Raw genomic sequence first — 57,671 nt, forward strand, 5'->3', positions numbered from 1 at the left:
GAAGGGCCGGGGACGATATGTCGGCCATCGAGCGCGGCCAGCAGCGCAGCTTTTTCCGATTTGGCGCTTTCAAGCCTCAGAAGGTCGGCATCCCCCTCGGCACTGCGGCCAAAAACATGCTGGCCGTCCTTGATGGCGAAATCCTTGAGGTCGCAGAGAAAGGCGTCGATGCGTGAGAGGGCCGCATCGGCATCATCCTTCGCAGCCACGCCCGCTTCCGCCGCGAGCCCGGTCTCCAGCGCCTTTTCGACGATCAGTTTCGCCAGCCGGTCACGCCGGCGACGATCCAGACCATCCGCCTGCGCATATTCATCGACCAGCTGCTCCAGCGCCGACTGTTCAGGCGAAAGACCGGCATTGACCAGCACCGGCGGGACATGGCCGATGGTCACGGCCGCGATCCGCCGCTTGGCGACCGCCGCCTCGCCCGGATTGGAAACGATAAACGGATAGACCACCGGCAGCGAGCCGGTGACGATTTCGGGAAAACAATTGCGGGAAAGCGCCACCGTCTTGCCCGGCAGCCATTCCAGCGTGCCGTGCGCGCCAACATGCACGATGGCATGCGCACCCGCAATGCGCTGCATCCATGCACCGAAGGCAACAAGCGCGTGGCGCGGCGGCAGGGCAGGGTCGTGGTAGTCCACCCGGCGATCCTCATTGCGGCCCCTGTCCGGCGCAAGCGTCACGAACACTTCGCCGAAACGGGCGGCGCGGAACCGGAATGCGCCGTCAATGAGTGCATCGTCATCGGTTGCCACGCCCCATGTCGCGTTTACGGATGCGGTGGATGCCGGCGGCAGGGCGGAGAAAAAAGCCTCGTAGGTGGAAAGATCAATTGCCGCTTCCTGCTGTTCGACACAGTCGAGCAGCGCCCGCGCGGTCTTAGGAATATCCTTGACCGTATAACCGGCCCCGGCAAGATCGTGCAGCATTTCGAGAACGCTTTGCGGCACATCGAGACCGACGGCATAACCGGTTCGCCCGGGTGCCGCACCGGGATAATCGGGCATCAGAATGACGATGCGGCGATCCCGTGGAAGGGCATTCCTCAGCCGCAGGAAAGCGGCGATGCGATTTGCCACCTGCTCGACGCGATCAGCCTCGGGTACATTGAGCAAACTCGCGCCGCCATCCACGCGCGCCTGTTTGAAAGAAATCGCACCGGCGAGAATCCGGCCATCCAGTTCCGGCAGGACGACATGCATGGCAAGATCGGAAGGATTGAGACCCCGCGCGTTTTCCGCCCATCCGTCCCGCCGCGTCGTCGCCATCACCACCTGAAACACCGGCACGCCGAGACGGTCGAACAGCGTTGTGTCATTGTCATCCGTCTGGCTGGCGAAGGCGGTGGCGGCAATGATGGCGGCGGGCTTCAGATCGGGAAGAACCGTTTCGAGAAAACGGATCGCCTCGCCATCCTTCAGACCACTGACAAAAATCGGCAAGGGTGCAAAACCGCGCTGCGAGAGCGCCTCGAAAAGCGCATCCACCGGTGCTGCATCTGCCGCCAGAAGCATGGAACGATAAAACAGAATGGGCAGAACGGGCGCACCGTCGGGAAAACCCGGGCACGCTAGCGCCCTATCCACAACGCCCCTGCCGGGCCGGTAAAAACCGGCTTTCGGCAGCGGTTCGGCTTCAATATCCGGCCATGCCTCGCCCCTTGCAAGAGCGGCGAGACCAAGGGCAAGCCGATCCATATTCTCCTGCCCGCCCTCACGGAAGAAGGAGAGGACCGAGGCCAAAATCCGCCGATCGACGGTCGAGGCCGCTTCCAGTTTCTCGTCCCTTTCGCTGCACTCACCCGGCAAAAGCAGAAGCTTGATGCCGCGCCTGCGCGCAAGAATGGAAAGCTGATCGACACCGTAACGCCAGCGTTCCGCACCACCGAGAATCCGGATAAGAATAACCCTGGCATGTTCTGCCGTCTTTTCGATCCAGAGATCGACCGACATGGGATGTCGAAGCTCGGAGAGGTTGGCGGCTGACACGGAGGGGAGCGCAACCTGTGTTCGCCGCCAGGCCTGTTCCAAGCCGGCCAGATCGCTTGCCGAAAAAGACAGCACCACCACATCCGACCGGGGCTGGTTGAGATCAACCGGCTCGATCAGGTCGTCCAGAGACGAGGATGTGGTGGCGAGGATGTGCATCGTCAGGCGGCCAGCATCTGTTCGATCTTTTCGCGGTTGATGCCCTTTTCCCCGATGACGACGAGGCGGCTGCGGCGTTCCTCACCCGCGGCCCAGGGCCGGTCGTAATAATGGTTGACGCGGCTGCCGACAGCTTGCACCTGCAGGCGCATCGGCTTTGCGGAAACCTCGATGAAGCCCTTGATGCGCAGGACATTTTCCGCAGCCGCCGTCTCGGCGATACGGGCTGCCAGCGCGTCCGGATCGGTCACGGCCGGCAGATCGATGACGAAGCTGTCGAAATCGTCATGCTCGTGGTCGAGTTCACCGTCATGGTGGGTACGGCGGTTTTCGATGTCCTCTTCTACCGCAAGGCCAAGGCCGATCAGCACGGCGGGTTCGATGGCGCCATTGGAGGCCACGACGATCTTTGCCGCCTTCGGCAGATGTTCGAGAACATGCGCCTTGGCCTTGTTGAGGCCGGCATCGTCAAGAAGGTCGGCCTTTGTCAGCACGATAAGATCGGCGCAGGCGACCTGATCTTCGAAAACCTCTTCGACCGGGTCATCGTGATCGAGCGCCTCGTCATTGGCCCGTTGGGCGGCAAGAGCTTCCATGTCGTGCGCCACCTGCCCTTCAGCAAGGGCGGCGCCATCCACCACGGCCACGACGGCATCCACCGTCACGCGGCTCTTGATCGCCGGCCATTGGAAGGCCTGCACCAGCGGCTTCGGCAGGGCGAGACCCGAGGTTTCGATGAGGATATGCTCCACCTTCGGCTGGCGGCTCAGAATCTGTTCGATGGCGGGCTGGAAATCATCCGCCACCGTGCAGCAGATGCAGCCATTGGCCAGTTCGACGATGTTTTCTTCCGGGCAGCTTTCAATACCGCAACCTTTGAGAATCTCGCCATCGATGCCGATATCGCCGAACTCGTTGACGATGATCGCCAGCCGCTTGCCGTCCAGCTTTTCGAGAAGGCCGCGCAGCAGCGTGGTCTTGCCAGCCCCCAGAAAGCCGGTGACGATGGTGCAGGGAACGCGGTCCAGAAGGGTGCTCATGATCTCTCCTCGGTAAAATCGAATGGGGGAATGCGCGCCACCATGCCGCGCTTTAAGGGTTCGGGGCGGCCGCGCCAGGGCATCAGGCCGTCGGGGGCGGCAGCCAGCAGCCGTGCGCCGGTCAGCAAATCTTCCGCGTCACCGGTCGTCAGCCCGCCGAAGACATAGGACCAGCCATTGGCGCTGCGCAGCACGGCACTAAGCCCGCGCTTGCAATTGGCGAGGCAGTTGACGGAACGAACGGTGACGCCCGTTTCCTCCGCCTTTGCGAGGACGGCATCGGCGAAACGCGAACCGGGGCGCGGTTCGGCATTGGGATCGGCTTCATCGCGACAGCTTCTGCAAACGAAGACGGTCACCCCGGACGCCGTTTCGTCCTGCGTGTTTCCGCCTGCACATGAACATGTTGCTGAAATATCCAAACCGTATCGCTTCCCACGCCTTGCAAAAAATCTCGGGGGTGCGGATGTCGAATACGGTATGCGGACAGGCGCAAACCGGATGTTCGATCTAACCGACTGACCGGAGCACCCCGCCCGGCAGACGTTTTTCCTGAAACGGCAGGTCTCCTGGCTCGCGGCTTTACACCCTGACACCGCCTTCCCGAACCCGTTGAGGTGTCCAGTGGCTTTACGGTGCGGGCTTACCGCTTACAGTTGCGGGGGCAGCCACGGAATGACCCGGTAGTCGGGCTGGAACCGTGTTCCCTCTTAGCTTTTCCCGTTGCCGGGAAAAGACCGTCAGTTCGTTACCCTTAGGCTGAACGGGCGTGGGGGTCAATGCCGCGGCCCTGTGGCCCGCACATTGCCGGGTGCGGCAAATTGGGTATAGTCGCCGCTCCAAATGGCGGGGGCACCGGGTCCCGCGCCGCTGGATGAAAAGGAAAACGCGATGACACGCGACATCAGCGACAGCGAAGCCGAACGTCACCGGCAGAAAATGGTCAATCGCAAGACGGTGCAGGACGCGGAGGTTGCGGAAAAGACCATCGAAAAAGGTCTGCTGATGATCAATACCGGTCCCGGCAAGGGCAAATCCACCGCCGCTTTCGGCCTTGCCCTGCGCATGCTCGGCACCGGGCGGCGGGTTGGCGTCGTTCAATTCATCAAGGGCGCATGGTCGACGGGAGAACAGCAGGCGCTGACTTTGTTCGGCGACAGGGTCGTGTGGCGCACCATGGGCGAGGGGTTCACCTGGGACACGCAGGATTTGAAACGCGATGTCGCAGCGGCGGCAAAGGCTTGGGAAGAAGCCAAGGTCCTGATGGCCGACGAGACCATCGGCCTGCTGATCCTCGATGAGCTGAACATCGCACTCCGTTACGATTACCTGCCGCTGGAGGAGGTGGTCGAAACGCTTTCCAGCCGCAGGCCCGATCTGCATGTCATCGTCACCGGCCGCAATGCCAAGCAACCGCTCATCGACGCGGCCGACATGGTGACGGAAATGACCCTCGTGAAACATCACTTCAAGGCGGGCGTAAAGGCGCAGGCAGGGATAGAATTCTGATATGGCTGCACGCGTGCTGATGTTTCAGGGAACCGGCTCGGATGTCGGCAAATCGCTGATGGTGGCCGGCCTTGCCCGCGCCTTCGTCAGGCGCGGCCTGTCCGTCATGCCGTTCAAACCGCAGAACATGTCGAACAATGCGGCGGTCACCGCCGATGGCGGCGAGATTGGCCGCGCGCAGGCGCTGCAGGCTCGCGCAGCGGGCGTGCCGCTTTCCGTGCATATGAACCCGGTGCTCCTGAAGCCACAGAGCGAGACCGGCGCCCAGGTGGTGGTGCAGGGCAAGATTGCCGGCAATGCCAAAGCGGCCGATTATCAGCACATGAAGGCCGGGCTGATGCCGCGTGTGCTGGAAAGCTTCGAGCGCCTGAAACAACAGGCCGATCTGGTGTTGGTGGAAGGCGCGGGCAGCGCATCCGAAATCAACCTGCGTGCCAATGACATCGCCAATATGGGTTTTGCGAGAGCTGCGGACGCGCCTGTGATACTGATCGGCGATATCGACCGGGGCGGCGTCATCGCCAGCCTCGTCGGCACCAAAGCCGTACTCGAAGCTGAAGACGCGGCGATGATCGAAGGTTTTATCGTCAATCGCTTTCGCGGCGATCCGGCCCTGTTTTCAGACGGCATGCGAATAATTGCGGAAAAAACCGGCTGGGCCTCTATCGGGCTCCTGCCGCATTTTTCCGATGCCGCGAAGCTGCCGGCTGAAGATGCTCTCGGGCTTTCCGGCCCGGCTGAACGAAAACCTGGCGCGAAGATCCGCATCGCCGTACCGATCCTGCCGCATATTTCCAATTTCGATGATCTCGATCCGCTGGACATGGAACCGGATGTCGAACTGATCCGCGTGCGGCCGGGCGAAACCATTCCCGCCGATTGCCGGCTGGTGCTGCTTTGCGGCTCGAAAGCCACCATCGCCGATCTTGCCGTGCTGAAAAATACGGGGCTCGACATTGATATCAAGGCGCATGTGAGACGCGGCGGCCATGTTCTGGGCCTCTGCGGCGGCTACCAGATGCTTGGGAAAACCGTTGCCGATCCCGAAGGCATCGAAGGACCGCCGGCAACAGTCGACGGGCTCGGCCTGCTGGATGTCGACACTGTTCTGACGGGGGACAAAAGGCTTGTTTCCGTTACAGGGAAAAGTTTCGACGGAATTGATTTATCCGGCTATGAAATGCATGTCGGTGAAACCACGAGCGGAACCGACAGCCTGCCGTTTTCGAAAATTGATGGGCATGAAGACGGCGCTGTGTCGCCTGACGGCCGCATCTTCGGCACTTATATTCACGGCCTGTTTTCAGATGACCGCCAACGCGGCGCGTGGCTTGAGCGGCTTGGCGGACAGAACACGGAACTGAACTACGATGCGCAGGTGGACGCCGTTCTTGATCGCCTCGCAGCGCATATGGAACAGCACCTCGATCTCGACCGTCTGCTTGCTATAGCGCGATAAGGATCGCCAGAAGTCCCAGCAGGCCGATCAACAACAGGTCGGCAACCCGCGCAAGCCGCAGCGCCGCGCGAATATCGCCGGCGACAAGTGCGGCCCTGCCGCCTTCGCCCATGAAACGCGCCTCGATCATCTGCCCGCCATAGGAGCGCGGCCCTGCGAGCGCAAAGCCGAGAGCGCCGGCCAGCGCCGCCTCCGGCCAGCCGGCATTGGGGGAACGGTGATGATGGGCATCGCGACGTATCGCGGCAATGGCCCCGCCGGGTGATGCACCCTTAACAAAAAACGCGGCAACTACGAAAAGACCGCCGCTCAGCCGTGAGGCCGGCAGATTGACCAGATCGTCCAGCCGGGCGGAGGCCCAGCCGAAGGCCTCATGGCGGGGCGAGCGATGGCCGATCATGCTGTCGGCCGTATTGATCGCCTTGTAGGCCGCGCCGCCCGGCAGGCCCAGGAGACCGAGCCAGAAGGCGGGCGCGACGATGCCGTCGGAAAAATTCTCAGCCAGACTTTCGATCGCCGCCCGGCAAATTGCCGCCTCGTCCAGCTTTTGCGGATCGCGCCCGACGATCATCGATACCGCCTTGCGGCCGCCTTCCACACCCTCGCGTTCCAGCGCAGTGGCGACAGCCTCCACATGCTGCTCGAGACTTTTCTGCGCCGGAAGCGAAGCGCCAAGCACAGCGACCGGCAAAAGGCCGAAAGGCAGGAAGAGGAGAACGGATTGCACTAACCATGCACCAAGCAGCGTCAGCCCGACGAAAACAACGAGCGCCGCCACGCCTGCCCCCTTGCGCTGTGAAAATGACGCGCTCTCCCGGTTCCATTTTTTGTCCAGCAGCGCGATAAGCGAACCGATCCAGGTGACGGGATGGCCGATGCGTTTGAACAGCCAGTCCGGATAGCCGGTCAGGCGTTCGATGACGAGCGACAGGAAAGCGAGAGCAAAGAACATGGGCGAGACAGTACCAGAAAAGGCGAAAGCTGCGATCCGTCACGGCGGCAATCTCGGTAGGGCGCGTCTTATGTTTCCTGAAGCGCCGGAACCATGGATCGACCTTTCGACCGGGATCAATCCGCACTCCTATCCGCATTCGCCGATCCTTGCCAGCGCATTCGCGCGCCTGCCGGAACCGGACGCCGCCGAAGAATTGAAACATCTGGCCGCAACCCATTTCGGTGCGCCCTCCGCCCGGCTTGTGGCGCTTTCTCCCGGCACCCAGATGCTGATGCCATTGCTGGCCCAGATCGCTATCACCCGCGGAGCCAAGAGCGGCGCAGTACTTTCACCCGCCTACGCGGAACATGCCCGGACCGCACGCATGGCCGGGCTGGCTGTGACTGAGGTGGAAAACATTGACGCGATGTCGGCTCACGACTATGCCGTGGTGGTCAATCCCAATAATCCCGATGGTCGCATCACGGATCGCGCCACATTGTTGTCGCTGGCCGACGCCATGCGCCGCAAGGGCGGACTGCTCGTCGTGGACGAAGCCTTCATAGAGACGGGACTTGCCGAAAGCCTCGCAGATGCCGCCGGTCAGGAGGCGCTGGTGGTCCTGCGCTCCTTCGGCAAATTTTACGGCATGGCGGGTGTTCGGCTGGGTTTCGCGATTGCGCAGCCCGATATCGCTGCCGACCTGGAGGCAAGGCTCGGCCCCTGGGCGGTTTCGGGCCCGGCGCTGCATATCGCGATGCAGGCTCTGGCGGATGGGAAATGGCAATCATCCATGCGTCTGCACCTTGCCGAAGACGCCCGGCGCATGAACGCCATGCTGGAGAAAGCGGGGCTGGCAATTGCCGGTGGCACCTCGCTGTTTACTCTGGTGCGGGATCCCCGCACCGCAGACCTGTTCAGCCATCTTGGCCGACACGGCATTCTGGTCCGCATTTTTGATGAAAGGCCGAACGACATGCGTTTCGGCCTTCCCGGTAGCGAAACGGAGTGGCAGCGGCTCGAGGAGGCGCTGTCATCCTTTGACTATTCCTCGAAGGTGTAGGTCTCAATCGACTCCGGCTTCATTTCGATGGAGAAGCCCGGCAATTTCGGCGGCATGTAAGCGGCGTTTCTGATATCGCAGGGTTCGATGAAGTGCTCGTGCAGGTGGTCGACATATTCGATCACGCGGCCTTCCTTCGTGCCTGATACGACCAGATAGTCGATCATCGACAGATGCTGCACATATTCGCAAAGGCCGACGCCGCCGGCATGCGGCCACACCGGCAGGCCGTATTTCGCGGCGATCAGCAGCACCGCCAGCACCTCGTTCAGCCCACCCATGCGGCAGCTGTCGATCTGCACCACATCGATGGCGCCCTCGGCGATGAACTGCTTGAACATGATGCGGTTCTGGCACATTTCACCGGTCGCCACCTTAACGGACCCGATGGCCGCACGGATCTTGCGATGACCGGCAATGTCGTCCGGGCTGGTCGGCTCCTCGATGAAGAATGGCTTGGCGAAGGCGAGCTTCTTCACCCAGTCGATTGCCTGATCCACTTCCCATACCTGGTTGGCGTCGATCATCAGGTAACGGTCAGGACCGATCACCTCGCGGGCAATCGTGAGACGGCGAATGTCGTCTTCCAGATCGCGGCCGACCTTCATCTTTACATGGTTGAATCCGGCGTCGATGGCTTCCTGGCAAAGGCGGCGCAGCTTGGCGTCGTCATAACCGAGCCAGCCGGCAGAGGTCGTGTAGCAGGCATAACCTTCGCTCTTCAGCGTCTCGATACGTTCCTTCTTGCCACTTTCGGCTTTTTTGAGGATCGCAAGCGCATCGTCCCGGGTCAGCACGTCAGTCAGATAACGATAGTCGACGATATCGGCGATTTCTTCCGGGCTCATATCGGCAACGAGCTGCCAGACCGGCTTGCCCGCCTTCTTGGCCAACAGATCCCATATGGCATTGACGACGGCGCCGGTGGCGAGATGCATCGCGCCCTTGTCCGGCCCGATCCAGCGCAGCTGGCTGTCGCTTGTCAGATGCCGCCAATATTTGCCGGGGTTCTCGGTAACGGTGGCAAGATCGGTGCCGACGACCAGATGACGCATCGCTTCGATGGCCATGCAGCAAATGTCGTTACCGCGGCCGATGGTGAAGGTCAGCCCGTGGCCTTTGAGACCAGGCTCATCGGTATCGAGAATGACATAAGCCGCCGAATAATCCGGGTCGGGGTTCATCGCATCCGAACCGTCGAGGCTCTGGGAGGTCGGAAAACGCAGGTCGAAAACACGCAGATCAGTAATTTGGGTCATGGCCGTTCACTCGCGGTCAGTGTCAAAGGAAATCGTTCAATCGTGGTGGAAGGTTTCTTCCATCATTGCCCACCACTCGCCTTCCTTCCGGCTTTCGAGCGGTTGCTGGCAGGGAATGGTGAAAGACCACCATTCCTGGTTCTTGGGGCTCGCGGCCATCTTCGCCATGTCGGCGCTGATATCGCTGCCGTGATATTCCCAGTAGCCGAAGAGCAGATTTTCCGGCTCGCGCAGGAAGATCGTGTAGTTGCGGATATTGCAGTCGCTGATAAGCGCCAGAATTTCAGGCCACACAGCCGCATGCAGCCTTTTATACTCCGCGATCATCTCCGGTTTGACGCCTATGACCATGCCCATGCGCTGCATGAAAAACTCCGTTATTGCTTGATGGTGGCGAGCGCAGCGCGCAGCTTCGACTGTGGCAGGCTCAATCCCAGCCGTTCCGCTGCGGCAATGATCGGGGCGAAGCGGCGGCGTTTCTTTTCATCGTGGTTGCCGGCGATATCGGAGAGCCGATGGGCGAGAAAGGGATTGCGCAAACGCTCCCGCAGCACGCCAATATAGGCCTGCGCATCATCCCCCATGCCTTCAGCAGCAAAAACCGGCAGAACCTCGTCCCGCCAAAGCGTCTCAAGATCCGTAACGAGAGCATCGTCGGCCATTGCCTGACGCACCGTCTCGTCCTTCGCACGCGCATCCTGCAACCAGCGTTCCGCCAGATAGGAATGGCCGAGATTGAGCAGGAAAAGCTTCAGTTTTTCATAGTGATCGAGATCGTCCGTCAGCACCACGGCAGGGTGCGTGCAGGGAAGGACAAGCCCGTCCTGCTTCTCTATAGCCCATAGCGCATAGGGTTCCGCCACCGCACCCACCGGGTCGATAGGCTCGGAGACGATGCGATCCACCAGACTATTGGCGAAACGGCACTTCTCATTCAGATAAAAGGCAAAACCCGCCGGCAATTGCCACTCATCGGCAAGCCGGCGAATGACCTGTTTCAGCTTTTCGCCATTGCGCGGCACGAGTTCGCAGGGGAAGATGGATACAGGTGCTTCCGGATTGCGCTGAAAACGCTCCAGCAGCAGCATGCAGAGTTTCGCCGGAAAGCTTTTCGGTACAACCGTGAAATCACCAGCAAGCCCAGCATTATCCGCCGAATCCAGCTCATAACCGCGATCGCCCGTATTGGACAGAATGACCGCGGCCTCGCAAGCAAGGCGGCTCACTTCGGCCCAGTCGGTCGCAGCCGTCAGCGCCCGCGCGACAGCCCCGCCCTGAATTTCCTCATCCACTTCCTGCCCATCACGGATGCCGCGAATGCGCACGGGGTAGGATGCCCCGCCGTTCAGCGCCGCAACACGCTTCAGGCTCTCCGCATTGCCGGTCGTCTGGACAATCGCGATACGCCCGAGAGCCTCGCCCTTGTCCAGCGCCTGCGAAACAAAGAGATCCGCATGCGCCAGAAGAAAGCGGCTGGTACCGAATTGCAGGATGGGCGTATCGGGCGTCATGCGACCTCCACCATGCCCTTGATAACTCCGGCCTTCGGATCGGTCAGGCCGGCGAATCTGGAGGGCACATCGGCAAGCGTCATGCGATGGGTGATCAGCGCTTCCGGTACCTTGCCTTCGCGCAACGCCTGCAGGACGCGTTCGAAATCCTGAGGCGTGGCATTGCGGCTGCCGAGTAGCGTCGTCTCCCGCTTGTGGAACTCCGGATCGTTGAAGCTGATATCGCTGGCGACGATGGAGACCAGCACATAGGAACCGCCATGGCCGACAAAGGAAAAGCCGCGCTCCATGGCTTTCGGATTGCCGGTCGCATCGAAGACCGCATCGAAAAAATCGCCGCCGGTGATGTCGGAGAGGCGATCCCGGTCGCCCTCGCCGAGCGCCACCGTGTGTGCGACGCCGAGATGTTCCCTGCAGAACTCCAGCCGGTCGGTGCGGCCGTCGATCATCGTTACTTCGCCGCCATCGAGAACCGCGAAAACCGCAACAGCCATGCCAATCGGGCCGGCGCCGACGATCAGAACCTTCTGCCCCTTCTCGACTGCGCCACGGTGCACCGCATGCGCACCGATAGCCAGAAATTCGGTCATCGCCGCCTGGTCGAGGCTCAGCCCCTCCGCCTTCAACACGAATTGCTGCGGCACGCTCAGATATTCGACCATGCCGCCATCGCGATGAACGCCCAGCACACCGATATTGCGGCAGCAATTGCTCTTGCTCTTCAGGCAGGCGCTACATTCGCCGCACGAGATATAGGGAATGACGGTGACCACATCGCCGGCGGACAGATGGCTGCCTTGCGGCGCTTCTTCCACCGTGCCGGAAAGCTCATGGCCCATGATACGGGGATAGGAAAGATAAGGCTGGTTGCCGGTGAAGATGTGCAGGTCCGTGCCGCAAACCCCGATGCGGCGAATACGCACCAGCACTTCACCTTCGCCACGGACTGGTTTCGGCAGTTCCTTGGAGACGAGTTGACCTGGGGTTTCGCAGAAAATCGCCAGCATGCATCACCTGTGGGAAAGGGAATAAAAACGAATGGCGTTACCGCCGAAAACTGCCGCATGGTCCTCTGCCGGCACGATATCGCGGCAGAAATCCAGCCATGCCTGATAATCGCCCGCCAGCCGCAACACCGGCCAGTCGCTGCCAAAAATCACGCGGTTGCCGCCAAAGAGTTCCAGGATGGTCTCGGCATAAGGCCGTACCGCTTCCGGCCGCTGCTCACCGCGCTCGGTCAGCAGACCGGAGAGTTTACAATGGACGTTCGGGAGAGCCGCCAGAGCAGCCATATCCTTGCGCCAGTCGCTGTAGTGACCGGTAGCAATCAGGGGCTTCGCGCCATGGTCGATGACGACAGGCAATTGCGGATGGCGGCGGGCAAAGGCGAGAAGATGCGGCAGATTGGGCGGCAGGACCAGCGCATCGAACGCCAGACCATGTTTTACCAGCGCCGCCACGGCGGGATCGAGTGCCGGATCATCGATCCAGGCGACATCCTCCATGCCCTGCAACATCGGGCGGACACCCTTGAACGCCGGATGTTTTGCCCGACGGGCGATTTCACTCGCTGCATCGGCGGATTTCATGTCCACCCAGCCGACCACACCCTTGATGAAATCGGTCTTTTCCGCCAGGTCCAGCATGAAATCCGTGTCGGCCGCCGTCTCCATCGTCTGAACTAGCACGGTGCCGGAAACGCCGGCAGCGGCCAGCAAAGGCGACAGATCAACGGGGAGAAAATCCCGGTAGATGGCGGCAAGCGACGGCGGCGGCCACTGCCCGGCGCGATCTTTCATCAGCCAGAAATGCTGGTGGGCATCGATGAGCATTGCCTCAGGCCTTCCCACCGGGCACCGGCGCGCCTTCAGCAATCAGGCCGCGCCTGTGCAGTTCGGACCAGAATTCATCCGGGATAGACTGCTCGAACCACTCGATATTGGAGGCGAGCTGCTGCGCATTGCGCGCACCCGAAACGACCGTGACCGACGCCGGATGGGCAAGCGGAAATTGCAGCGCGGCCGCCTGCAGCGATACGCCGAGTTCCTCGCAAACACCCTGCAGCGCATCGACACGCGTGAGAATATCGGCAGGCGCGTCGGCATAATTGAATTTGCGGTTGCCGGCCAGAATGCCGGAATTGAATGCACCGGCGACAACGATGGCGGCACCGCTTTCGGCGCAACGGTTCATGAAAGCAAGGCTCTGCTGCTCCAGCAGCGTATAACGGCCGGCGAGCATGGCGACGTCGATATCGAAGACATCCATGGCGTCGCTGACGATTTCCCACTCATTGACGCCGAGGCCGACGGCACCCGTCGATCCTTCCTCGCGCAGCTTGCCAAGCGCCCGGAAGCCACCGCCGGTGGTCAGCTGCTCCCAGTAATGCTGGTGCTTTTCGCCATGGGTGAAGGAGCCGATATCATGCACATAAAGAATATCCGGCTTCAGAACACCGAGCCGCTGCTGGCTTGCCTCGAAGGAGCGCAGGATACCGTCATAGGAATAATCATAGACCGGGCGGAACGGCAGGGGCGCTATATAGGCATCCTCCTCCGGACCGACGGTCTCGTCAGGTACCATCACACGGCCGACCTTGGTGCTGAGCGTATATTCGTTCCGGTCATGCTCCGTCACCATAGTGCCGAGGCGACGCTCCGACCGCGTATAGCCATAAAACGGCGCGGTATCGAAATAACGCATGCCGCTTTCCCATGCCTTGTCGAACGCACCCTTGGACTCTTCATAGGGCGTGACGCGGTAGAGATTGCCCATCTGGGCGCAACCGAGGCCCATGACGGTGACGTCGACGGCGCGGCGCGGCAATTTACGTGTATCGGAGACTTTCATCGCAGGGACTTTCCAGCTTGTCTTTGGAAAGACGCGCCGCCGCAAAGCGGCGCGTCATCACGCAATCAATAAAGAACGTTCTTGGCTTCGGGCTTTTCGATATTGTCCTTGGTGACAACAACGACGCCGGTGTCGACGAACTTTTCGACCTTTTCTTTGCCGATGAGCTTGGAAATGGTCTCTACGCCCTTTTCACCCATCTGATACGAACCCTGAACCACAATACCGGCCAGCGTGCCATCCTTGACGAAGCCCTGAAGGTCCTGGTTGCCGTCGAAGCCGATGGCGACGACCTTGCCGGCCTTACCGCTCTGCGCGAGCGCGCGGCCGACGCCGATTGCGGTCGGCTCATTGGCGCCAAAAATGCCCTTAAGGTCGGAATTGGCGGCCAGAACGTCGGTCGTTTGGTTCAGCGCGGTCGCCATCTGCGACTGCGAATAGAACGGGCCGACGATCTTCAGGTTGGAGTTCATCTGGATGTAATCGGTGAAACCGCCGACACGGCCGATTTCCGAACCGGCACCGGCGACATAGGACATGACGGCGATCTTGCCTTCCTTGCCCACCTTGTCGATCAGCGCCTGCGCTGCCAGTTCGCCGGCTTTCTTGTTATCGGTCGCCAGAAACGACTGGTAATATTGCTCCGAGCCCTTTGCGAGCTGCGAGTCGATCAGAACCACCGGAATACGGGCTTCCCAGGCCTTCTTGACGGCAGGCACCAGCGCGTCCGGGTCGGAAGGCGCCAGAACAATGCCCGCGACCTTACGGTTGATGGCGTTTTCGACCATGTTGACCTGGTCGGCAATGGCAGACTCGGCAGCCGGACCCTGGAAGGTCATGGTATTGCCGGAAGAGTTCTTCATCGCCGCATCAGCGCCCTTCTGGACGTTCTGCCAGAAGGTGGAGTTGACGGTTTTGACGATGACGGCGATTTCACCGGCCTGCACGGTGGAAACGCTCCACAGCGCAATTGCGGATGTCAGAAGGGCAGTCGCAATTTTCTTCATTTCTTCCTCCGTGATGTCGGCATACCGGGCCTCCCCTTGCCGATCTTTTTTGCGGAAAGGGTCCGCAGGCCCTTGATCAGCGGCGGTTGCGCAACTGGTCGATCCAGACGGTGACCAGAATGACGAGGCCGATGATGATCTGTTGTGTGAAGGCGGAGACGCCATTCATGTTGAGACCGTTGCGCAGGATGCCGATGACGAAAGCGCCGATGGCCGTACCGGAAATCGTTCCCACGCCGCCGATCAGCGATGTGCCGCCGATAACGGCGCTGGCAATGGCGTCCAGCTCATACATAACACCCTCGTTCGGCTGGGCGGTGACGAGGCGAGACATCAGCACGCAGCCCGTCAGCCCGGCGAGCGTGCCGGACAGGATGTAGGTGAAATTTGTGACGCGGGCGACATTGACGCCGGAAAGACGCGCGGCTTCGGCGTTGGAACCGACAGCGTAAATGTGACGGCCGAGGATCGAGCGGTTGAGCATGAAGGAAACGGCAAGCGCAATCACCACCATCAGGATGACGGGGTAGGGGATGCCGGGAAACACCACATTCGGAAAGCCGTCGTCACCGATAGTGACGATGCGGAAGAGGGCGCCATTGCCGAGTTCGCCGAAAGATTCGCCGAGGCCGGAGACGGCGCGCGCACCGGTGATCTGCAGCGCTACGCCACGAGCGATCAACATCATGCCGAGGGTGGCGATGAAGGGCGGCAGCTTGAAACGGGTGACCAGAAGACCGTTGATGAGACCGCAGAGTGACCCCGTCAGAATGCCGAGCAACATGCCGACCGGCACCGGCATGCCGAGTTCCTTCACCGCAAGGGCGGCGACGACACCGGCAAGCGCAAGCACCGAACCGACGGAAAGATCGATGCCGCCGGTGATGATGACACAGGTAGCCCCGATGCCGAGCAACGCGATGGACGTGACCTGCAACGCAATCGTCATGCCGTTATTGACGGTGAAGAAGGCGCTGCTGGTGGCGGAAAAGACCGCGACAAGCGCAAAGAGGCTGCCAAGTGCGGCAAACTTCTGGATAATATCCTTCTGGCGGTCGCTGACTGCGAAGCTCTTCTTGGGTTCTGCAATATTGGCCATGTCGTTCCTCACTGCGCGGTCCGGCCGTAACCGGACGCATACCGCATGATTTCTTCCTGATTGGTCTTGGCGGTTTCGAGCACGCCCGTAATCCGGCCCTGGTGGAAAACGGCGATACGATCCGTCAGCCCAAGAATTTCCGGCAGTTCCGAACTGATGAGAATGACGCCGATGCCCTGCGCGGCGAGCTCGTCCATGATCTTGTAGATCGCGAATTTCGCGCCGACATCGATGCCGCGTGTCGGCTCGTCGAAAAACAGCACGCGAGATTGCCGGAACAACCATTTGCCGATGATGATTTTCTGCTGATTGCCGCCGGAAAGCAGCCGCACCGTCTGCCCGATCGAGGGAGTACGGATATTCAGGAGATCGACGTAGCGCTTTGCCACATCGTCATGTTTCTTGAAATCGATCAGCCCGAAACGGTTGGAAACCTCGCCGAGATTGGCAAGCGTCGTATTGGCCGCCACCGACATCTTGATGGCGAGGCCATCGCTTTTGCGGTCTTCCGAGAGATAGGCGATGCCCTCCTCGATGGCGTCCTGCGGCGAGCTGATCGAAAGCTCCCGCCCGTTGAAAACGATCCTGCCAGCATCAAGCGGATCTGCGCCGAAGATGGCCCGGGCGACTTCGGTGCGGCCAGCACCCATCAGCCCGGCAAAGCCAAGGATTTCGCCACGTCGCAGCGAAAAACCGACGTCGTGGAACACGCCGCTGCGTGTTAGGCCCTCGACGGAAAAAATAACATCTTCCGTGGGGCGCGATGTACGCTCGGGGAATTTGTCTTCCAGCGAACGCCCGACCATGCGCGTGACGATGTCGTCAACGGTGATCGAAGCGAAATCGTCGGTCGAAATATAACGTCCATCGCGCAGAACCGTCACACGGTCGACGATTTCTGCCATTTCATCGAGACGGTGGGAAATATAAACGATTCCGACACCGGATGCCTTGAGATCGCGAATGACCTTGAACAGGAGCCGGGTTTCCTGCTCGGTCAGCGAAGACGTCGGCTCATCCATGATGAGCACTTCAGCGTCAAGAGAAAGCGCCTTGGCGATTTCCACCATCTGACATTGGGCAACTGAAAGACCGCGGACGATCTGGTCGGGGTCGATGTCGACACCCAACCGGTCGAGACAGCGCTTGGCATCGAGGCGCAGCTTCTTGCGGTCGACGAGGAAACCGCGACGCGGTTCGCGCGCAAGATAGATGTTTTCGGCGACGGAAAGATGCGGAACGAGGTTGAGTTCCTGATGAATGATGGCGATGCCGGCAGCTTCGGACTCCAGCGGCGATGCATATTGCACCTTCACGCCTTTATGAAGGATGGTGCCGTCGCTCGGCTGATAGACGCCGCTGACGATCTTCATCAGAGTCGATTTTCCCGCACCATTCTCACCGCAGACGGCATGCACCTCGCCGGCGCGCAGATCGAAATGCACGTTCGACAGTGCTTTGACGCCGGGAAATTCCTTGCTGATATTATCCAGGCGCAGAAGCACCGCGCGCTGTCCATGCGCCATCTGTTCAGGCGAAAAATCGCCCCGAATTGTCGATGCGCCCTGCGACATCTGGAAACCTCCCACCCGTATCCCCGCTCCACCGGGGCCATGAACAGGCCAAATGGTTAGGCCGGTTTTTCAGAATGGTCAAGCCAATTAGGCCAAAATTTGCGAAGCCATATCCAAAGCGGAAGCGACACATGAAACAATAACCAATAATAAATGAGTTATTTCATATGCTTAAGTAATTCCTTGCGTATTGAGACGCTTGGCGTTACGGTAAGGCCAAATACGGATTGCAGACAGGACTCGTCGAAAAACACATGAGTGGTCAGGCCAAAATAGCGGAACCGCGCAGGCTTTATCAGCAGATTGCGGACCAGATACGCGAACTCATCGATATGGGTGAATTCCTGCCCGGCACGCGGCTTCCCGCCGAACGCGAACTTGCACAGAAGCTCGGCGTATCGAGGCCTTCCTTGCGCGAGGCGCTGATTGCGCTTGAAATCGACAACACCGTCGAAATTCGCATGGGTTCCGGCGTTTATGTGTCGGCGGAAGCGTTGCAGACGACCCACCATACCAAATCGCTCGGTGACAGCCCCTCCGAACTGATGCAGGCGCGCGCCGCGCTGGAGGGTGCCACCATCGTGCTGGCGACAAGCCGGATGACCGATGAGACAATCGCGGCCCTCCGCCAGATACTCATTACCATGCAGCGGGAAATCGAGGCCGGCCGCAAGCCTCTGGATCAGGATCGGCTGTTTCACGTCACCATCGCGGAGCAATCCGGTAACAGCGTTTTGGCCCGAATGGTGGCCAACCTCTTCGATGAGCGCCACAGCCCCATTTCGGCCCAGCTTCGCGTGAAATTCGAAGACCGCGATACCTGGACCCATGCGCTTCAGGAACACGAGGCCATTCTGGCGGCGCTTGAACTGAAAGATCCGCTGCTGGCGCAGGCCGCCATGCATACCCATCTGGAAGGTTCGAAGAGACGCTGGGTCGAAAACTGATCTGGAAACATAGCAGCCAATATACCGGGAGGAGGAAAACCCGTGAGTGAGAATTCCGAGGCAACCATTTTGCTGAACGCCAACGACAATGTTGCGGTGGCACGTCGGTCCATTCCGGCCGGCGGCGCGACGGGCAGGGGCGATCTGGCGGCGCTCGAGCTGATCGGGCGCGGGCACAAGGTGGCCCTCAAATTCATCAAATCGGGCGATGAGGTGCTGAAATACGGACAGGTCATCGGTATCGCAACCCAGGATATCGAGCCCGGCCGCCACGTGCACCTGCACAATCTCGCCATGGTGCCTTCCGAACACGCGCATCAGTTCAGCGTTGATATCGAAGAAAAGGGCATGGTCCCGGAAGCCGAATGCCGGACGTTCAAGGGTTATGACCGTGGCCTCGGTGGCGTCGGAACACGAAACTATATCGGCGTCATCGCTTCGGTGAACTGTTCCGCCACGGTCTCGCGTTACATCGCGGATTATTTCAACAAGCAGGGCGGCCTTGATGGTTTCGACAATGTCGATGGCGTCGTGGCGCTGACCCATGGCGGCGGCTGTGCGCTGAATACGAAATCGGAAGGTTACCGCCTGCTGATCCGCACTATTCAGGGCTATGCCCGCCACCCGAATTTCGGCGGCATTCTGCTGATCGGCCTCGGTTGTGAAACCAACCAGATCGCGCCCATTCTCGAACATTACAAGATGGAAGAGGGTGAGCGGCTGCGCACCATGACGATCCAGCAGCATGGCGGCACCCGCAAGACGATCGATGCGGCGATTGCCGAGATCAAGGCCATGCTACCGATGGTCAATGCCGCCCGCCGAACGGAGCAACCGCTTTCCAAGCTGAAGGTGGCACTGGAATGCGGCGGCTCGGATGGTTATTCCGGCATTTCCGCCAACCCGGCTCTGGGTTATGCCTCCGACCTCATCGTCCGCAACGGTGGAACCACGGTCCTCTCCGAGACGCCGGAGATTTACGGCGCTGAACACCTCCTGACGAAGCGCGCCGTCACACCTGCCGTCGCCGAAAAGCTGCTACAGCGTATCGACTGGTGGCGTGATTATACCGCCCGCAATGGCGACGAACTGAATAACAACCCCTCCCACGGCAATAAGCTTGGCGGCCTCACCACCATTCTGGAAAAATCGCTGGGCGCGGTCGCCAAGGGCGGCTCCATGCCGCTGAAGGCGGTTTATGAATTCGCCGAAACCGTAACGGAGCAGGGTTTCGTCTTCATGGATACGCCCGGCTATGACCCCGTTGCGGTCACCGGCCAGGTCGCCGGCGGCTGCAACGTCATCTGTTTCACCACCGGCCGCGGCTCGGTTTCGGGCTTCAAGCCGTCACCCTGCATTAAGATCGCCACCAATTCCGAAATGTATGAACACATGAAGGAAGACATGGATATCAATTGCGGTGAGATCGTCACCGGCGCTGAAACCATCGAAGAATCCGGCAAACGAATTTTCGAGCATATTCTGGCGGTGGCCTCCGGCGAAAAGACCGTCAGCGAGATCTACGACTACGGCGACAATGAATTTGTACCGTGGCAGGTCGGCGCAGTGACCTGAACCCGTCGCACCAAGACTGTCCCACGTGAAACAAAAGGCCCGGAAAGTGATTTCCGGGCCTTCGTTATTCCTGGTTGTTTCCGCGTTTAGTGGCGGAAGTGGCGCATGCCGGTAAAAACCATCGCCACATTGTGCTCATTCGCGGCGTCAATCACTTCCTGATCGCGCATGGAGCCGCCCGGCTGGATGACGGCGGTGGCACCCGCGGCAATCGCGGCGAGCAAACCGTCGGCAAAGGGATAAAATGCTTCCGAAGCGACGGCGGAGCCGCGCGTCAACGGTTCGGCAAGGCCAAGAGCCTTGGCGGCATCTTCCGCCTTCTGGGCAGCGATACGGGCCGAATCCACACGGCTCATCTGGCCCGCGCCGATGCCAGCCGTCTGCCCGTCCTTGGCGTAAATGACGGCATTGGACTTCACATGCTTGGCGATCTTGAAAGCAAACTTCATGTCTTCAAGTTCCTGCGGCGTCGGCGCACGCTTGGTGACGACCTTGAGGTCGAGATCCTCGACCATGCCATTGTCGCGGCTCTGCACCAACAGGCCGCCCGAGACGGTCTTCGCGGTAATACCCGCCGCGCGGGGATCAGGCAGGCCACCAGCGGCCAGAAGGCGCAGGTTCGGCTTGCGGGCAATGATGGACTTGGCTTCTTCGGTAACATCAGGCGCGATGATGACTTCAGTGAAGAGCTTGACGATTTCTTCCGCCGTTTCCGCATCGAGCGTGCGGTTCAGGGCGATGACGCCGCCAAAGGCCGACACGGAATCGCATGCCAGCGCCCGCCGGTAGGCTTCGGCAAGTGTCGGACCCGTCGCCACACCGCAGGGATTGGCGTGCTTTATGATGGCGACTGCCGGCGCATTTTCCGGCAGGAATTCCGCCACGAGCTCGTAAGCTGCATCGGTGTCATTGATGTTGTTATAGGAAAGCTGCTTGCCCTGAAGCAGCGTCGCGGTTGCGACGCCCGGACGCTTTTCGCCGGTGAGGTAAAAACCAGCGCTCTGATGCGGGTTTTCGCCATACCGCATCTTTTCCTTCAGCGCGCCGCCGATGGCGCGGTAATCCGGCGTTTCGATCACAAGCGCCTCGGCAAACCAGTTGGAAATCACCGCATCATAGGCGGCGGTGCGGGCATAGGCCTTGGCGGCAAAACGCTGGCGCAGCGCATAGGATGTCTGGCCGTCATCGGCCTGCAGGGCTTCAACCAGATCGGGATAGTCAGACGGATCGGTAACCACCGTGACATAGGCATGGTTCTTGGCGGAAGCGCGGATCATCGCCGGGCCGCCAATATCGATGTTCTCCACCGTCGTCGGATAATCGCCGCCCTTGGCGCGAACTTCCTCGAAGGGATAGAGATTGATGACCGAGAGATCGATTGCCTCGATGCCGTGCGCCTTCATCGCCTCGACATGTTCCGCATCGTCCCGGATCGCCAGAAGCCCGCCATGGACATTGGGATGCAGCGTCTTGACGCGGCCGTCCATTATCTCGGGAAAATTCGTTACGTCGGAGACATCCGTCACCGGCAAGCCTGCTTCGGCAATGGCCTTCGCCGTTCCACCGGTCGACAGAAGCTTGACGCCAAGCTTCGACAGAACCGTCGCCAGCTCGATAATGTCAGTCTTGTCGGACACGGAAAGAAGCGCCGTGCGGATTTTGACCTTATCGGGGGCGGGGATTTTCTTGGACACGACGGCCATCAGGCATACTCCGTTTAACGGGGAGGACAGGCTGGAATGGGATTGATCCAGCAATTGCCGCCGCGTTAACACAGCTTACCGGATTAATAAACAGCGGGGATGCCGAACGGTGAAAACTATGGTGGTTTTTGACCGGCACCGCCGGAAATTGTCTAGGCCTGGCGTTCGATGAGCCAGCGGATTTCTCGCGTATTTGCGAGATTGAAGGGGAGTTCGATCTGCTGCGACGGGCGCATACCGGATGCATCGGCCATGAAGACATCCTCGGTGACGAAAAGCTCCAGCCCCGGTGCGGAAAACAGCCAGACGGTTCCATCCGCTGCCTCCAGATAGGCGGACTCCTCATCCCGCTGGTGTATCTGAATGTGGGGATGAATATGGAAACGTGAAACCGCCGTGACCGACTGCAATGGCGTTTTTACCGCACTCGCATCGGCCCGAAGCAGATCGCGACCCTTTATCTTGGTGCCGGCCGCATTCAATTCTATTTCCCGCTCATGGTGGCAGCCGAAATTCTGCAAATAGCCGTCATGAGACGCCCACAGGATGTCATTGCCGTTCGCATCCGTTCCACGCCGGCTGTCGACGTGGCTGACGCCTGATACCATGATCGGACCAAGCAGCCGCGAGCGCGACAGTCTGCACGATGATGTATCCGCAAGCGTGACGGTGGAATGCGCCGCCGTGGAGCGGCTGGCCCGCTGATATTCCGGCGCGGCGTTTCGTGGAAAGCCGGAATTGACGATGAAGCGGTTCTTGCCACAGGACATTTCGAAAGACAGGCAACCCGAATGGGCATTGCGTGAAAGCTCCGCCGAGCCGGGATAGCCCGTATCCACGATGATGACCGTATCGTCCGTCGCAAGCCGGTGGTAATTCACGTCCGGCAGGACCTTGGAGGGCCGGCCGGCCGTTTCATCATAGCGCAGCACCGAAACAAGCTCATTGGCGAGCGTCGCCGTAGCGCCGTTGAACAGCGCGAGATCGCCGCCCTGATGCCGGAAGAACCGGATCGCCGGGAACATGCGGTCTATCGCCGGCACCAGGCCGGAGGGCAGATCGTGGCCGAGATTGATATAACTTTGCCGAAGCGGCAGGAGATCGAGCAGCAGGTCCAGCATGACGCGTGGATTGCGGGAAACATGCCCGCCATCGGGCTGAATCTGGCGTTCCATTTCCTGAGCCAGCTTCATTCCATTCCGCGTGATCCGCGAAAGGCGCGTTGGCATGGCGATGGAAGCCATGGCCAAGGCAATCCTGATCCTCAGCCGCGCTTCGCCATCCGGCGCATGTCGGACGATTCTTTCGAGATAACGCACATGAAAGGCGAGGCTTTTCAGGAACCGGCGATAAAAGCCGGCATCGGCCTCGTATAAAACCACGGGAGAGTGCGAAAGCCAGGCAATCAGCCTTTGTGCGGCGATTTCCGGCGACCAGGCAGTGCCTGCAAGCCGTTTGCCATGAAGCACCATCCATTCCGCAACGATGCGGCGCGCCCGTTTGCAGGCCTCGCTCGATTTATCGGAGCGAATATGCCGTAGCCAACTGAATGCATGCAGCCGTTCTTCAAAGACCGCCGAGGGATATTCCACCTGAAATGGCGAAGCTCCGCCGGTTTCGACAACACGCCCGGCCAGCGCGATGCGGCCCCGCAACAGTTCCTCGGCGAAATAGGGATCGATGGCTCTGAGATCGGTCGGCGCCGCCACCAGACCGTCTGGCGCACGGGTGGCAAATCGCGACACATGCAGGCGCAAAGGGGTGAGGCCGACACACAGATGACGATACGCCATCCGCGACAGAAGACCGGCGGCATTCATGCTGCCTGCAAAGGACCCTAACAAGCTGTGTTTCCCGTTTCACATGTTTTGTTTTTATCAGTGAACCGCGACGACCGGAACGTTTTCGATAAATATCTAATGATTCGCGAAAGCTTGGCTTTTTTCTACTTCTTACGCAAGACACTGCTAAAAAACCCATCGACACCGCCGAACATGTCCGGTGTCGTGCGAAGATCGCCATTGGGACTGATGGCCGCTTCCATTCCAGGCCAATCCTCGCGGCGGACGGCAACACGCTCCACACCCGGATTTTCCGCCAGAACCTCGGCAATCATCGCTTCTCCTTCGGAAGGATCGAGCGAGCAATTGGAGAAGACCACGAGGCCGCCGGGGCCAACAAGGGTCAGCGCATGCCGCAGCATCTGGCCCTGAAGGGCAGCGAGTTTGGCAATGTCGTTCTCATCCTTGGTCCAGCAGACATCGGGATGTTTGCGAAGTGTCCCGGTGGAAGAACAGGGCGCATCGAGGAGGACTGCGTCAAAAAGCTGTTCCGGCTGGTACTTCAGCATATTGGCTTCCACCGTTTCGGCGCGGAGGCCAAGCCGGTCGAGATTTTCCCTAAGGCGACGAAGACGGTTACCGGACTGATCCAGCGCCGTTACATTGGCGCCCGCCAGTGCAAGCTGCGCGGTCTTGCCACCCGGAGCAGCACAGAGATCTGCGACACGTTTGCCCGCTATGTCGCCCATAAGCCGAACCGGCATGCTGGCGGCGAGATCCTGCACCCACCACGCACCTTCAGCGAAGCCTTCAAGCGACGGGATCTGCCCCTCGAATTCACCCAGGCGCACGCTGCCATTCGGCATGAGCGTACCGCCCAGTTTTTCCGCCCAGAGAGCAGGATCAGCCTTGATCGTCAGATCAATTGAGGAGGGTGTCAGCTGCGCCTCCGAAATCCTTTGCGCAACCTCATTGCCGTAAGCGGAAACAAGCCGCGCATGGAACCAGTCCGGCAGTACCGGAACGCCGGCGACAGCCTTCTCGATATCCGCTTTTTCACGACCGAGCCGTCGAAGAACGGCGTTCACCAGTTTGACGAAACGCCGGTTGCGCGGATCGCGGTGAGCTTGCTCCACGGCGAGATCGACAGCGGAATGATCCGGCACATCGAGGTAAAGCATCTGCGCCGCACCGACGACGAGAACGTGATGCAGCGAACGCGCGCCCTGCGGCAGCGGCCCATCCAGCAGCATCGACAATGCCGTTTCAATCCGCGGGAGGTGGCGAAGCGCGCTGTTGACGATGGCTCTCACCAGCGCCCGGTCCGCAAGCGACAGGGCTCGATAGACGGGATTGCCGTTTTCGCTATCGAGCATCCCATCCAGCGAGGTCTTCTTTTCCAGAACGGCCGCCAGAATGCGGGTCGCGGCGATGCGCGCGGCGAGACCCGGCTTGTCCTGGAAAGACGAAGGGCCGTCTTCACGGCCCCTCCCATTTGCCGGTCTCGGTTTTCTGGACCGCGCCGGCTTATTCTGAATATCGGATGTCAAGACCACGGCCCCTTGCGCTCGTTTTCATTGCCGCGTCCCCAGCCTGTTTTGGGAACGGAGCCTGATTTGCGCAGAGGTCTATCACCCGATGGCGGCGGCGTCGATCCTCGCGGGGAAAACTCCTGTGCCATGGCATGCAGCGCGGCCACGCGGTTTTCCGTATTCGGATGCGTGGAGAAGAGATTGTCCATGCGCTCGCCGGAAAGCGGATTGATGATGAACATATGCGCCGTTGCCGGGTTACGCTCGGCATCGTCATTGTGGATCCGCTGCGCCATGCCCGAAATCTTCTGCAAGGCGGAAGCAAGCCAGAGCGGATTGCCGCAGATTTCCGCGCCGCGCCGGTCGGCGGAATATTCCCGCGTGCGGCTGATCGCCATCTGCACCAGCATCGCTGCCAGCGGCGCCACGATCATCGCGACCAGCACGCCGATAAATCCGAGCGGGTTATTGTTGTTCTCCCGGTTGCCGCCGAAGAAGAAGGCAAAATTGCCGAGCATGGAGATGGCGCCCGCCAGCGTGGCAGTGATCGTCATGGTCAGCGTATCCCGGTTCTGCACATGCGCAAGCTCATGCGCCATGACACCGGCCACTTCCTCGGGCGTGAGACGCTCCAGCAGTCCTGTCGAAGCGGCAACAGCGGCATTCTGCGGATTCCGCCCGGTCGCGAAGGCATTGGGTTGCGGGCTATCGTAAATATACACCTTCGGCATCGGCAGACCGGCATTCTGCGACAGGTCGCGGATCATGTGAAAAAATTCGGGCGCATTCGCCTCGTCGATCTCCCGCGCATGATAGGCGGAGAGAACCATCTTGTCAGAGTTCCAGTAGGAAAAAATATTCATACCGGCTGCGATGACCAGGGCAATCATCATACCGCCCTTGCCGCCAATCAGAAAACCGACACCCATGAACAATGCGGTCATGAAGGCCAGAAGCATTGCCGTGCGCATCATGTTCATCCGTTAAACTCTCCTCGTCACTCACCGGGAATATTCCGGGGTTTATAAAGCCCCTCGGACTATATAATCTGGTAAGCGGCAAACGTATTTCAATATCCCGTCATAGGGAGGATTTCATGCAGAATGCGGATAATGACAACGCCACAGACAGTGGCACGGAAAGTGTGAAGCGACTTTCACCGGCGGCGCAAAGAGCGTTGAAAGAAGCGGAAGAACGGCGCAGGCAACAGGCCGATCTCCAGTTGCCGCCGGAAACCGGCGGCCGCGGCGGCGCGGAACCCGTGCGTTTCGGCGATTACGAAATAAAAGGCCGGGCCATCGATTTTTGAGCGCCACAAATAAAAATACCCGCCAAAGGCGGGTATTTTATATTTTAAAACAAATAGTTACTTATTTTTGCTCCAGAAGCCGGCATACCGCTTCAAGCTGTTCCAATGTGCGGTAACCGATACGGATTTGCCCCGATCCGCCCTTGTGGCTGATCTTCACATCCAGCCCGAGAGCGTCGGACAGGCTGCGTTCGAGCGCGATCGTATCGGAATCCTTTTCCGCCGCAGTTCGCTTGTCCGCAACATCGCCCTGCGATTTGATATCGTTCTGCGCCAGGCGCTCGGCGTCACGCACCGAAAGTCCCTTGGATACGATTGTTTTCGCGAGCGTCGCCGGATCGGAGGTGGAAACAAGCGCGCGGGCATGACCTGCGGAAAGCGAACCATCCGCCAGCATATCCCGTACCGGATCGGGAAGCTTCAAAAGCCGCAGGCTGTTGGCAACGTGGCTTCGGCTCTTGCCGATGATTTCGCCGAGATCATTCTGCGTATAGCCATGTTCGGCGATCAGCTGCTCATACCCCATCGCTTCTTCGAGCGGATTGAGGTCGGAACGCTGTACGTTTTCGACAATCGCCAGTTCCAGCGCCGTACGATCATCCACATCGCGAACGATGACGGGAACATCGGTAAAGCCCGCCAGCTGCGCCGCACGCCAGCGCCTCTCGCCAGCAATAATCTCGTATCGGTTGACTTCAACCGTTCTTACGACCACAGGCTGAACAATTCCATGCTGTCGAATGGAGGCAGCAAGATCCTGCAGCTCGTTCTCATCGAAATGACGCCGCGGGTTCCTCTGGCTGCGAGCGATGAATTCGATGGGAATGGTACGATCGGCGTTAACAGCGCGCTGAGGCTCACCCACAGGCACAGGCTGGTCCATTTCTCCGATCAATGCGGCAAGACCGCGCCCCAGCCGACGCTTGGAAAGATCATCACTCATAAGATATTACTCCATACATTCCGGCAAACGTCAGGCGGCTTTACGCAGACGCTCTCTCTGAATCACTTCGGACGCCAGTTGCAGATAGGCCTGGCTGCCGGCACATTTCAGATCATAGAGAATTGCCGGTTTACCATAGGACGGCGCTTCGGAAACACGCACATTGCGTGGAATGAGGGTGTGGTAAACCTTTTCGCCCAGATGCGTGCGCACATCCGAAACCACCTGCTGTGCAAGATTATTGCGCGCATCGAACATCGTAAGAACAATGCCCTGTATGTCGAGTTGCGGGTTCACCGATCCACGAATCTGACTGACCGTATCCAGCAACTGGCTTAGGCCCTCCAGTGCAAAGAACTCACATTGCAACGGCACGAGCACGGAATGTGCGGCCGTCATGGCATTCATCGTCAAAAGATTGAAAGAAGGGGGGCAGTCGACGAGAATATAGGAATAGCCTCTGGCTTCCTGCGTCTCCATGGCCGCACGCAGCAAGAAAACGCGGTTGGAAACATTCGCAACCTGCATCTCGAAACCGAGCAAATCCATTGTGGAGGGTACGATGTCGAGATTGGGAACGGCGGTAGGAACAGCAACTTCCGCTACCCCATGATCTCCAACCAGAAGATCGTAGGACGAAAGCTTGCGCTCCTTGCGGTCGATTCCAAGCCCGGTACTCGCATTACCCTGCGGGTCCAGATCCACGATCAGCACGCGCTCGCCAATAGCCGCCAGCGCGGTAGCCAGATTAATGGCGGTTGTTGTTTTACCCACGCCGCCTTTCTGGTTTGCAACTGCGATAATTCGGTTTTTTTCCAAAGTCATGCCGCACCTGGCCAGCTTATCAGCGCCTCAAAGCGAGGTTGCTGATTTCAAGAACAACAGAATCTGCCTCAATGGCACTCTGATGTTTTACCAGATCAAACTCCCAGCGACCATGTGCTTTCTGCACTTCAGAATCATAATCCCGGCCTTTATTAAAATAGGCCTTTAGATTTGGATTATTCTGCGCCCAGGGATGGATATAATCGAAAAGCAGATCCAGTTCGGCGAGCGCGCGCGCTGAAACGGCCTCGCAATTTTTGATGATTTCCGGTGCTTTCTCAATCCTGACGGGGTGGACTGCACCTCTTGCACCGGTTTCCTTCAGTGCAATTCGCAAGAATGCCGCCTTTTTATTGTTGCTTTCGACCAGATCAACCCAACCGTCGCCAAGCTCCGCCAGAAAAATCGCGGTGACGACACCTGGAAATCCGCCGCCGCTTCCAAGATCAATCCACTTTTTTGGCTGAGGAGAGAGCTGGAATATCTGCGCGCTGTCGGCCACATGGCGGTTCCAAAGCTCGGCAAGAGTGGAAGGCGCTACCAGATTTGTGGTTCTGTTCCACTTCTTAAAAAGCTCGACAAAATGTTCGAGCCTTGCCTGTGTTTCACGTGAAACACTCTGGCCGTTTATCTTCATAATCCGACTCGCTATTGGTGCATGCGTAATTTTTCACTTCGCGTTGCGGAATCCTTCCGCAGAAGTGCGAGCAGCAGCGATATCGCAGCCGGCGTCATGCCGTCAACACGAGCGGCCTGGGCAATATTCTCAGGACGGGCTTTTTCCAACTTTTGTTTAAGCTCATTGGAAAGGCCGGACAGACTCTTAAAATCAAAATCATCCGGGATTTTTCTGTCTTCGTCCCGCTTGATATCGATGATATCGGCGCTCTGTCTCTGCATATAGACCGCGTAACTCGCCTCGATCTGCAAGACCTCGGCAACTTTTCCGTCAATAGCACCCAATTCCGGCCAATGTCCGGTAAGGACTTCGAGAGTCATATCCGGATAGGCCAGCAATTCATAAACGGACCGGCGTTGGCCGTCCTGATTAAGTTTCAACCCCTGCTTCGCCGCCTGGGATGGGCTGATGGAAATCGCCTTCATCAGCTCTCGACCGCTATCCAGATCAGAAATGAAATTGGCGAAGCGTTCCTGCCGTTCACGGCCGACAATGCCAGCCATCTGACCAACTGGTGTAAGCCGCAGATCCGCATTGTCTACGCGCAGCGAAAGACGATACTCCGCTCTGGACGTAAACATGCGATAGGGTTCGCTGACACCTTTCGACGTCAGGTCATCAATCATGACGCCGATATAAGACTCGGTTCGGCTAAAATAGATAGGATCGGCATTGCCCGCATAAAGCGATGCATTCAAGCCGGCGACGAGACCCTGAGCGCCCGCCTCTTCATAACCCGTCGTACCATTAATCTGACCGGCCAGAAACAATCCGGGAATCTTGCGGCATTCCAGCGACGGCTTCAGCTCTCGCGGATCGACATAATCATATTCGATCGCATAACCCGGCTGCAGAATCGTCACCTGTTCAAGGCCCGGTATCGTTCGGATAAATTGTTCCTGAACAGAAGCGGGAAGCGACGTCGATATGCCGTTTGGATAAATGGTGTGATCGTCCAGACCTTCCGGCTCGAGGAATATCTGGTGACCGTCCCGTTCACCGAACCGGGTGATCTTATCCTCAATCGACGGGCAATAACGCGGACCGACCCCTTCGATCTGTCCAGAATACATCGCCGACAGATGAATGTTGTCCTGAATGATCTCGTGGCTAGCCGGGGTGGTGCGAGTTACACCACATTCTATTTGCGGATTGAGAATACGATCCGTCATAAAGGAAAATGGGACAGGATCCTCATCGGCGGCCTGCCGATCCACCGCATTCCAGTCAATCGTCCGTCCGTCCAGTCGGGCAGGGGTGCCGGTTTTCAGGCGACCCATAACGAGGCCCAGCCGCGAGAGCGTGTCCGAGAGGCCGACAGACGGCATTTCTCCCACACGTCCCGCCGGAATCTTTTCGGAACCGATATGAATGAGACCACGCAGGAAGGTTCCGCTCGTCAGCACAACCGCGCCACAAGGAATCCGGCTACCGTTCTTCATGATAACGGCTGCGACGCGATCATCGGCCATCTCAATATCGAAAGCATCGCCTTCAATAATGGTGAGGTTTTCAATCGCATCGATCTCGCGTTGCATGGCTTCGCGGTAAAGCCGCCGGTCGGCTTGCGTGCGCGGACCACGGACGGCCGGTCCCTTTTTGCGATTGAGCATGCGGAATTGTATGCCCGCTGCATCGGCAACCCGACCCATTAATCCGTCCAGCGCATCGATCTCACGAACGAGGTGTCCCTTTCCCAGACCGCCAATGGCGGGGTTGCAGGACATGACGCCGACCGTCTCACGCCTGTGGGTAACAAGGGCGGTTTTTGCACCATGCCTCGCAGCAGCGGCCGCGGCTTCGCTGCCCGCGTGGCCACCGCCAATAACAACGACATCGAATGACTGGTGCATATCCCTGCGCCCTGTTCTTTCAGCATCGACATCGCCGCCTTGGCCGCCGATGTTTCACGTGAATCATTTTCCTATGCAGAATTCCGAGAAGATCACGCCGAGCAAATCTTCCACATCAACGCGGCCGGTGATCCGTCCGAGCGATGTCGCCGCGAGTCTTAAATATTCCGACCTTATCGCAAGGTCCAGGGTCTCGGAATCGAGCGCATCACTAACATAGTTCAGCGTCTCTTCAAGTCGTTTTTTATGTCTCGCGCGCGCCGGAACCAAAGTCTGGCCGGCACCGACGCGTTTTTCTATCTCCTGCCTCAGCATCGAACGCAGTTCATTCAAGCCTATTCCTTCCTTTGCTGAGATAGACAAATCAAATCCATCATCCAAGACAGGGGAATGAAGCGCTGTTTTCGTTCTAACTCGCAAGTAACTCTGGTTCTTGAATGATTCGAAATTTTGTTTCGGAAACGAATCCTTATCCTGCAGCAGCAGAATGAGGTCTGCTGTTTCCGCTGTCAGAACCGCGCGCCGGACACCTTCGAGCTCCACGACATCCTGTGTTTCCCGTATCCCTGCCGTATCGAATATCCGGACGAGATATCCTTCTAGATTGATGTCAACGCTCAAGACATCTCTCGTCGTGCCGGCAATATCGGTAACGATCGCAACATCGCGGCCGCTAAGAGCGTTCAAAAGAGTGGATTTGCCCGCATTCGGTTCACCGACGAGCGCGACCTTGAACCCGTCGCGAATGATTTCTCCGCTTTCGCCACCCTGGAGATGATCACGGATTTCCTTTTGGAGAAGCGCCATGGCTTCCCAAACCTGAGCCGCCACGGAATCCGGAACATCCTCCTCGTCGGCAAAATCCAGTTCCGCTTCGATGAGCGCGCGAGCGCGCGTCAGGCGGCTGGCCCAGCCATCATAGAGCGCCGACAATTTGCCACTGCTCTGTTCCACCGCCAACCGCCGCTGCATTTCCGTTTCAGCCTGCAACAGATCGGCGAGGCCTTCGACCTCGAGGAGATCCATCTTCCCATTCTCGAAGGCTCTACGGGAGAACTCACCGGCATCGGCAGGCCGAAGTCCTTCGAGATTTTCAAGCTCGGCAAAAATCGAAGCCATGACCGCGCGACTGCCATGGCTATGAATTTCAACACAATGCTCACCCGTGAAGGAATTTGGAGCTGGAAAAACGATTACCAGCGCCTGGTCGATGATCTCATCGTTTCGATTCCGAATCGAGCAGAGCGTCGCCTTTCGTGGTAAAGGAAGTTCCCGGCCCGTCAACATCTCAAGGGCATCGAAAGCCTGGGAGCCGCTGATCCTGATAACAGCCACACCGGCTGGCAGAGCACCGCTGGAAAGCGCATAGATCGTATCGGCGGAAGCTGGCATCATTCACCTCGGTCTAAAACAGTCAAGCCGCATCCGAATAAACGGATACGGCTTTAAAGCTCTTACGATGAATCCGGCTAAAGTTCGGATCAGGTATTCATCGATTCGAAGAAATCCGAATTGTTCTTGGTCTGCTTTAGCTTGTCGATCAGGAATTCGATGGCGTCCATCGTACCCATCGGCGCGAGAATACGGCGAAGAACGAAAATCTTCTGCAGATCCTGACGCGGCACCAGCAGGTCTTCCTTACGCGTACCGGATTTCAGAATATCAAGTGCCGGGAAGATGCGCTTATCGGCAACCTTGCGGTCGAGCACGATTTCCGAGTTACCGGTACCCTTGAATTCTTCGAAGATGACTTCATCCATACGGCTGCCGGTATCGATCAGCGCAGTCGCTATAATGGTCAGCGAACCGCCTTCTTCGATGTTGCGAGCGGCGCCGAAGAAACGCTTCGGGCGCTGCAGCGCGTTGGCATCCACACCACCCGTCAGAACCTTACCGGAGGAGGGAACAACCGTGTTATAGGCACGGCCGAGGCGCGTAATGGAATCGAGCAGGATGACGACGTCACGACCATGCTCGACCAGGCGCTTCGCCTTTTCGATGACCATCTCGGCGACCTGCACGTGACGAACGGCCGGTTCGTCGAAGGTGGAGGACACAACCTCACCCTTCACCGAACGCTGCATGTCGGTCACTTCTTCCGGACGCTCATCGATCAGGAGAACGATCAGGTAGCATTCCGGATGGTTTGCCGTGATGGAATGGGCGATGTTTTGAAGCAGAACGGTCTTACCGGTGCGTGGCGGCGCGACGATCAATCCGCGCTGACCCTTGCCGAGTGGTGCGACGAGATCGATCACACGCGACGACAGGTCCTTCGAGGTCGGAACATCCAGTTCCATCTTGAAGCGCTCATTCGGATAAAGCGGCGTCAGATTGTCGAAGTGAACCTTGTGGCGGATCTTTTCCGGATCGTCGAAATTGATCGTATTGACCTTGAGGAGCGCGAAATAACGTTCGCCTTCCTTGGGGCCGCGGATCGGGCCTTCGACTGTATCGCCGGTCTTCAGCGAGAAGCGGCGGATCTGCGACGGCGAGATATAGATATCGTCCGGACCGGGCAGATAGTTTGCATTTGCGGATCGCAGGAACCCGAAACCGTCCTGCAGGACTTCAACGACGCCCTCGCCGATGATTTCGATGTCCTGGCTCGCGAGAACCTTAAGGATTGCGAACATGAGCTCCTGCTTGCGCATGGTGCTCGCATTTTCAACTTCCAGGGATTCGGCAAAAGTCAGCAAGTCGGTAGGCGATTTGCTCTTAAGTTCCTGAAGCTTCATTTCAGCCATGAAGAGAAGACCGTTTGATAATGTAATGTCGGGGGAGGGCGTGTTCGCGAATCAGATGCTGTGGGAGATACCGCAGATGACTGAATAATTCACATGCCACGAAGATGAGTGGCCCGAAAATAGCGATTGAACACGGTCGCTGCAAGAGGAAAGCACGAATTCCGCGAAATTTATCGTCGCACCGTCTTAACCGAAGGGTTTCACAACCACAAGTATGACGATGAGGATCATCAGCACCGTCGGAACCTCGTTCATCAACCGCCAGTGACGGGCAGGCCGCGTATTTTCATCCCGCGCGAAACGTTTTGCGCTGCGCGTGAAATAAACATGGGTCACAGTCAGAAGCACCACCAGCGCGATCTTTGCATGCAGCCAGCCACCGGAAAAACCATAAACCGACCAGGCGAGATAAAGTCCCAATAGCCAGGATATCATCATCGCCGGGTTCATGATCACCTTGATCAGCCGCTGCTCCATCACCTTGAAGGTTTCGGATTGCTGCGAACCGGCGGGTGCATCGGTGTGGTAGATGAAGAGCCGCGGCAGGTAAAAAATCGCCGCCATCCAGGAAATAACGGCGATAATATGCAGCGCCTTGATCCAGAGATAGAGATCGGCCGGATCGGCATAAAATAACAGGGCGACGAAGGCAGCAAAGACACCGAGCGCGATGCCGGCGCGCAAAGCCGCCCGGTTTCCGGAACGAGCGGAGGTCTGTTTTTCGCCGCTCATGCCCCGGCTCCGCCGGCACGCACCCTCTGCACCAGCCGGGTGACGTTTTCCGGGTCAGCCTGCGGGGTGATGCCATGGCCGAGATTGAATATCAGCGGACCCTGTGCAAGAGCCTGCAGCACGGCATCTATACCATCCTGTAACGCCTTCCCTCCTGCCACCATCAGCATGGGGTCGAGATTGCCCTGCACGGGCCCTTCCTTCTGCAAGTCCCTGGCAAAGCTCAGCGGCACCGACCAGTCGAGCCCGATTGCGTCGGCGCCCGTCTTGCGACGATAATCCTTGAGAAGATAACCAGCCCCCTTGGCGAAGGCGATGATTTTTGCCGAAGGCCGACGGGCGCGCACCGATGCGATAATGCGGGCAACGGGTTTTATCGCATAATCCTCAAATTCCTTCTCACCGAGCACGCCGGCCCAGGAATCGAAGATTTGAACCGCATCCGCGCCTGCATCGATCTGCGCGACCAGATAATCGGCGGAAACGTCGGCGAGGAAAGCCAGCAGCTTTTCCATGGCCACCGGCTCCTGATAACCGAATAGTCGCGCCGGGGCCTGATCCGGCGTTCCGTGTCCCGCGATCATATAAGTCGCAACCGTCCACGGCGCGCCGCAAAAACCGAGAAGCGTCGTTTCATTGGGCAAAGAGGTGCGCAGACGGGAAACGGTTTCGAAAACGGGAGAAAGATGCGCCATGACATTTGTGGCATCCAGCTTCTCGATACCGCTGACATCGATCGGGTCCATGGCCGGACCTTTTCCCTCGCTGAAAGACACGTTGCGGTGAAGCGCATCCGGTATCACCAGAATATCGGAAAAGAGAATGGCGGCATCCAGCCCGAACCGGCGAATGGGTTGGAGAGTAACCTCCGTCGCCAGTTCGGGATTATAACAGAGATCGAGGAAACTACCGGCGCTCTTACGCGTTTCCCTGTACTCGGGAAGATAACGCCCAGCCTGTCGCATCAGCCATATGGGCGGCGGTGTGACCGTCTGCCCGTTCAACACCGTCATAACCTTGCGTTCGCTCATGGCACCCAGCTTCTAAAAAATAAAATCAAAGAGATTTAAAAGATTTTCTATTTCTTAGAGTCTGTGGGTAGCAAGGATTAAAATCATTCCAGTCGAAATGCCGCAGTCACAAAGTTTCAAGCGCGCCTGTCGATGTTATCGATCCGCTTGCTTTGGAATAATCGGAAGAATAGAAATTTTATAAATAATTTCAGTTATTTATGACGAACCAGAAAAACAGGACAACTGTGGATAATCTGGGGAAAATTTTGAATGGTTTCACATTCTTCCAACAATTCACAAGCACGTCGGAGACGATTGAAGCTACTTGCGGATTGTGGAAAAACACCACCTTATTCACGTCGCGGTTCGACCCGCAGGACAATTCGGAGATTTGTCCCGGTTTATCAACAGCGGGAGAAAAACAGCGTGGAGAACAAAAAAAGCTTCTTCCATCTGCACCTGATTTCGGACTCAACGGGAGAGACTCTGATGTCGGCCGGTCGGGCCGTTTCGGCACAGTTCCACGCTTCCATGCCGGTGGAACATGTCTATCCGATGATTCGAAACCAGAAACAGCTCGCACAGGTCGTCGACCTCATCGACAAGGAACCGGGCATTGTTCTCTATACGATCGTCGACCAGCAGCTGGCAGAGTTTTTGGATCTGCGGTGCCATGCGATCGGGGTGCCCTGCGTAAATGTCCTTGAACCCATTATCGGCATCTTCCAGACCTATTTGGGTGCGCCGTCCAGGCGGCGCGTGGGCGCGCAACATGCCTTGAATGCAGATTATTTTGCCCGGATCGAGGCGCTCAATTTCGCCATGGATCACGACGATGGGCAAATGCCCGAAACCTATGACGAGGCTGATATCGTCATCATCGGCATCAGCCGCACCTCCAAAACACCGACCAGCATCTATCTCGCCAACAGGGGAATAAAGACCGCCAATATACCGGTCGTTCCCAATGTGCCTTTACCCGACAGCCTCTATGCGGCCACGCGACCGCTGATCGTCGGGCTGGTCGCGACATCCGACCGGATATCGCAGGTGCGTGAAAACCGGGAACTCGGCGCGACGGGTGGATTTGACAGCGGCCGCTACACGGACCGCGCCACCATTATGGAAGAGCTGAAATATGCGCGAGCGCTCTGCGCCCGCAACAATTGGCCGCTGATCGATGTCACGCGCCGCTCCATCGAGGAAACGGCGGCGGCGATCCTTGCCCTTCGTTCGAGGACACGATAATCCGAATCGCACCATTCGGAGCAGACAGTCGATGCAACAAGAATTGATTCTCGCCTCGTCCAGCGCATCCCGCCAGATGCTGATGCGCAATGCGGGGCTGACATTTTCGGCCATCCCCGCGGATATTGACGAACGTGCGCTCGATGAACAGCTGGAACGAGACGGCGCCAGTCCGGAAGAGGTTGCGCTGGAACTCGCCAGGGCCAAGGCTCTTGCGGTTGGCGCGCTTTATCCAGAAGCACTGGTTCTCGGCTGCGACCAGACCATGGCACTCGGCACCCGCGTTTATCACAAGCCGAAAACCATGGCGGAGGCCGAAGCGCATCTGCTGTCATTGTCCGGCAAGGTTCATCGCCTGAACAGCGCTGCCGTTCTCGTCCGACATGGTGAGGTGGTATGGCAGATCGTTTCCAGCGCCGAGTTGACCGTCCGGACCTTGAGCACCGAATTTGTCTCCCGCCACCTGCAACGGGTGGGAGAAAAGGCCCTGAGCAGCGTCGGCGCGTATCAGCTCGAAGGAGAGGGAATCCAGCTATTCACCTCGATTGAGGGCGATTATTTCACGATTCTGGGTCTGCCGCTTCTGCCGCTTTTATCGAAACTGCGCGACATGGATGTCATCGATGGCTGATTCACGTGAAACATTAACCATAAACGCCTTCGTTGTCGGCTATCCGATCAAGCATTCGCGATCGCCTATTATCCATTCCTACTGGCTGAAGAAATTCGGCATTGCCGGTTCGTATAAGGCCGTGGAAATTCCTCCGGACGATTTCGCGAATTTCATTGCAACGCTGAAGCAGGGCAAGCCGGGCACGGCCGTCGGCGGCAATGTCACCATTCCCCATAAGGAAGCGGCTTATCGGCTGGCAGACAGACCAGATGCTCTGGCGGAAGAACTCGGCGCCGCCAACACTGTCTGGATGGAGGAGGGTGAGCTTCACGCTACCAATACGGATGGTTATGGTTTCGTCTCCAATCTCGATGAGCGGCATCCGGGCTGGGACAGGACAGAGCGGGCAGTGGTTATGGGTGCCGGCGGCGCTAGTCGGGCGGTCATTCAGTCGCTGCGTGATCGCGGCATCGCCGAAATCCACGTCCTCAACCGTACCGTCGAACGGGCGCGCCAACTGGCCGACCGTTTTGGGTCGCGGGTTTTTGCCCATCCCCAGGCAGCGCTTCATGAGGTCATGCAGGGTGCCGGGATTTTCGTGAATACGACGTCGCTCGGCATGGATGGAACGGAAGCGCCACATATTGATTTTTCGCCGCTGGCAGATCAGGCCGTCGTAACCGATATCGTCTATGTGCCGTTGAAAACACCGATCCTGAGAATGGCGGAAGAGCAGGGCGTCGCAACCGTCGATGGGCTCGGCATGCTGCTTCATCAGGCTAAACCCGGTTTCAAGCGATGGTTCGGCAAAACGCCGGAAGTCGATGAGGCCCTGCGTTCGCTCATCATCGAGGATATGGAGAAACATTGATGATCGTCATCGGTCTCACCGGCTCGATTGGAATGGGAAAAACGACGACGGCGAAGCTGTTTGCCGGGGAAGGAGTTCCGGTTCTCGATTCGGATGAGGTCGTGCACGGGCTTTACCGGGCGGAAGCCGCCCCGCTGATCGAAGCGGCCTTTCCGGGCACCACCGTTTCCGGTGCGGTGGACAGGCAGAAACTCGGTGAGATCTTGCGGCAGAATCCGGCTAATTTCAGAAGACTGGAAGACATCGTGCATCCGCTGGTGCGTGGAAGGCAGGAGGCGTTTCTGGCGCAGGCGAGGAAAGAGGATCGGCAATTCGCCCTCCTCGATATTCCGCTGCTGTTCGAAACCGGGGCGGAAAGCCGGGTCGACAGAGTCGTTGTCGTCAGTTGCGCGCCGGAGATTCAGCGAGAGCGGGTTTTATCCCGACCCGGAATGACGGAAGAGAAATTCGAAATGATCCTCGCCCGGCAGATGCCCGACGCCGAAAAGCGCCGGCGTGCCGATTTTATCGTCGATTCCGGAAATGGTGTCGAAGCGGCACGGGATCAGGTAAGACAGATTCTGCAGAAACTGGCCGCTCAGTCGCGCCCCGGAGAGATGAATGCGTGAGATCATTTTCGATACGGAAACCACGGGCCTTGAATCGAAGCTGGACCGCGTGATTGAAATCGGCGGCATCGAGCTGATCAATCACTTTCCCACCGGCCGCACGCTGCATCTCTACATCAGCCCGGAAGATCGCAAGGTTCACCCCGACGCACTTGCCGTTCACGGGATTACCGACGAGTTTCTGAAGGATAAACCCAAATTCGCCGAGGTCGTCGACCAGATTCGCGACTTCTTCGAGGGCGCGCGCTGGGTGGCGCATAACGCCACATTCGACATGGGCTTCATCAACGCGGAATTCGCCCGTCTCGGCATTGAGCCGGTTGCCGCCGATCTGGTGACGGATACGCTTTCGCTCGCCCGTCGCAAGCACCCTATGGGACCGAACTCGCTGGACGCACTTTGCCGTCGTTACGGTATCGACAATTCCCACCGTACCAAGCACGGCGCTCTTCTCGACTCCGAGCTGCTCGCCGAAGTTTATATTGAAATGATCGGCGGGCGCCAGACAGCGCTCGGTTTCGGTTCCGCCGCCAAGCAGGAAACCATCATTGTCGAGGAAGACGTTGCGCTTGAGCCACTGCAAAGGCCGCGGGCTTTGCCCTCGAGGCTGGATGCGGAAACGGTCGCGGCCCATGGTAAACTCGTTCTTGGCATGGGCGATAAGGCGATCTGGAACCGTTATCAGAATTGATGCCTGTCCAGGCACCGGAAACGGTGAATGCCGTCAAAGAAAAACCCGGGCATGAACCCGGGTTTTGTTTTGTCTGAATTCTGCAGCGCAGAGCCGCATCACTTAGTTCGGTACGGCCTGAACCTTGGCCTTTGCCTGTTCCTCGGCAACGCGCTGGGCGAACATCTGCGCGAAATCGATCGGATCGATCATCAGCGGCGGGAAACCGCCATTGCGGGTAACGTCTGCAATGATCTGGCGCGCGAAGGGGAACAGCAGGCGCGGGCATTCGATGAACAGCACCGGCAGCATATGTTCCTGCGGGAAGCCGGCGATGCGGAACACGCCGCCATAAACCAGCTCGGCCGCAAACAGCACCTTGTCGCCATCCTTGGCTTCCGCGTTCAGCGTCAGGACAACATCGAAATCCGAACCCGAGATCGGGTTTGCATTGACGTTGACATTGATGTTGATCGACGGCGCATTGTCACGGGCCTGAAGCGAGCGAGGAGCACCCGGATTTTCGAAGGAAAGATCCTTGATGTACTGGGCAAGAATGTTGAGGGAAGGACTTACTGCGCCCTGTGCACCATTTTCAGCGGTCATTACATTTCCTCACGGCGTGAATTCGTGGAACGCGGTCTATCATTTCGACCGGGGGCTTACAACCCTTCGTGATCGGGTCATCGCGATCCATTCCGCCCGGGATCAGGGTTTGGGCAGATCGCGATCATCCGGGTTGCGCGACCATGGCGAACCCTTTGGCTCTTCGCGATGAAACTCCTCCTCGTCGAGATCCACCACCTTCGAATTGCGCGCATGTCCCGGATCATTCCGAAAGCCGGAAAAATCACCGGGCTGAGGACCGGATTGCTGGCCGGATTGCCGAAACGAACCCGCAACGACGACGCGCGGCCCGAAGGCTTTCCAGAAAAAGCGCCGCACGCTGGGCGAGAGAAGCAGAAGGCCGAGAATGTCGGTAATGAAACCGGGAATGAAAAGCAGGATTCCGGCAACGACGCGCATGGCGCCATTCACCAGCTCATCCGCCGGCTGCGCACCGGTGCGTCCCGCATCCTGAAGATTTCTCACCATGCCGATGCCGCCGAGCCGCAGGATGAGCAACCCCAGAAACGAGGTGAACAGGACAAGCGCCAATGTCAGCCACAAACCGATTGCCTTGCCGACGATGATGAAACCGGCAATTTCGAGGATGGGCATCATCAGGATGACGATGGGGAGAAAGGAAAAACGCATCTTCTAGCCTTGCGTGTGCATCTCTGGCAGATTGCCGGTTCCCGGGACACCGATGATTGAATCTGCACATTTGAATGATGATAAGATGCAGACTATATGATGGTGAGGTTTTCGAATTTAAATGGCGGTTTTGGTAAAAGATGGGCTTCAGCGACTTTATCACATTGTTTTTTCTCGTTGCAGCGGTGCTGATCTTCTTTCAGCTGCGCAGTGTCCTCGGTCGCCGCACGGGCAATGAGAAGCCGCCATTCGACCCCTATAGCCCGCGAGATGTGGCGAAGGGTCCCGTTGCAGACGATAACAAGGTCGTGACCCTGCCGAGGCGCAGCGAGGGTGACGAAGAAAACCGTTTTGCCGAGGCGGATGCACTTGCCCCCGTCGATACGCCACTCAATGCGTCGCTGCGTGAGGTGATGACCAGGGACCCGTCCTTTGGGCCGAAGGAGTTCCTGAACGGCGCCCGCATGGCCTATGAAATGATTGTCATGGGCTTTGCCGATGGCGACCGCAAGACGCTCAAGAACCTTCTGTCGAAGGAGGTCTTCGACGGTTTCGAGGCGGCCATTTCCGAGAGGGAAGGTCGTGGCGAGGTGGTGAAGTCCACCTTCGTGGGTATCGAGAAAGCAGATATCACCCAGGCCAGTGTGCGTGATTCCGAAGTGCAGATCACGCTGAGGATCGTCAGCCAGTTGATTTCGGCGACCTATGACAAGGATGGCAAGCTGGTGGATGGCGACCCGGATGCGGTTGCGGAGGTGGACGACATCTGGACCTTCTCGCGCGATATCCGCTCGCGCGATCCGAACTGGAAGCTGATCGCTACCGAATCCGAGCAATGACCGCGCCCTTTTCGATCGAAGAAGTTTCTTTCAGCGACCTGCCCGGATGGCGGCAAGACGATCCGGGCAAGCTTTTTCCGGCGATGGCGACAATCCTGTCGCATCTTCGGAATGCGAAACCCTACAGGACCGGCGCGCTCGGGGTCACGGCGGCGGAACTGGTCTCGCTTCTGGAAAGCGCAGAGAAAAACCAGACAAGCGACCCAGAACAGGCGCGACGGTTTTTCGAAACCAATTGCGTGCCTTTCAGGATTTCTCCAGCTCAGGGAAAAAGCGGTTTCGTGACCGCTTTTTACGAACCCGAACTGGAAGTGTCGTCTGAGCCCGACGACATCTGGCGTTATCCGATTTACCGCCGGCCGTCGGAGCTGGTGAATATCGACGACGCCAATCGTCCTGCCGGTTTCAATACGTCCTATGCTTTCGGCAGGGAGGATGAAAACGGTATTTCCTATTTTCCCGACCGCCGGGAGATCGACGAAGGGTATCTGGAGGGCAGGGGCCTTGAGATTGCCTGGGCAAGATCGAAGGTCGACCTGTTTTTCGTTCATGTGCAGGGTGCGGCGCGTCTGGTGTTTCCCGACGGCGCGGTGAAGCGCATCACCTATGCGGCCAAGGCCGGGCACGCTTTTTCGCCGATTGGCCGTCTGCTTCTCGATCGCGGGGAACTCGATCCGAAAACCGTGTCGATGCAGACGATCCGCAAATGGCTCGCTGACCATCCGGATGAGGTGGATGGGGTATTATGGCATAACCGCTCCTATATTTTTTTCCGGGAGGCGGATGTGGCCGATCAGGACATGGGGCCGGTTGCAGCTGCTAAGGTTCCGTTGGTCGCAGGGCGAGCGCTTGCGGTGGACAGGCTCATCCACACTTTCGGGCTTCCCTTCTTCATCCATGCGCCGTCGCTTACCCATCTCGATGACGGAAAACCTCTCGCGCGGCTGATGCTGGCGCTCGATACCGGCTCGGCCATCGTTGGCCCGGCGCGTGGCGATATTTTCACCGGCTCCGGTTTCGAAGCGGGAGAGCTGGCCGGTACCGTGCGCAATGAGGCCGATTTTTATATACTGATACCGCAGGTGGCTGCGCAGAGGTATAGGCGATGAAGAGCAGTCGCAAGCTCGGCAAGGAAGAGCGCATTCTGTGGGGAAAGGTCGCAAAAACCACGCGGCCGATCTCCGGCAGACTGGAAGACCTGCTGGCTTTCGATGACATAGATGAGCCTCCGGTGGAACCAGATGTTCCGCAGACCGGCAAAGGCGTTTTTCCGCGCATGCTTTTGGAGCCGGCCGAGCCGTCGCCACCGGCTCCGGACAAGAAGCCGAAGATTCATCAGCCGATGGAAAAACCGGTCAAACGCAAGCTCACCCGTGGCCGGTTGCCGCTGGAAGGGCGGATAGATCTGCATGGCATGTTCCAGAGCGAAGCCCATGCGGTGCTGCTTGATTTTCTATTGCGCGCGCATGAAAGCGGTCTGAGACACGTGCTCGTCATAACGGGTAAGGGCCGCTCCATCGGCAGCGACGGCGCGTTGAAAAGGGCAGTGCCCATGTGGTTTTCCAAGCCGGAATATCGCCACCTGATTTCATCCTATGAGGATGCATCCGCCAATCACGGCGGCGACGGCGCGCTTTATGTGCGGTTGGCGCGTCGGCGGGGTGAAAAGTCATGACGCCCTTTGCGGAGGCCGTGCGGCAACTTCGCGAGCGCAAGGGCGTGACGCAGAAGGAAATGGCCGCCGCAATCGGCGTATCGCCGGCCTATCTCTCGGCGCTGGAGCATGGCAAGCGCGGCAAGCCGAGCTTCGATCTCCTCCAGCGCATCGCCGGATATTTCAACATCATCTGGGATGAGGCGGAGGAATTGTTCTTTCTGGCCGGTTCTTCCGACCCGAAAGTGGTGATCGACACCATCGGCCTGCCGCCGCAATATACGGCTTTCGCCAACCGGCTGGCACGGGATATTCGCAAGCTGCCGCCGAGTGTGGTAGAGGAACTGTCAGCCGTGCTGCAAAAAAGCCGTTCTTGCGATTGAAACCCCTCTATCCCCTGCTTTATGCAGCATCCTGAAGCATGCGGCCTTTGGGATTGGGTGTAGAATTTCTATAGTCGCATGTCGGATTTGAGTGATTCGCTGGCTTCAGGCCCCCTCACTGGAAACCTGGCCCGAGAAAACTTTGGAAAGAGTATTTATGACCGAAACATCGTCAAGCGAAGTCGGCGCGAACGCGGAATATGGAGCCGATTCGATCAAGGTCCTCAAGGGCCTTGATGCCGTGCGCAAACGGCCCGGCATGTATATCGGCGACACCGATGACGGTTCCGGCCTGCACCACATGGTCTATGAAGTCGTCGACAACGCCATCGACGAGGCGCTTGCCGGTCATGCCGATCTGGTGACGGTGACGCTGAACGCCGATGGCTCCGTGACGGTGACGGATAACGGACGCGGCATTCCGACCGACATCCATTCTTCCGAAGGCGTTTCTGCCGCCGAAGTCATCATGACGCAGCTGCATGCGGGCGGCAAATTCGACCAGAATTCCTATAAGGTCTCGGGCGGCCTGCATGGCGTGGGCGTGTCGGTGGTCAATGCGCTCTCCGTCTGGCTGAAGCTCAGAATCCGCCGCAACGGCAAGCTGCACGAAATCGGCTTCACCCATGGTGTCGCCGATGCGCCGCTTTCCGTCATTGGCGAATATGAAGGCCGCTCCGGCACGGAAGTGACCTTCCTTGCAAGCCCTGAAACCTTCACCATGACGGACTACGATTACGGAACGCTGGAGCATCGTCTGCGCGAACTCGCATTCCTGAATTCCGGCGTCCGCATCCTGCTCACCGACAAGCGCCATTCCGATATCAAGCAGGAAGAGCTGCTGTATGATGGCGGCCTTGAAGCCTTCGTTCGTTATCTCGATCGTGCCAAGAAGCCGCTGGTGGACAAGCCGGTCGCCATCAAGGGCGAAAAGGACGGTATCACTGTCGAGGTCGCGCTGTGGTGGAACGATAGCTACCATGAAAACGTGCTCTGCTTCACGAATAACATACCCCAGCGCGACGGCGGCACCCATATGGCCGGTTTCCGCGCGGCGCTGACCCGTCAGGTGACCTCCTATGCCGAAACCTCGGGCATTCTGAAAAAGGAAAAGGTGAGCCTGCAGGGTGAGGACTGCCGTGAAGGTCTGACGGCCATTCTTTCCGTCAAGGTTCCCGATCCCAAGTTTTCCTCGCAGACGAAAGACAAGCTCGTGTCGTCCGAGGTGCGTCCGGTCGTGGAAAGTCTTGTCAACGAAGCGCTCTCCACCTGGCTGGAAGAACATCCTGCCGACGCAAGAATCCTCGTGGGCAAGGTGGTGGAAGCGGCGGTCGCCCGCGAAGCTGCCCGCAAGGCCCGCGAATTGACGCGCCGCAAGGGTGCGCTCGATATCGCCTCTCTGCCGGGCAAGCTCGCTGACTGCTCCGAGCGCGATCCGGCGAAATCCGAACTCTTCCTCGTTGAGGGTGACTCCGCTGGCGGTTCGGCCAAGCAGGGCCGCTCGCGCGAAACCCAGGCGATCCTGCCGCTGCGTGGCAAAATCCTGAACGTCGAACGCGCCCGTTTCGACAAGATGTTGTCCAGCCAGGAAATCGGCACGCTGATTACGGCGCTCGGTACCTCCATCGGCAAGGACGAGTTCAACGCCGACAAGCTGCGTTACCACAAGATCATCATCATGACGGATGCTGACGTCGACGGCGCCCATATCCGTACCCTGCTCCTCACCTTCTTCTTCCGCCAGATGCCGGAACTGATCGAGCGCGGCCATCTCTATATCGCCCAGCCGCCGCTTTATAAGGTCACGCGTGGTAAATCCGTGCAGTACCTCAAGGATGAAAAGGCGCTGGAAGAATACCTGATCTCCATGGGTATCGAGGAAGCGTCGCTGACCCTCGGTTCTGGCGAAGTGCGTATCGGGGCGGATCTTCGCGAAGTCATTCTGGATGCGGTGCGCATGCGCTCGCTGATCGACGGTCTGCATTCTCGCTACAGCCGCTCGATCGTCGAACAGGCGGCAATAGCCGGCGCGCTGAACCCCGAGCTTTCGGCCGATGCTGCCCGCGCCGAGGAAACCGTTTCCGAAGTGGCGCGGCGTCTGGATATGATCGCGGAAGAAACCGAACGTGGCTGGTCCGGCACGGTGCTGCAGGATGGCGGCTTGCGCTTCGAGCGCATGGTGCGCGGCGTCAAGGAAGTCTCGACGCTGGATATGGGACTGCTCGGTTCGGCCGATGCCCGCCATATCGATCAGCTCGCAGCCCGCACGCGCGATATCTACGCTACGCCGCCGATCCTGCAACGCAAGGACGGCACCATGGAACTGGCCGGTCCACGCGCGCTTCTGGATGCGATTTTCGCCGCCGGCCGCAAGGGTCTTTCCATGCAGCGCTATAAGGGCCTCGGCGAAATGAATGCCGAGCAGCTGTGGGAAACCACGCTCGACGCCAATGTTCGCTCCCTGCTGCAGGTAAGGGTGAGTGACGCAACGGACGCCGACGGCCTGTTTGCCCGCCTGATGGGCGACGAGGTGGAACCGCGCCGCGACTTCATTCAGGAAAATGCACTGAGCGTCGCCAACCTCGACATTTAATCCTGTGGGGTGTTTCGCGTAACGATTCACGTGAAACGAAAATTTAACAAAAGGCCCGGCGGTCACTTTCCGCCGGGCCTTTTGTCATTCGGAGAACATCAATCAACCTTGCCGGTGAAGCGCCCTTCGAAGGCCACATCCGAAAGGGGCAGACGCTTACTCGGCACTTCCCGCTCCGCCAGATCATCAGGGAGAACGGACTTGTCGGTCAGCCTGCCGATGGCGACCGCGGCCTCCACCTTGTAGCCTTCCGGGATGTTCAGTTTTTCAACGATCTTTTCCCTCAATATGCCAGCCATGCCATGGGCGTGGTAACCGAGCAGGTGAGCCTGCATGGCAAGCGAAAACCAGGCAGCGCCGGCATCGAAGGAATGGGTCGCGGATGGTTTTTTTTCACCGTCGCGCGAGATGTTATAGTCGCGGGAAATGACAAACAGCAGCACGGAGGCGTTTTTTGCCCAGCGCTGGTTTCCCTCCATCAGCAGTTCCACGAAGAGCGGCCAGTCTTCGCTATCCTTGTGCGCATAGACAAACCGCCATGGCTGATAGTTGGAAGCAGACGGCGCCCAGTGTGCCGCATCCAGAATGGTCATCAGATGCTGGGACGGCATGGCATGGCCATCGAAGGCGCGCGGAGACCAGCGATCGAGGAAGAGGGGATCGACGGGATATTCTGATTGCCGGGAATTGCTGTTCGTCACGGGCCATGTCCTTTTGATTGACGGGAAGGAAAAGGTATTTTTCGAAACTTGGCGCAGTCAAGGGGTGACAAGTATGAATGCATCGTTCATATATGCATCACCTTGTCAGACAACCGGGAGAGAGTTCCATGAAATTGATGCGTGTCGGCCAGCCCGGCCAGGAAAAACCTGCAATCCTTGATGCGGAAGGAAAAGTCCGCGATCTGTCCGCCCATGTCAAAGACATTGGCGGCGAAGCCATTTCTCCCGAGGGCCTGAAGAAGATCGCGGCGATCGACCTCGGCACACTTCCGGTGCTGAACGAAGAGCGCATCGGCGCCTGCGTTGCCGGAACCGGAAAATTCATCTGCATCGGCCTCAACTTTTCCGACCACGCCGCCGAAACGGGTGCCACCGTACCGCCGGAACCGGTCATTTTCATGAAGGCGACCTCGGCCATCGTCGGTCCGAATGACAACGTCACCATTCCGCGCGGTTCTGAAAAGACCGACTGGGAAGTCGAGCTCGGCGTCGTCATCGGCAAGACCGCCAAATACGTCTCGGAAGCCGATGCTCTCGATTACGTCGCGGGTTATTGCGTTTCGCATGATGTGTCCGAACGCGCCTTCCAGACGGAGCGTGCGGGGCAATGGACCAAGGGCAAGTCCTGCGACACCTTCGGTCCCATAGGCCCCTGGCTGGTGACGAAGGACGAAATCGCCGATCCGCAGAATCTCGGCATGTGGCTGAAGGTCAACGGCCAGACCATGCAGGACGGCTCCAGCAAGACCATGGTGTATGGCGTCGCGCACGTTGTCTCCTATCTCAGCCAGTTCATGTCGCTGCATCCCGGCGATGTCATTTCCACCGGCACCCCTCCCGGCGTTGGCATGGGCCTGAAGCCGCCGCGTTACCTGAAGGCTGGTGACGTCGTGGAACTCGGCATCGAGGGTCTCGGTTCCCAGAAGCAGACTTTCGTCGCCGACATCTGATCACCGGCAGGCATTCAACGAAAAGTGAGGCGCCGGCGGGAAACCGCCGGCGCCTTCGATTTTGTGCACCTGCGAAAAGCTGCTATGGTTGAAAAAAGAGCGTGATCGCGAGGGAGGCGTCATCAGTGTTCTACCATCTCTATGAAATGAACCATGCGGCCATGGCGCCGCTGCGCGCCGGCGCCGACATGATGCGTCAGGCTTGCAACAATCCGCTCAACCCGCTTTCCAGCACGGCTTTCGGAAGAAGCCTAGACGCCGGTTTTGAGGTCTTTGAGCGAATGACGCGCCGTTACGCAAAACCGGAATTCGCTCTTTGCAGTACGATTGTCGATGGCCAGACCGTCAATGTTGTCGAAGAGACCGTCTGGTCGCGCCCGTTCTGCAATTTGCTTCATTTCAAGAAAGAACTCGATCCAGCCCGCCAGCCCGATCCGAAGGTGCTGCTGGTGGCGCCGATGTCCGGCCACTACGCCACTTTGTTGCGCGGGACGGTGGAGGCCCTGCTGCCTTCGGCGGATATTTACATCACCGATTGGGCCGATGCCCGCACGGTGCTGGTGAGTGAGGGCACCTTCGATCTCGACGATTACATCAGCTACGTCATCGAGATGCTGCGCGCGATCGGACCGGGCGCGCATGTGGTCGCCGTCTGTCAGCCATCTGTGCCCGTGTTGGCTGCCGTTTCCCTGATGGAGGCTGATGGGGATAAATTCGCGCCGGCATCCATGACGCTGATGGGTGGTCCGATTGACACGCGCATCAATCCAACGGCTGTCAACGGTCTTGCCAAGGCGAAACCCATTGAATGGTTCCGCGACAATGTCGTCATGCAGGTGCCGTGGCCGCAGCCCGCTTTTGGCCGCAATGTCTATCCGGGCTTCCTGCAACTCTCCGGCTTCATGTCGATGAACCTCGACAAGCACATGACGGCGCATAAGGATTTTTACCTCAACCTCGTCAAGAATGACGGCGATTCCGCTGAAAAACACCGCGAATTTTACGACGAATATCTAGCCGTCATGGATTTGACGGCGGAGTTCTATCTGCAGACGGTGGAAACCGTCTTTATCGACCATGCGCTTCCGAAAGGGAACATGTTGCACCGGGGCAGGGCGGTCGATCCCGCAGCCATTCGCAATGTCGCATTGTTTACGGTGGAAGGTGAGAATGACGATATTTCCGGCGTCGGCCAGACGAAGGCGGCGCATGATCTCTGCCGGAATATCCCTGAAGACAAACGCGCCCATTACATGCAGCCGGATGTCGGGCACTACGGCGTCTTCAACGGTTCGCGCTTCCGCAAGGAAATCGTGCCGCGCATGCTGGATTTTATCCGCAAACATCAGACAGCTTAAGGACAAGACGGCCGGCCGTGCCGCGCATTTGCATGGCCAAGCGACGGACGAATCGGTTATGAAGAGTTCATGTTTTCGCTCCTCAGAAAATCCCTGAAGTCGCCGGCCCCAAAGAAGGTTGCGCCCAGCCAGCGCACCGTCGCAGTGGCGGGCAGGCAGGTGCCGATTACGGTCAGGGAAAATCCGCGTGCCACGCGCATTACGCTGCGCATCGAACCCGGCGGCCGGGCGCTGAAGCTGACGATACCCATGGGCCTGCATCACCGCCAGGTGGATGATTTTCTCGAGAGGCATCAGGGCTGGCTGGAAGGCAAGCTTGTGAAATTCAGCCCCGACGACGGTTTGCGTCCGGGTGCGACCATCGATATTCGCGGCATAGCCCACCGCATTGACCATACTGGCAGCCTGCGAGGGCTGACATATGTCACGAAAGACGCCGATGGGATGGCCGTTCTGAAGGTCAGCGGCGCGCCGGAACATCTGGGACGGCGGATAGCGACCTTCCTCAAGAAGGAAGCGAAGGCGGATCTGGAACGGCTTGTTGCTGTTCATGCACGCACCGCCGGCCGGCCGGTCCGCTCCATCAGCATGAAGGATACCCGCAGCCGGTGGGGTTCCTGTTCCCATGATGGAAATCTGAGCTTTTCCTGGCGCATCGTCATGGCCCCGGAAAAGGTCATCGACTATCTCGCCGCCCATGAGGTCGCGCATCTGAGGGAAATGAATCACGGCCCGAAATTTTGGGCATTGTGCGAAAAGCTCTGCCCGCACACGGAAGAAGCCAAGAGCTGGCTGAAACGCCATGGTTCCAAACTTCACGCCATCGATTTCGATTGAAACCGGCGGCGCGGATCGCCATCTGGATTCACGTGAAACATTCCATCGGGAATGGATGCGATTTGGCTCGACTCTTGTCGCATTTCATGTCAGGTCGCGGGTATGAAACCGGATATCAAGATTTGCGGATTGAAGACACCGGAAGCGCTGGAGCGCGCCGTCAGGCGTGGTGCGTCCCACGTCGGTTTTATTTTCTTTGAAAAAAGCCCGCGCAACATCGAGCCGGATCTTGCCGGCAGGCTGGCGGAAGGCGCTCGCGGTGCCGCCAAGGTGGTTGCCGTCACCGTCAATGCCGACAATGATTATCTCGATGAAATCGTCGATCTCGTCAAACCGGACATTCTGCAGCTTCATGGCAATGAAAGCCCGGAACGGCTGCTGAACATCAAGGCGCTGTATGGCCTGCCTGTCATGAAGGCGATTTCCATTCGCGATGCTGCTGATCTTGCCAAAATCGACCCTTATATTGGAATAGCCGACCGCTTTCTGCTGGATGCCAAGGCGCCTGCCGGTTCCGAGCTTCCGGGCGGCAACGGCGTCTCCTTCGACTGGACCATCCTGCGATCACTTGACGGAAGTGTGGATTACATGCTTTCCGGGGGATTGAACAAGGACAATGTCGCCGAGGCGCTGGCGGAGACCAGGGCAAGCGGACTAGATTTATCGTCCGGTGTGGAAAGTGCGCCGGGCGTCAAGGATTTGTCCATGATCGACGCATTTTTCGATGTGGTGAATGATTGGTCGAAAGGCCCAAAGGGAGCTTGAAGTGAACGACGCGCCAACACCCAATTCTTTTCGCGCTGGTCCCGATGAGGACGGCCGTTTCGGCATTTACGGAGGTCGCTTCGTTGCCGAAACGCTGATGCCGCTCATTCTGGATTTGCAGGCGGAATGGGACAAGGCCAAGACCGATCCCGCGTTTCAGGCGGAACTCAAGCATCTCGGCGCACACTATACCGGCCGCCCGAGCCCGCTTTATTTTGCGGAACGCCTGACGGCGGAACTTGGCGGCGCGAAGATTTATTTCAAGCGCGAAGAGCTGAACCACACTGGCTCGCACAAGATCAACAATTGCCTCGGCCAGATCCTGCTTGCCAAGCGCATGGGCAAGACCCGCATCATCGCTGAAACCGGTGCCGGCCAGCACGGCGTTGCCTCGGCCACCGTCGCTGCACGCTTCGGCCTGCCCTGCGTCGTTTATATGGGCGCGACGGATGTTGCCCGTCAGGCCCCGAATGTGTTCCGCATGAAGCTCCTCGGTGCCGAGGTGAAGCCGGTCACGGCTGGCCATGGCACCCTGAAGGACGCCATGAACGAGGCTCTGCGCGACTGGGTCACCAATGTCGAGGATACCTATTATCTGATCGGCACTGCCGCCGGCCCGCATCCCTATCCGGAAATGGTCCGCGATTTCCAGGCCGTTATCGGCGAGGAAGCCAAGGCGCAGATGCTGGAGGCCGAAGGTCGCCTGCCGGATCTGGTTGTCGCGGCTGTCGGCGGCGGTTCGAACGCCATCGGCATCTTCCATCCTTTCCTCGATGACAAGAATGTCCGCATTATCGGCGTCGAAGCCGGCGGCAAGGGTCTTTCGGGCGACGAGCATTGCGCTTCCATCACCGCCGGTTCGCCGGGTGTGCTGCATGGCAACCGCACCTATCTGCTGCAGGATGAGGACGGTCAGATCAAGGAAGGCCATTCCATCTCCGCCGGCCTCGATTATCCCGGTATCGGCCCTGAACATTCCTGGCTGAACGATATCGGCCGCGTGGAATACGTGCCGATCATGGACCATGAGGCGCTGGACGCCTTCCAGATGCTGACGCGCCTTGAAGGCATCATTCCGGCTCTTGAGCCGAGCCACGCCCTGGCCGAGGTCATCAAGCGCGCGCCGAAGATGGGCAAGGATGAAATCATCCTGATGAACCTCTCCGGTCGCGGCGACAAGGATGTCCACACCGTCAGCAAGTTCCTTGGAATGGATGTATAAGATCATGACTGCACGTATGGACAAGCGCTTTGCCGATCTGCGCGCTGAAAATCGCCCGGCCCTGATTACCTATTTCATGGGCGGCGACCCGGATTTTGAAACCTCGCTCGGCATCATGAAAGCGCTGCCGGAAGCCGGTGCCGACGTCATCGAACTCGGCATGCCCTTTTCCGACCCGATGGCGGATGGCCCGGCCATTCAGCTGGCCGGCCAGCGCGCGCTGAAAGGCGGCCAGACGCTGAAAACCACGCTCGATCTCGCTCGCGAGTTCCGCAAGGGAGATGACGCGACGCCGATCGTGATGATGGGCTATTACAATCCGATCTATATCTACGGCGTCGAAAAATTTCTGGACGACGCAATCGCGGCCGGCATCGATGGCCTGATCGTTGTCGATCTGCCGCCGGAAATGGACGATGAACTCTGCATCCCGGCACTCGCGCGCGGCATCAACTTCATCCGTCTGGCGACGCCGACGACGGATGGCAAGCGCCTGCCTGCCGTCCTTAAAAATACCTCAGGTTTCGTCTACTACGTCTCGATGAACGGTATCACCGGTTCAGCACTTCCCGATCCCTCGTTGATCTCGGGCGCTGTCGGTCGTATCAAGGCGCATACGGAACTGCCGGTCTGTGTCGGTTTCGGTGTTAAAACGGCGGATCATGCAAAAGCGATCGGTGCCGTTGCGGATGGCGTTGTGGTCGGTTCGGCCATCGTCAACCAGATTGCGGGCAGCCTGACCAAGGACGGGCAGGCGACCGCCGATACCGTACCGGCCGTTACGACGCTGGTAAAAGGACTTTCAACGGGCGTGCGTGCATCGCGCCTTGCCGCTGCGGAATAAGCGCGCGGCCCAGTCAGGAGTAGTCAGTTGAACTGGATCACCAATTACGTACGGCCCCGGATCAATTCCATGCTTGGCCGCCGCCCGGAGGTTCCGGAGAACCTGTGGATCAAGTGCCCGGAAACGGGCGAGATGGTCTTCCATAAGGATCTGGAAGACAACAAGTGGGTCATCCCGGCTTCCGGCTACCATATGAAGATGCCGGCCAAGGCACGTCTTGCCGATCTTTTCGATGGCGGTGTCTATGAAGCACTGCCGCAGCCGAAGGTGGCGCAGGACCCCTTGAAGTTCCGCGATTCCAAAAAATACACCGACCGCCTGCGCGACAGCCGCACGAAGACCGAGCAGGAAGACACAATCCTTGCCGGCGTTGGCCTCCTGAAAGGCCTGAAGATCGTCGCCGTCGTGCATGAATTCCAGTTCATGGGTGGTTCGCTTGGCATCGCGGCGGGCGAAGCCATCGTCAAGGCCTTCGAGCGCGCCATTTCCGAGCGTTGCCCGCTCGTGATGTTCCCGGCCTCGGGTGGCGCACGTATGCAGGAAGGCATTCTTTCGCTGATGCAGCTGCCACGTACCACGGTTGCGGTGAACATGCTGAAAGAAGCGGGAATGCCCTATGTCGTGGTTCTGACAAACCCGACGACCGGCGGCGTCACGGCCTCCTACGCCATGCTGGGCGATGTGCATATCGCCGAGCCGGGCGCCGAGATTTGCTTCGCAGGCAAGCGCGTGATCGAGCAGACCATTCGCGAAAAGCTTCCCGAAGGCTTCCAGACTTCGGAATACCTGCTGGAACACGGCATGGTGGATATGGTCATTGATCGCCGCGAAATCCCCGACATGCTGGCCAATCTGCTCAAGATCATGACCAAAGCGCCTGCTGGGAATGCAAATTCGGTCGTCCCGTTGGCCGCTTCGGCCTGAGGAAAAAAATATGTCGCCCGGAGGCATAAACTGCCTTCGGGATGATACTATACGTTGCATGATTTCATCTTTGGTGCGGCGGACAAATGGCAAGCAAAACGCCTGAAAGGCGAACGGAAGACATGACGAAGCCCGCGATCGGTGAGGCCGAGAAGATCATTGAAGAGCTGATGCAGCTCCACCCCAAGGGGTTCGATCTTTCGCTCGATAGAATTTCCCGGCTCCTTGAGAAACTCGGCAATCCTCAAAATAGCATGCCGCCCGTCATCCATGTCGCCGGCACCAACGGCAAAGGCTCGGTCAGCGCCTTTTGTCGGGCCTTGCTGGAAGCAGCCGGACTTCCCGTGCACGTGCACACCAAGCCACATCTCGTCAATTGGCATGAACGCTATCGCATCGGTGTGGCCGGCGAGAGGGGGCGCTTTGTCGATGATGCTGTCTTCGCGGATGCTCTGCGCCGTATTGAAGTTGCCAACGAAGGCCAAAAGATTACCGTCTTCGAGATTCTGACTGCGGTTATGTTCCTTCTTTTTTCGGAACATCCGGCTGACGCAGCTATCGTTGAGGTGGGTCTTGGTGGGCGTTTCGATGCGACCAATGTGATCAACAACCCCGCTGTCTCTATCATTATGCCGATTTCGCTCGATCACGAGGCTTATCTCGGTGACCGCGTTGAGTTGATCGCGGCGGAAAAGGCGGGAATCATGAAAAAGGGTTCCCCCGTCGTCATAGGCCATCAGGAATATGATGCGGCGCTCGAAACGCTCGTCGCCACGGCGGAGCGGCTCGGTTGCCCGGTATCGGTCTATGGGCAGGATTTTTCCGCCCATGAAGAATTCGGCCGCATGGTCTATCAGGATGAGTTCGGCCTGGCCGATGCGCCGCTGCCGCGGCTTCCCGGCCGCCATCAGCTTGCCAATGCCGCCGCCGCGATCCGCGCCGTCAAGGCCGCCGGTTTCGAGGTGACGGAACGGATGATCGAAAAAGCCATGACCTCCGTGGAATGGCCCGGCCGTCTGCAGCGCATCCTGACCGGCAAAATCGCTGAAATGGCCCCGAAGGATTCGGAAATCTGGATCGATGGCGGTCATAACCCCGGCGCGGGCGAAGTCATTGCCGAAGCGATGGCCGGCTTTGAGGAAAAGACGCCACGCCCACTGTTCATCATTGCAGGCATGATCAATACCAAGGATCCGGTGGGCTATTTCAAGGCCTTCGCCGATATTGCCGAATATGTCTTCACCGTGCCGATTGGCGGCACAGATGCGGCGATCGATCCCGTCGTACTTGCCCATGCGGCCTTCGATGCCGGTCTCGTGGCGGCCCCCACCTCGTCCCTCACGCATGCTCTGGAAGAGCTTTCGCGCCGCTTCGACCCCGAAGGACCGGCGCCGCGCATCCTGATCGGCGGCTCGCTTTATCTTGCCGGCAACGCGCTTGCCTTCAACGGCACGGTTCCCCAATAAAAAAGCCCGGCAGCGATGCCGGGCTTTTTTCATTCCATTGATATTGCTTATGCGGCGCCGGAAATCCAGGCGGACAGCGCTGTCTTGGGAGCAGCGCCAACCTTGATGTCGGCCACTTCGCCGCCCTTGAACATGGCGAGCGTCGGGATGGAGCGCACGCCGAACTGGGCAGCCAGTTCCGGGTTTTCGTCGATGTTGAGCTTCGCGACCTTGACCTTGCCGGCAAGCTCCGACGAAATTTCCTCAAGGCTCGGCGCGATCATCTTGCACGGGCCGCACCATTCGGCCCAGAAATCCACCACGACGGGTTCGGCGGATTCGAGGACTTCGGACTGGAAGTTGGCGGCATCGACTTTTACGGTAGCCATATCTGGCTCTCCTTTCAGCTAAACTTTTCCGCTATCGATGTGATGCGGGCGCGTCGGAATTTCAATGCCCCGGTATCTCACTTTGTCTTTATTGCGGCAAGAGCCTGCGTCATTGCATCATCGTCAACCCGCACAAAAGCGGCATTTTCCGTATAGATCAGCGCGCAGACGAATTCCTTGCCGGGATAGAGCGGTGCAAGAATTTCGCGATAGATGGCAAGCTGCGCGGTGTGGGAGAAAGGTATCTCGCGCGCCGTGCGCGGCGGAACCCGGTTCGTCTTGTAGTCGACCAGAATAACGCGATCACCGTCCACCGCCAGCCGGTCGACACGGCCGGAGACGGCATAGTGCTGCCGGCCGATCGTCATCGTGCCCATGATGGAGATTTCCGCGCGGCTGTTGGCGGAAAAGGCCGGTTGCACCGCCGGTTCGGAGATGACCCGCAGAACCGCCCGGATCAAATGCTCACGTTCGCCCGTAGGCCAGAAACGGGCCGCTCGCTCCGCATAGCGGCGGGCAGCCTCTTCCCGCTCCGCCTCGGCAAAATCCGGCAGGGCCTGCAGCATGCGATGCACCAGCCGGCCGCGTTGCAGCGCAAGCGAAGAGACATCGGCTTTCTCGCCGAAAAGCGGCGAACGCACGGCAAGAACATCCGCACCGTCATCGATGATGGTGCCTGCACCGGAAGGGCTAAGCGGCCTTGGCAAGGAGGGCAGGGCAGGCAGGGGAGCAAGCAGCCCGGGCGGAAGAGCATATTCTTCGTCCTGCTGCTTTTCCGGCAGCCTTTGCGGGAGAGATGTCGCGCGAGCCTCGGATTTACGCCAGACAAGCCCCTGCCATTCCTCGCCATCGGCCATGAAAAGCTGCGGTTTGCAATGGTCTTCATTGTTGGCAAGCGCCGCCTTGACGATGGCATGCCAGCATTCGGGGTTTTCCTTCTGACCGCGATAACCGCAGACCACGAGGTGATCGGCGGCGCGCGTCATCGCCACATAAAGCAGCCGTCGATATTCGTCTTCGGCTGCGGTCTTCAGCCGTTCTTCGTCCGAGCGAATGAGATGGTTTGAAAAGCCGCTGCCGGGCAGCCAGACCGGGAAGGCGTCCTCGCCCGCTTCGATGAAGCGCAGTTTCGGCACATGGCTGTGATTGAAGGCCTTCGAACCGCCATCGACGACAAAAACGACCGGCGCCTCAAGGCCCTTGGAGGCGTGCACGGTCATGATGCGTACTTCACCACGATCCTTGTCCTGCTCGCGCTTCACCTCCGGTGAATCGGTTTCCAGAACGGAGAGAAAGGCCTGAAGGCCGGGCAGACCGGTTCTTTCGTGGTCCAGCGCAAAGGACAGGAACTCATCCAGAACGTCGCTCGCCTCATTGCCAAGCCGGCCGAGGAATTTTTTGCGCCCGTCATGCAGGGTCAGGACCGCTGCAAAGAAGTCATGCACGGTGGCCGTTTTGGAAAGCGCGATGAAACCTTCCAGCTTGGCGGTAACGGTGGAAAGATGACTATTCTCTCCCTGTGAAAGGGTTTGCAGCCGTTTCCAGACGCTCTCCGTTTCCGATCGCATGGCGGCGATGTTGAAAACGTCATCTTCGGTCAGGTTGAAGAGCGGGCTCTTCAACAGTGCGGCGAGCGAAAGATCGTCTTCGGGCAGGACCACGAAATGGCCGAGCGCCAGAAGGTCCTGCACGGCAATGTGGTCAGTCAGGCGAAGGCGGTCGGCGCCGGCAACGGGAATATTCTTGCGTCGTTTCAGCTCGCGCGTCAGCGCGTTGACAAAGGCATGGCGTTTTCTGACGAGAACCAGAATGTCGCCTGGCTCCACGGCGCGCTCGACGCCCTTTTCGATGATGGTCTCGCTTCCGATCATATCGGCGATGCGCGCGGCGATCCGGCGGGCGACGATGGTGGCCGGCGCGCTTTCCCGCAGCGCATCGAAGGGCGCTGTCCAATCCTCTTCGTCTTCGGCGGTTTCCGGCGCCACCATGTCCCACACCTCCACGGTGCCGGGATGGCCGGCACGGTTGGATCGGTGCTCCACCGGCTCGTTATCGGCACTGAGGCCGCTGGCGTTATTCGGGTCTGAAAAGACCTGATCGACGGCGGCCAGAACATCCTCCGTGGACCGGAAAGAAAGCGGCAGGCGGATACGGTGAAAGGCCTGATCGACGGAATCGACGCGCTTTTTGGTCTCTTCGCGCTCCTGCGAAAACCGTTCCGGCCGGGCGCCCTGGAATGAATAGATCGACTGTTTTTCATCGCCCACGGCAAAAAGCGTGCGCCGCCCCAGGCGGGCGCTCTCGCCGGTGAAGAAATCCGCCGCCAGCGACTGGATGATCGACCATTGCACCGGGCTGGTATCCTGCGCCTCATCGACGAGA

Annotated in this window: 54 protein-coding genes and 1 riboswitch (2 of these 55 cut by a window edge); of the genes, 24 read left to right on the forward strand and 30 right to left on the reverse strand. The window is 58.7% G+C overall.

From position 1 onward, the window contains the following. The 3 genes in view from cobN to PH605_RS04990 are tightly spaced (at most 2 nt apart) and all read right to left on the reverse strand, a layout consistent with a single transcriptional unit that may run on beyond the window. On the reverse strand, nt 1–2,153 hold the 5' portion of the coding sequence (gene cobN / locus PH605_RS04980; RefSeq protein WP_142844441.1) for a cobaltochelatase subunit CobN. 1,201 nt of this gene lie to the left of the window's left edge; 2,153 of the gene's 3,354 nt are visible here — the first part of the coding sequence; it begins with the start codon at nt 2,151–2,153; the stop codon falls past the left edge of the window. 2 nt (nt 2,154–2,155) lie between these two features. Continuing rightward, nucleotides 2,156–3,193 carry a cobalamin biosynthesis protein CobW gene (gene cobW / locus PH605_RS04985; RefSeq protein WP_142844442.1) on the reverse strand — a complete coding sequence of 346 codons (1,038 nt, stop codon included), beginning with the start codon at nt 3,191–3,193 and terminating at the stop codon, nt 2,156–2,158. Continuing rightward, nucleotides 3,190–3,615 carry a DUF1636 family protein gene (locus tag PH605_RS04990; protein WP_142844443.1) on the reverse strand — a complete coding sequence of 142 codons (426 nt, stop codon included), beginning with the start codon at nt 3,613–3,615 and terminating at the stop codon, nt 3,190–3,192. The genes cobW and PH605_RS04990 overlap by 4 nt, the downstream gene beginning before the upstream one ends. A gap of 120 nt (nt 3,616–3,735) precedes the next feature. Continuing rightward, nucleotides 3,736–3,950: riboswitch (cobalamin riboswitch) on the reverse strand. A 134-nt stretch (nt 3,951–4,084) separates the two neighbouring features. On the opposite strand from PH605_RS04990, the gene cobO reads away from it, so the two are divergent. Together cobO and PH605_RS05000 are read left to right on the forward strand one after the other, a co-directional pair. Next, the gene (cobO, locus tag PH605_RS04995; RefSeq protein WP_059760031.1) at nt 4,085–4,702 is read left to right on the forward strand and encodes a cob(I)yrinic acid a,c-diamide adenosyltransferase; all 618 of its coding nucleotides are present in this window, start codon (nt 4,085–4,087) and stop codon (nt 4,700–4,702) included. Between the two features lies 1 nt (nt 4,703). Further along, the gene (locus PH605_RS05000; RefSeq protein WP_142844444.1) at nt 4,704–6,161 is read left to right on the forward strand and encodes a cobyric acid synthase; all 1,458 of its coding nucleotides are present in this window, start codon (nt 4,704–4,706) and stop codon (nt 6,159–6,161) included. Here the strand turns inward: PH605_RS05000 and cbiB are convergent. Continuing rightward, the gene (gene cbiB, locus PH605_RS05005; RefSeq protein WP_142844445.1) at nt 6,148–7,113 is read right to left on the reverse strand and encodes an adenosylcobinamide-phosphate synthase CbiB; all 966 of its coding nucleotides are present in this window, start codon (nt 7,111–7,113) and stop codon (nt 6,148–6,150) included. The genes PH605_RS05000 and cbiB overlap by 14 nt on opposite strands. Between cbiB and cobD the strand changes: the two genes are divergently transcribed. Further along, entirely contained in the window at nt 7,112–8,158 is a 1,047-nt protein-coding gene (cobD, locus tag PH605_RS05010) for a threonine-phosphate decarboxylase CobD (RefSeq protein ID WP_142844446.1), read from the forward strand. The genes cbiB and cobD overlap by 2 nt on opposite strands. Here cobD and PH605_RS05015 read toward each other — a convergent pair. The 9 genes from PH605_RS05015 to PH605_RS05055 form a co-directional block, all read right to left on the reverse strand. Next, entirely contained in the window at nt 8,140–9,417 is a 1,278-nt protein-coding gene (locus PH605_RS05015; RefSeq protein ID WP_142844447.1) for an L-fuconate dehydratase, read from the reverse strand. The two genes, cobD and PH605_RS05015, sit on opposite strands and share 19 nt — an antisense overlap. Nucleotides 9,418–9,453: 36 nt before the next feature. Continuing rightward, nucleotides 9,454–9,783 carry an L-rhamnose mutarotase gene (locus tag PH605_RS05020; RefSeq protein WP_080856896.1) on the reverse strand — a complete coding sequence of 110 codons (330 nt, stop codon included), beginning with the start codon at nt 9,781–9,783 and terminating at the stop codon, nt 9,454–9,456. Between the two features lie 11 nt (nt 9,784–9,794). Further along, nucleotides 9,795–10,928: a mannitol dehydrogenase family protein gene (locus PH605_RS05025; RefSeq protein ID WP_142844448.1), complete on the reverse strand. Its 1,134-nt coding sequence runs from the start codon at nt 10,926–10,928 to the stop codon at nt 9,795–9,797. After that, nucleotides 10,925–11,935 carry a zinc-binding alcohol dehydrogenase family protein gene (locus tag PH605_RS05030; protein ID WP_142844449.1) on the reverse strand — a complete coding sequence of 337 codons (1,011 nt, stop codon included), beginning with the start codon at nt 11,933–11,935 and terminating at the stop codon, nt 10,925–10,927. Before PH605_RS05030 ends, PH605_RS05025 begins: the two co-directional genes overlap by 4 nt. Before the next feature lie 3 nt (nt 11,936–11,938). Next, nucleotides 11,939–12,760: an amidohydrolase family protein gene (locus tag PH605_RS05035; RefSeq protein WP_142844450.1), complete on the reverse strand. Its 822-nt coding sequence runs from the start codon at nt 12,758–12,760 to the stop codon at nt 11,939–11,941. 4 nt (nt 12,761–12,764) lie between these two features. Then, nucleotides 12,765–13,778 carry an aldo/keto reductase gene (locus tag PH605_RS05040; RefSeq protein WP_142844451.1) on the reverse strand — a complete coding sequence of 338 codons (1,014 nt, stop codon included), beginning with the start codon at nt 13,776–13,778 and terminating at the stop codon, nt 12,765–12,767. 65 nt (nt 13,779–13,843) lie between these two features. Then, nucleotides 13,844–14,785, reverse strand: a complete 942-nt coding sequence (locus tag PH605_RS05045; protein WP_003520222.1) for an ABC transporter substrate-binding protein — start codon at nt 14,783–14,785, stop codon at nt 13,844–13,846. Nucleotides 14,786–14,861: 76 nt separating this feature from the next. Then, nucleotides 14,862–15,884: an ABC transporter permease gene (locus tag PH605_RS05050; protein WP_065656837.1), complete on the reverse strand. Its 1,023-nt coding sequence runs from the start codon at nt 15,882–15,884 to the stop codon at nt 14,862–14,864. 8 nt (nt 15,885–15,892) lie between these two features. Then, the gene (locus tag PH605_RS05055; RefSeq protein WP_161987780.1) at nt 15,893–17,458 is read right to left on the reverse strand and encodes a sugar ABC transporter ATP-binding protein; all 1,566 of its coding nucleotides are present in this window, start codon (nt 17,456–17,458) and stop codon (nt 15,893–15,895) included. Between the two features lie 254 nt (nt 17,459–17,712). On the opposite strand from PH605_RS05055, the gene PH605_RS05060 reads away from it, so the two are divergent. Together PH605_RS05060 and PH605_RS05065 are read left to right on the forward strand one after the other, a co-directional pair. Beyond that, a complete protein-coding gene (locus PH605_RS05060; protein ID WP_142844452.1) occupies nt 17,713–18,405 on the forward strand; it encodes a FadR/GntR family transcriptional regulator in 693 nt (230 codons plus the stop codon). Between the two features lie 42 nt (nt 18,406–18,447). Continuing rightward, nucleotides 18,448–19,980: a UxaA family hydrolase gene (locus PH605_RS05065; RefSeq protein ID WP_142844453.1), complete on the forward strand. Its 1,533-nt coding sequence runs from the start codon at nt 18,448–18,450 to the stop codon at nt 19,978–19,980. An 86-nt stretch (nt 19,981–20,066) separates the two neighbouring features. Here the strand turns inward: PH605_RS05065 and purH are convergent, their stop codons facing one another. From purH to htpX, 4 genes are all read right to left on the reverse strand, one after another. Beyond that, nucleotides 20,067–21,683, reverse strand: a complete 1,617-nt coding sequence (gene purH, locus PH605_RS05070; RefSeq protein WP_125146791.1) for a bifunctional phosphoribosylaminoimidazolecarboxamide formyltransferase/IMP cyclohydrolase — start codon at nt 21,681–21,683, stop codon at nt 20,067–20,069. 152 nt (nt 21,684–21,835) lie between these two features. Further along, nucleotides 21,836–23,503: a heparinase II/III family protein gene (locus PH605_RS05075; protein ID WP_161987796.1), complete on the reverse strand. Its 1,668-nt coding sequence runs from the start codon at nt 23,501–23,503 to the stop codon at nt 21,836–21,838. A gap of 125 nt (nt 23,504–23,628) precedes the next feature. Further along, nucleotides 23,629–25,014, reverse strand: a complete 1,386-nt coding sequence (locus PH605_RS05080) for an RsmB/NOP family class I SAM-dependent RNA methyltransferase (RefSeq protein ID WP_142844454.1) — start codon at nt 25,012–25,014, stop codon at nt 23,629–23,631. Further along, nucleotides 25,011–25,976, reverse strand: a complete 966-nt coding sequence (gene htpX, locus PH605_RS05085) for a zinc metalloprotease HtpX (protein WP_003520211.1) — start codon at nt 25,974–25,976, stop codon at nt 25,011–25,013. The genes PH605_RS05080 and htpX overlap by 4 nt, the downstream gene beginning before the upstream one ends. Nucleotides 25,977–26,092: 116 nt before the next feature. Between htpX and PH605_RS05090 the strand changes: the two genes are divergently transcribed. After that, complete coding sequence (locus PH605_RS05090) at nt 26,093–26,305, forward strand: DUF1674 domain-containing protein (protein ID WP_142844455.1); 213 nt, start codon at nt 26,093–26,095, stop codon at nt 26,303–26,305. A 61-nt stretch (nt 26,306–26,366) separates the two neighbouring features. On the opposite strand, the gene PH605_RS05095 is transcribed toward PH605_RS05090, so the two are convergent. The 8 genes from PH605_RS05095 to hemE form a co-directional block, all read right to left on the reverse strand. Next, the gene (locus PH605_RS05095) at nt 26,367–27,248 is read right to left on the reverse strand and encodes a ParB/RepB/Spo0J family partition protein (protein WP_142844456.1); all 882 of its coding nucleotides are present in this window, start codon (nt 27,246–27,248) and stop codon (nt 26,367–26,369) included. 30 nt (nt 27,249–27,278) lie between these two features. Next, on the reverse strand, nt 27,279–28,073 hold the full coding sequence (locus PH605_RS05100) for a ParA family protein (protein ID WP_003521142.1): 795 nt from the start codon (nt 28,071–28,073) through the stop codon (nt 27,279–27,281). Nucleotides 28,074–28,092: 19 nt separating this feature from the next. Beyond that, nucleotides 28,093–28,710, reverse strand: a complete 618-nt coding sequence (gene rsmG, locus PH605_RS05105; RefSeq protein ID WP_142844457.1) for a 16S rRNA (guanine(527)-N(7))-methyltransferase RsmG — start codon at nt 28,708–28,710, stop codon at nt 28,093–28,095. Nucleotides 28,711–28,721: 11 nt separating this feature from the next. Next, nucleotides 28,722–30,605, reverse strand: coding sequence for a tRNA uridine-5-carboxymethylaminomethyl(34) synthesis enzyme MnmG (gene mnmG / locus PH605_RS05110; RefSeq protein WP_142844458.1), 1,884 nt, complete (start codon nt 30,603–30,605; stop codon nt 28,722–28,724). A gap of 63 nt (nt 30,606–30,668) precedes the next feature. Next, nucleotides 30,669–32,000 (reverse strand): tRNA uridine-5-carboxymethylaminomethyl(34) synthesis GTPase MnmE, encoded by a 1,332-nt coding sequence (gene mnmE / locus PH605_RS05115; protein WP_161987782.1) that lies wholly within the window; start codon nt 31,998–32,000, stop codon nt 30,669–30,671. Between the two features lie 86 nt (nt 32,001–32,086). Then, nucleotides 32,087–33,352, reverse strand: a complete 1,266-nt coding sequence (gene rho, locus PH605_RS05120) for a transcription termination factor Rho (protein ID WP_004444236.1) — start codon at nt 33,350–33,352, stop codon at nt 32,087–32,089. 186 nt (nt 33,353–33,538) lie between these two features. Then, complete coding sequence (gene hemJ, locus PH605_RS05125; protein ID WP_161987784.1) at nt 33,539–34,084, reverse strand: protoporphyrinogen oxidase HemJ; 546 nt, start codon at nt 34,082–34,084, stop codon at nt 33,539–33,541. After that, nucleotides 34,081–35,115, reverse strand: coding sequence for a uroporphyrinogen decarboxylase (hemE, locus tag PH605_RS05130; protein WP_078052270.1), 1,035 nt, complete (start codon nt 35,113–35,115; stop codon nt 34,081–34,083). Before hemE ends, hemJ begins: the two co-directional genes overlap by 4 nt. A 408-nt stretch (nt 35,116–35,523) precedes the next feature. Here hemE and PH605_RS05135 point away from each other — a divergent pair, with 408 nt between their 5' ends. Genes PH605_RS05135 through dnaQ form a run of 5 tightly spaced genes read left to right on the forward strand, consistent with a single transcriptional unit; the run spans nt 35,524 to nt 39,128 of the window. Continuing rightward, the gene (locus tag PH605_RS05135) at nt 35,524–36,345 is read left to right on the forward strand and encodes a pyruvate, water dikinase regulatory protein (RefSeq protein WP_003521149.1); all 822 of its coding nucleotides are present in this window, start codon (nt 35,524–35,526) and stop codon (nt 36,343–36,345) included. Between the two features lie 31 nt (nt 36,346–36,376). Beyond that, nucleotides 36,377–36,976: a Maf-like protein gene (locus PH605_RS05140; RefSeq protein ID WP_078052269.1), complete on the forward strand. Its 600-nt coding sequence runs from the start codon at nt 36,377–36,379 to the stop codon at nt 36,974–36,976. After that, nucleotides 36,969–37,829, forward strand: coding sequence for a shikimate dehydrogenase (locus tag PH605_RS05145; RefSeq protein WP_078052268.1), 861 nt, complete (start codon nt 36,969–36,971; stop codon nt 37,827–37,829). The genes PH605_RS05140 and PH605_RS05145 overlap by 8 nt, the downstream gene beginning before the upstream one ends. Then, nucleotides 37,829–38,437, forward strand: a complete 609-nt coding sequence (coaE, locus tag PH605_RS05150) for a dephospho-CoA kinase (RefSeq protein ID WP_142844459.1) — start codon at nt 37,829–37,831, stop codon at nt 38,435–38,437. The genes PH605_RS05145 and coaE overlap by 1 nt, the downstream gene beginning before the upstream one ends. Continuing rightward, a complete protein-coding gene (gene dnaQ, locus PH605_RS05155) occupies nt 38,430–39,128 on the forward strand; it encodes a DNA polymerase III subunit epsilon (RefSeq protein WP_065656821.1) in 699 nt (232 codons plus the stop codon). The genes coaE and dnaQ overlap by 8 nt, the downstream gene beginning before the upstream one ends. A gap of 102 nt (nt 39,129–39,230) precedes the next feature. Here the strand turns inward: dnaQ and secB are convergent, their stop codons facing one another. Continuing rightward, the gene (gene secB / locus PH605_RS05160) at nt 39,231–39,713 is read right to left on the reverse strand and encodes a protein-export chaperone SecB (protein ID WP_003521154.1); all 483 of its coding nucleotides are present in this window, start codon (nt 39,711–39,713) and stop codon (nt 39,231–39,233) included. Between the two features lie 102 nt (nt 39,714–39,815). Continuing rightward, a complete protein-coding gene (locus PH605_RS05165; RefSeq protein WP_142844460.1) occupies nt 39,816–40,364 on the reverse strand; it encodes an FxsA family protein in 549 nt (182 codons plus the stop codon). Nucleotides 40,365–40,504: 140 nt separating this feature from the next. Between PH605_RS05165 and PH605_RS05170 the strand changes: the two genes are divergently transcribed. The 5 genes from PH605_RS05170 (at nt 40,505) to gyrB (ending at nt 45,833) form a co-directional block, all read left to right on the forward strand. Continuing rightward, the gene (locus PH605_RS05170) at nt 40,505–41,203 is read left to right on the forward strand and encodes a Tim44/TimA family putative adaptor protein (protein WP_137004140.1); all 699 of its coding nucleotides are present in this window, start codon (nt 40,505–40,507) and stop codon (nt 41,201–41,203) included. Continuing rightward, entirely contained in the window at nt 41,200–42,312 is a 1,113-nt protein-coding gene (gene mltA / locus PH605_RS05175) for a murein transglycosylase A (RefSeq protein ID WP_142844461.1), read from the forward strand. The genes PH605_RS05170 and mltA overlap by 4 nt, the downstream gene beginning before the upstream one ends. Beyond that, complete coding sequence (locus PH605_RS05180; protein WP_142844462.1) at nt 42,309–42,878, forward strand: Smr/MutS family protein; 570 nt, start codon at nt 42,309–42,311, stop codon at nt 42,876–42,878. Before mltA ends, PH605_RS05180 begins: the two co-directional genes overlap by 4 nt. Further along, the gene (locus PH605_RS05185; RefSeq protein WP_003521160.1) at nt 42,875–43,240 is read left to right on the forward strand and encodes a helix-turn-helix domain-containing protein; all 366 of its coding nucleotides are present in this window, start codon (nt 42,875–42,877) and stop codon (nt 43,238–43,240) included. The genes PH605_RS05180 and PH605_RS05185 overlap by 4 nt, the downstream gene beginning before the upstream one ends. Nucleotides 43,241–43,397: 157 nt before the next feature. Beyond that, nucleotides 43,398–45,833 (forward strand): DNA topoisomerase (ATP-hydrolyzing) subunit B, encoded by a 2,436-nt coding sequence (gene gyrB, locus PH605_RS05190; RefSeq protein ID WP_142844463.1) that lies wholly within the window; start codon nt 43,398–43,400, stop codon nt 45,831–45,833. Nucleotides 45,834–45,931: 98 nt separating this feature from the next. Here gyrB and PH605_RS05195 read toward each other — a convergent pair whose 3' ends face one another. Continuing rightward, nucleotides 45,932–46,534 carry a nitroreductase family protein gene (locus tag PH605_RS05195; RefSeq protein WP_142844464.1) on the reverse strand — a complete coding sequence of 201 codons (603 nt, stop codon included), beginning with the start codon at nt 46,532–46,534 and terminating at the stop codon, nt 45,932–45,934. Between the two features lie 128 nt (nt 46,535–46,662). On the opposite strand from PH605_RS05195, the gene PH605_RS05200 reads away from it, so the two are divergent. From PH605_RS05200 to PH605_RS05235, 8 genes are all read left to right on the forward strand, one after another. Continuing rightward, nucleotides 46,663–47,505 carry a fumarylacetoacetate hydrolase family protein gene (locus PH605_RS05200; protein ID WP_003521165.1) on the forward strand — a complete coding sequence of 281 codons (843 nt, stop codon included), beginning with the start codon at nt 46,663–46,665 and terminating at the stop codon, nt 47,503–47,505. Nucleotides 47,506–47,630: 125 nt separating this feature from the next. After that, on the forward strand, nt 47,631–48,863 hold the full coding sequence (locus tag PH605_RS05205; RefSeq protein ID WP_142844465.1) for a polyhydroxyalkanoate depolymerase: 1,233 nt from the start codon (nt 47,631–47,633) through the stop codon (nt 48,861–48,863). A gap of 69 nt (nt 48,864–48,932) precedes the next feature. Next, nucleotides 48,933–49,700, forward strand: coding sequence for a M48 family metallopeptidase (locus PH605_RS05210; protein WP_142844466.1), 768 nt, complete (start codon nt 48,933–48,935; stop codon nt 49,698–49,700). A 102-nt stretch (nt 49,701–49,802) separates the two neighbouring features. After that, nucleotides 49,803–50,465 carry a phosphoribosylanthranilate isomerase gene (locus PH605_RS05215; RefSeq protein WP_065656811.1) on the forward strand — a complete coding sequence of 221 codons (663 nt, stop codon included), beginning with the start codon at nt 49,803–49,805 and terminating at the stop codon, nt 50,463–50,465. Nucleotide 50,466: 1 nt separating this feature from the next. Further along, a complete protein-coding gene (trpB, locus tag PH605_RS05220) occupies nt 50,467–51,687 on the forward strand; it encodes a tryptophan synthase subunit beta (protein WP_065656810.1) in 1,221 nt (406 codons plus the stop codon). Nucleotides 51,688–51,691: 4 nt separating this feature from the next. After that, nucleotides 51,692–52,531: a tryptophan synthase subunit alpha gene (gene trpA / locus PH605_RS05225; protein ID WP_080853285.1), complete on the forward strand. Its 840-nt coding sequence runs from the start codon at nt 51,692–51,694 to the stop codon at nt 52,529–52,531. A gap of 27 nt (nt 52,532–52,558) precedes the next feature. Next, nucleotides 52,559–53,455: an acetyl-CoA carboxylase, carboxyltransferase subunit beta gene (gene accD / locus PH605_RS05230; RefSeq protein ID WP_142844467.1), complete on the forward strand. Its 897-nt coding sequence runs from the start codon at nt 52,559–52,561 to the stop codon at nt 53,453–53,455. An 86-nt stretch (nt 53,456–53,541) separates the two neighbouring features. Further along, nucleotides 53,542–54,921 carry a bifunctional folylpolyglutamate synthase/dihydrofolate synthase gene (locus PH605_RS05235; RefSeq protein WP_174039765.1) on the forward strand — a complete coding sequence of 460 codons (1,380 nt, stop codon included), beginning with the start codon at nt 53,542–53,544 and terminating at the stop codon, nt 54,919–54,921. 47 nt (nt 54,922–54,968) lie between these two features. On the opposite strand, the gene trxA is transcribed toward PH605_RS05235, so the two are convergent. Together trxA and addA are read right to left on the reverse strand one after the other, a co-directional pair. Further along, nucleotides 54,969–55,289, reverse strand: coding sequence for a thioredoxin (gene trxA / locus PH605_RS05240; protein ID WP_003505361.1), 321 nt, complete (start codon nt 55,287–55,289; stop codon nt 54,969–54,971). 77 nt (nt 55,290–55,366) lie between these two features. Beyond that, nucleotides 55,367–57,671 carry the 3' portion of a double-strand break repair helicase AddA gene (addA, locus tag PH605_RS05245; protein WP_142844469.1) on the reverse strand. 1,253 nt of this gene lie beyond the right edge of the window, so only the last 2,305 of its 3,558 coding nucleotides appear in the window; the start codon falls outside the window, past its right edge — the gene reads right to left on this strand; it ends in the stop codon at nt 55,367–55,369.

The sequence above is a fragment of the Agrobacterium sp. CFBP 3001 genome, assembly GCF_027871605.1.
Classification (GTDB): Bacteria; Pseudomonadota; Alphaproteobacteria; order Rhizobiales; family Rhizobiaceae; genus Agrobacterium; species Agrobacterium leguminum.

Coding starts and splice junctions, on each gene's coding strand:
- PH605_RS05050 (WP_065656837.1), bottom strand. CDS start 15,884: ATGGCCAATATTGCAGAACCCAAGAAGAGCTTCGCAGTCAGCGACCGC.
- coaE (WP_142844459.1), top strand. CDS start 37,829: ATGATCGTCATCGGTCTCACCGGCTCGATTGGAATGGGAAAAACGACG.
- PH605_RS05235 (WP_174039765.1), top strand. CDS start 53,542: ATGGCAAGCAAAACGCCTGAAAGGCGAACGGAAGACATGACGAAGCCC.
- mltA (WP_142844461.1), top strand. CDS start 41,200: ATGACCGCGCCCTTTTCGATCGAAGAAGTTTCTTTCAGCGACCTGCCC.
- PH605_RS05145 (WP_078052268.1), top strand. CDS start 36,969: ATGGCTGATTCACGTGAAACATTAACCATAAACGCCTTCGTTGTCGGC.
- PH605_RS05045 (WP_003520222.1), bottom strand. CDS start 14,785: ATGAAGAAAATTGCGACTGCCCTTCTGACATCCGCAATTGCGCTGTGG.
- PH605_RS05000 (WP_142844444.1), top strand. CDS start 4,704: ATGGCTGCACGCGTGCTGATGTTTCAGGGAACCGGCTCGGATGTCGGC.
- cbiB (WP_142844445.1), bottom strand. CDS start 7,113: ATGTTCTTTGCTCTCGCTTTCCTGTCGCTCGTCATCGAACGCCTGACC.
- secB (WP_003521154.1), bottom strand. CDS start 39,713: ATGACCGCTGAAAATGGTGCACAGGGCGCAGTAAGTCCTTCCCTCAAC.
- mnmE (WP_161987782.1), bottom strand. CDS start 32,000: ATGATGCCAGCTTCCGCCGATACGATCTATGCGCTTTCCAGCGGTGCT.
- PH605_RS05030 (WP_142844449.1), bottom strand. CDS start 11,935: ATGCTGGCGATTTTCTGCGAAACCCCAGGTCAACTCGTCTCCAAGGAA.
- PH605_RS05035 (WP_142844450.1), bottom strand. CDS start 12,760: ATGCTCATCGATGCCCACCAGCATTTCTGGCTGATGAAAGATCGCGCC.
- dnaQ (WP_065656821.1), top strand. CDS start 38,430: ATGCGTGAGATCATTTTCGATACGGAAACCACGGGCCTTGAATCGAAG.
- PH605_RS05015 (WP_142844447.1), bottom strand. CDS start 9,417: ATGACCCAAATTACTGATCTGCGTGTTTTCGACCTGCGTTTTCCGACC.
- PH605_RS05075 (WP_161987796.1), bottom strand. CDS start 23,503: ATGAATGCCGCCGGTCTTCTGTCGCGGATGGCGTATCGTCATCTGTGT.
- PH605_RS05140 (WP_078052269.1), top strand. CDS start 36,377: ATGCAACAAGAATTGATTCTCGCCTCGTCCAGCGCATCCCGCCAGATG.
- PH605_RS05215 (WP_065656811.1), top strand. CDS start 49,803: ATGAAACCGGATATCAAGATTTGCGGATTGAAGACACCGGAAGCGCTG.
- PH605_RS05060 (WP_142844452.1), top strand. CDS start 17,713: ATGAGTGGTCAGGCCAAAATAGCGGAACCGCGCAGGCTTTATCAGCAG.
- rsmG (WP_142844457.1), bottom strand. CDS start 28,710: ATGAAGATAAACGGCCAGAGTGTTTCACGTGAAACACAGGCAAGGCTC.
- PH605_RS05095 (WP_142844456.1), bottom strand. CDS start 27,248: ATGAGTGATGATCTTTCCAAGCGTCGGCTGGGGCGCGGTCTTGCCGCA.
- cobW (WP_142844442.1), bottom strand. CDS start 3,193: ATGAGCACCCTTCTGGACCGCGTTCCCTGCACCATCGTCACCGGCTTT.
- purH (WP_125146791.1), bottom strand. CDS start 21,683: ATGGCCGTCGTGTCCAAGAAAATCCCCGCCCCCGATAAGGTCAAAATC.
- PH605_RS05200 (WP_003521165.1), top strand. CDS start 46,663: ATGAAATTGATGCGTGTCGGCCAGCCCGGCCAGGAAAAACCTGCAATC.
- PH605_RS05170 (WP_137004140.1), top strand. CDS start 40,505: ATGGGCTTCAGCGACTTTATCACATTGTTTTTTCTCGTTGCAGCGGTG.
- gyrB (WP_142844463.1), top strand. CDS start 43,398: ATGACCGAAACATCGTCAAGCGAAGTCGGCGCGAACGCGGAATATGGA.
- PH605_RS05185 (WP_003521160.1), top strand. CDS start 42,875: ATGACGCCCTTTGCGGAGGCCGTGCGGCAACTTCGCGAGCGCAAGGGC.
- cobO (WP_059760031.1), top strand. CDS start 4,085: ATGACACGCGACATCAGCGACAGCGAAGCCGAACGTCACCGGCAGAAA.
- PH605_RS05025 (WP_142844448.1), bottom strand. CDS start 10,928: ATGACGCCCGATACGCCCATCCTGCAATTCGGTACCAGCCGCTTTCTT.
- rho (WP_004444236.1), bottom strand. CDS start 33,352: ATGGCTGAAATGAAGCTTCAGGAACTTAAGAGCAAATCGCCTACCGAC.
- PH605_RS05100 (WP_003521142.1), bottom strand. CDS start 28,073: ATGACTTTGGAAAAAAACCGAATTATCGCAGTTGCAAACCAGAAAGGC.
- PH605_RS05090 (WP_142844455.1), top strand. CDS start 26,093: ATGCAGAATGCGGATAATGACAACGCCACAGACAGTGGCACGGAAAGT.
- cobD (WP_142844446.1), top strand. CDS start 7,112: ATGGGCGAGACAGTACCAGAAAAGGCGAAAGCTGCGATCCGTCACGGC.
- hemJ (WP_161987784.1), bottom strand. CDS start 34,084: ATGAGCGGCGAAAAACAGACCTCCGCTCGTTCCGGAAACCGGGCGGCT.
- trpA (WP_080853285.1), top strand. CDS start 51,692: ATGACTGCACGTATGGACAAGCGCTTTGCCGATCTGCGCGCTGAAAAT.
- PH605_RS05180 (WP_142844462.1), top strand. CDS start 42,309: ATGAAGAGCAGTCGCAAGCTCGGCAAGGAAGAGCGCATTCTGTGGGGA.
- htpX (WP_003520211.1), bottom strand. CDS start 25,976: ATGAACATGATGCGCACGGCAATGCTTCTGGCCTTCATGACCGCATTG.
- hemE (WP_078052270.1), bottom strand. CDS start 35,115: ATGAGCGAACGCAAGGTTATGACGGTGTTGAACGGGCAGACGGTCACA.
- PH605_RS05020 (WP_080856896.1), bottom strand. CDS start 9,783: ATGCAGCGCATGGGCATGGTCATAGGCGTCAAACCGGAGATGATCGCG.
- trxA (WP_003505361.1), bottom strand. CDS start 55,289: ATGGCTACCGTAAAAGTCGATGCCGCCAACTTCCAGTCCGAAGTCCTC.
- mnmG (WP_142844458.1), bottom strand. CDS start 30,605: ATGCACCAGTCATTCGATGTCGTTGTTATTGGCGGTGGCCACGCGGGC.
- PH605_RS05165 (WP_142844460.1), bottom strand. CDS start 40,364: ATGCGTTTTTCCTTTCTCCCCATCGTCATCCTGATGATGCCCATCCTC.
- PH605_RS05210 (WP_142844466.1), top strand. CDS start 48,933: ATGTTTTCGCTCCTCAGAAAATCCCTGAAGTCGCCGGCCCCAAAGAAG.
- PH605_RS05040 (WP_142844451.1), bottom strand. CDS start 13,778: ATGAAAGTCTCCGATACACGTAAATTGCCGCGCCGCGCCGTCGACGTC.
- PH605_RS05055 (WP_161987780.1), bottom strand. CDS start 17,458: ATGTCGCAGGGCGCATCGACAATTCGGGGCGATTTTTCGCCTGAACAG.